54 protein-coding genes (1 of these 54 cut by a window edge) are annotated in these 56,254 nt (G+C 57.7%); 29 read left to right on the forward strand and 25 right to left on the reverse strand.

Annotation, left to right across the window (positions count from 1 at the left end; translation table 11 throughout):
- Positions 1–367: 367 nt before the first annotated feature.
- A complete protein-coding gene (locus AC0KVQ_RS02580; protein WP_473419553.1) occupies positions 368–1,141 on the reverse strand; it encodes a glucose 1-dehydrogenase in 774 nt (257 codons plus the stop codon).
- 185 nt (positions 1,142–1,326) lie between these two features.
- On the opposite strand from AC0KVQ_RS02580, the gene AC0KVQ_RS02585 reads away from it, so the two are divergent.
- From AC0KVQ_RS02585 to pnp, 8 genes are all read left to right on the forward strand, one after another.
- Complete coding sequence (locus AC0KVQ_RS02585) at positions 1,327–2,202, forward strand: LysR family transcriptional regulator (protein ID WP_473419554.1); 876 nt, start codon at positions 1,327–1,329, stop codon at positions 2,200–2,202.
- 160 nt (positions 2,203–2,362) lie between these two features.
- Positions 2,363–2,827 carry a ribosome maturation factor RimP gene (gene rimP / locus AC0KVQ_RS02590; RefSeq protein WP_473419555.1) on the forward strand — a complete coding sequence of 155 codons (465 nt, stop codon included), beginning with the start codon at positions 2,363–2,365 and terminating at the stop codon, positions 2,825–2,827.
- Between the two features lie 49 nt (positions 2,828–2,876).
- Positions 2,877–4,352 carry a transcription termination factor NusA gene (nusA, locus tag AC0KVQ_RS02595; RefSeq protein ID WP_473419556.1) on the forward strand — a complete coding sequence of 492 codons (1,476 nt, stop codon included), beginning with the start codon at positions 2,877–2,879 and terminating at the stop codon, positions 4,350–4,352.
- Between the two features lie 19 nt (positions 4,353–4,371).
- The gene (gene infB / locus AC0KVQ_RS02600; protein ID WP_473419557.1) at positions 4,372–7,089 is read left to right on the forward strand and encodes a translation initiation factor IF-2; all 2,718 of its coding nucleotides are present in this window, start codon (positions 4,372–4,374) and stop codon (positions 7,087–7,089) included.
- A 148-nt stretch (positions 7,090–7,237) separates the two neighbouring features.
- Positions 7,238–7,612, forward strand: coding sequence for a 30S ribosome-binding factor RbfA (rbfA, locus tag AC0KVQ_RS02605; RefSeq protein WP_473419558.1), 375 nt, complete (start codon positions 7,238–7,240; stop codon positions 7,610–7,612).
- 111 nt (positions 7,613–7,723) lie between these two features.
- Positions 7,724–8,620, forward strand: a complete 897-nt coding sequence (gene truB, locus AC0KVQ_RS02610) for a tRNA pseudouridine(55) synthase TruB (protein WP_473419559.1) — start codon at positions 7,724–7,726, stop codon at positions 8,618–8,620.
- Positions 8,621–8,701: 81 nt separating this feature from the next.
- Entirely contained in the window at positions 8,702–8,971 is a 270-nt protein-coding gene (rpsO, locus tag AC0KVQ_RS02615) for a 30S ribosomal protein S15 (RefSeq protein WP_473419560.1), read from the forward strand.
- A gap of 195 nt (positions 8,972–9,166) precedes the next feature.
- Positions 9,167–11,329, forward strand: a complete 2,163-nt coding sequence (pnp, locus tag AC0KVQ_RS02620; protein WP_473419561.1) for a polyribonucleotide nucleotidyltransferase — start codon at positions 9,167–9,169, stop codon at positions 11,327–11,329.
- A gap of 139 nt (positions 11,330–11,468) precedes the next feature.
- Here the strand turns inward: pnp and AC0KVQ_RS02625 are convergent, their stop codons facing one another.
- The 4 genes from AC0KVQ_RS02625 to flgA all read right to left on the reverse strand — a co-directional run bounded on the left by AC0KVQ_RS02625 (position 11,469) and on the right by flgA (position 16,642).
- On the reverse strand, positions 11,469–13,349 hold the full coding sequence (locus tag AC0KVQ_RS02625) for a DUF1015 family protein (RefSeq protein ID WP_473419562.1): 1,881 nt from the start codon (positions 13,347–13,349) through the stop codon (positions 11,469–11,471).
- A 66-nt stretch (positions 13,350–13,415) separates the two neighbouring features.
- Positions 13,416–14,105: a UPF0149 family protein gene (locus tag AC0KVQ_RS02630; protein ID WP_473419563.1), complete on the reverse strand. Its 690-nt coding sequence runs from the start codon at positions 14,103–14,105 to the stop codon at positions 13,416–13,418.
- 178 nt (positions 14,106–14,283) lie between these two features.
- The gene (locus tag AC0KVQ_RS02635) at positions 14,284–15,876 is read right to left on the reverse strand and encodes a peptide chain release factor 3 (RefSeq protein ID WP_473419564.1); all 1,593 of its coding nucleotides are present in this window, start codon (positions 15,874–15,876) and stop codon (positions 14,284–14,286) included.
- 76 nt (positions 15,877–15,952) lie between these two features.
- A complete protein-coding gene (gene flgA, locus AC0KVQ_RS02640) occupies positions 15,953–16,642 on the reverse strand; it encodes a flagellar basal body P-ring formation chaperone FlgA (RefSeq protein WP_473419565.1) in 690 nt (229 codons plus the stop codon).
- Between the two features lie 66 nt (positions 16,643–16,708).
- Between flgA and AC0KVQ_RS02645 the strand changes: the two genes are divergently transcribed.
- The 7 genes from AC0KVQ_RS02645 (at position 16,709) to feoB (ending at position 24,795) form a co-directional block, all read left to right on the forward strand.
- On the forward strand, positions 16,709–18,202 hold the full coding sequence (locus AC0KVQ_RS02645) for a DNA recombination protein RmuC (protein ID WP_473419566.1): 1,494 nt from the start codon (positions 16,709–16,711) through the stop codon (positions 18,200–18,202).
- A 130-nt stretch (positions 18,203–18,332) separates the two neighbouring features.
- Positions 18,333–19,370 (forward strand): tRNA dihydrouridine synthase DusB, encoded by a 1,038-nt coding sequence (gene dusB / locus AC0KVQ_RS02650; protein WP_473419567.1) that lies wholly within the window; start codon positions 18,333–18,335, stop codon positions 19,368–19,370.
- Positions 19,354–19,593 (forward strand): helix-turn-helix domain-containing protein, encoded by a 240-nt coding sequence (locus AC0KVQ_RS02655; RefSeq protein WP_473419568.1) that lies wholly within the window; start codon positions 19,354–19,356, stop codon positions 19,591–19,593. Before dusB ends, AC0KVQ_RS02655 begins: the two co-directional genes overlap by 17 nt.
- 77 nt (positions 19,594–19,670) lie before the next feature.
- Positions 19,671–21,233, forward strand: a complete 1,563-nt coding sequence (purH, locus tag AC0KVQ_RS02660; RefSeq protein ID WP_473419569.1) for a bifunctional phosphoribosylaminoimidazolecarboxamide formyltransferase/IMP cyclohydrolase — start codon at positions 19,671–19,673, stop codon at positions 21,231–21,233.
- Between the two features lie 137 nt (positions 21,234–21,370).
- On the forward strand, positions 21,371–22,645 hold the full coding sequence (gene purD / locus AC0KVQ_RS02665) for a phosphoribosylamine--glycine ligase (RefSeq protein WP_473419570.1): 1,275 nt from the start codon (positions 21,371–21,373) through the stop codon (positions 22,643–22,645).
- Positions 22,646–22,789: 144 nt separating this feature from the next.
- A complete protein-coding gene (locus AC0KVQ_RS02670) occupies positions 22,790–23,023 on the forward strand; it encodes a FeoA family protein (RefSeq protein ID WP_473419571.1) in 234 nt (77 codons plus the stop codon).
- 5 nt (positions 23,024–23,028) lie between these two features.
- Positions 23,029–24,795, forward strand: coding sequence for a ferrous iron transport protein B (feoB, locus tag AC0KVQ_RS02675; protein WP_473419572.1), 1,767 nt, complete (start codon positions 23,029–23,031; stop codon positions 24,793–24,795).
- A gap of 208 nt (positions 24,796–25,003) precedes the next feature.
- Here the strand turns inward: feoB and AC0KVQ_RS02680 are convergent, their stop codons facing one another.
- Positions 25,004–25,357, reverse strand: a complete 354-nt coding sequence (locus AC0KVQ_RS02680; protein WP_473419574.1) for an ArsR/SmtB family transcription factor — start codon at positions 25,355–25,357, stop codon at positions 25,004–25,006.
- A 98-nt stretch (positions 25,358–25,455) separates the two neighbouring features.
- Here AC0KVQ_RS02680 and AC0KVQ_RS02685 point away from each other — a divergent pair, with 98 nt between their 5' ends.
- A complete protein-coding gene (locus AC0KVQ_RS02685; RefSeq protein WP_473419575.1) occupies positions 25,456–25,653 on the forward strand; it encodes a YgaP family membrane protein in 198 nt (65 codons plus the stop codon).
- 142 nt (positions 25,654–25,795) lie between these two features.
- On the opposite strand, the gene pbpG is transcribed toward AC0KVQ_RS02685, so the two are convergent.
- The gene (gene pbpG / locus AC0KVQ_RS02690) at positions 25,796–26,785 is read right to left on the reverse strand and encodes a D-alanyl-D-alanine endopeptidase (protein WP_473419576.1); all 990 of its coding nucleotides are present in this window, start codon (positions 26,783–26,785) and stop codon (positions 25,796–25,798) included.
- Here pbpG and AC0KVQ_RS02695 point away from each other — a divergent pair.
- The 3 genes from AC0KVQ_RS02695 (at position 26,784) to AC0KVQ_RS02705 (ending at position 30,211) form a co-directional block, all read left to right on the forward strand.
- Complete coding sequence (locus tag AC0KVQ_RS02695; RefSeq protein ID WP_473419577.1) at positions 26,784–26,945, forward strand: hypothetical protein; 162 nt, start codon at positions 26,784–26,786, stop codon at positions 26,943–26,945. The two genes, pbpG and AC0KVQ_RS02695, sit on opposite strands and share 2 nt — an antisense overlap.
- Positions 26,946–27,239: 294 nt before the next feature.
- Complete coding sequence (locus tag AC0KVQ_RS02700; RefSeq protein WP_473419578.1) at positions 27,240–28,967, forward strand: PHA/PHB synthase family protein; 1,728 nt, start codon at positions 27,240–27,242, stop codon at positions 28,965–28,967.
- 62 nt (positions 28,968–29,029) lie between these two features.
- On the forward strand, positions 29,030–30,211 hold the full coding sequence (locus tag AC0KVQ_RS02705) for an acetyl-CoA C-acetyltransferase (protein WP_473419579.1): 1,182 nt from the start codon (positions 29,030–29,032) through the stop codon (positions 30,209–30,211).
- A gap of 112 nt (positions 30,212–30,323) precedes the next feature.
- Here AC0KVQ_RS02705 and AC0KVQ_RS02710 read toward each other — a convergent pair whose 3' ends face one another.
- Positions 30,324–31,016 carry an OmpA family protein gene (locus tag AC0KVQ_RS02710; protein WP_473419580.1) on the reverse strand — a complete coding sequence of 231 codons (693 nt, stop codon included), beginning with the start codon at positions 31,014–31,016 and terminating at the stop codon, positions 30,324–30,326.
- 316 nt (positions 31,017–31,332) lie between these two features.
- Between AC0KVQ_RS02710 and gyrA the strand changes: the two genes are divergently transcribed.
- Genes gyrA through purT form a run of 8 tightly spaced genes read left to right on the forward strand, consistent with a single transcriptional unit; the run spans position 31,333 to position 38,668 of the window.
- On the forward strand, positions 31,333–34,035 hold the full coding sequence (gene gyrA / locus AC0KVQ_RS02715; RefSeq protein WP_473419581.1) for a DNA gyrase subunit A: 2,703 nt from the start codon (positions 31,333–31,335) through the stop codon (positions 34,033–34,035).
- Between the two features lie 3 nt (positions 34,036–34,038).
- On the forward strand, positions 34,039–34,503 hold the full coding sequence (locus AC0KVQ_RS02720) for a PaaI family thioesterase (RefSeq protein ID WP_473419582.1): 465 nt from the start codon (positions 34,039–34,041) through the stop codon (positions 34,501–34,503).
- Positions 34,503–34,919, forward strand: coding sequence for a PaaI family thioesterase (locus tag AC0KVQ_RS02725; protein WP_473419583.1), 417 nt, complete (start codon positions 34,503–34,505; stop codon positions 34,917–34,919). Before AC0KVQ_RS02720 ends, AC0KVQ_RS02725 begins: the two co-directional genes overlap by 1 nt.
- Before the next feature lie 33 nt (positions 34,920–34,952).
- Positions 34,953–36,023, forward strand: coding sequence for a prephenate dehydratase (pheA, locus tag AC0KVQ_RS02730; protein ID WP_473419584.1), 1,071 nt, complete (start codon positions 34,953–34,955; stop codon positions 36,021–36,023).
- On the forward strand, positions 36,020–36,592 hold the full coding sequence (locus AC0KVQ_RS02735; protein WP_473419585.1) for an LOG family protein: 573 nt from the start codon (positions 36,020–36,022) through the stop codon (positions 36,590–36,592). Before pheA ends, AC0KVQ_RS02735 begins: the two co-directional genes overlap by 4 nt.
- A complete protein-coding gene (locus AC0KVQ_RS02740) occupies positions 36,592–37,200 on the forward strand; it encodes a GNAT family N-acetyltransferase (RefSeq protein WP_473419586.1) in 609 nt (202 codons plus the stop codon). Before AC0KVQ_RS02735 ends, AC0KVQ_RS02740 begins: the two co-directional genes overlap by 1 nt.
- 56 nt (positions 37,201–37,256) lie before the next feature.
- Positions 37,257–37,457: a DUF3460 family protein gene (locus AC0KVQ_RS02745; RefSeq protein ID WP_473419587.1), complete on the forward strand. Its 201-nt coding sequence runs from the start codon at positions 37,257–37,259 to the stop codon at positions 37,455–37,457.
- Positions 37,458–37,471: 14 nt separating this feature from the next.
- Entirely contained in the window at positions 37,472–38,668 is a 1,197-nt protein-coding gene (gene purT, locus AC0KVQ_RS02750) for a formate-dependent phosphoribosylglycinamide formyltransferase (protein WP_473419588.1), read from the forward strand.
- A 53-nt stretch (positions 38,669–38,721) separates the two neighbouring features.
- Here purT and AC0KVQ_RS02755 read toward each other — a convergent pair whose 3' ends face one another.
- The 4 genes from AC0KVQ_RS02755 to AC0KVQ_RS02770 all read right to left on the reverse strand — a co-directional run bounded on the left by AC0KVQ_RS02755 (position 38,722) and on the right by AC0KVQ_RS02770 (position 43,752).
- On the reverse strand, positions 38,722–39,273 hold the full coding sequence (locus AC0KVQ_RS02755) for a DJ-1 family glyoxalase III (RefSeq protein WP_473419589.1): 552 nt from the start codon (positions 39,271–39,273) through the stop codon (positions 38,722–38,724).
- Positions 39,274–39,386: 113 nt separating this feature from the next.
- Positions 39,387–40,187 carry a hypothetical protein gene (locus AC0KVQ_RS02760; protein WP_473419590.1) on the reverse strand — a complete coding sequence of 267 codons (801 nt, stop codon included), beginning with the start codon at positions 40,185–40,187 and terminating at the stop codon, positions 39,387–39,389.
- Positions 40,177–41,412, reverse strand: a complete 1,236-nt coding sequence (gene lysA / locus AC0KVQ_RS02765) for a diaminopimelate decarboxylase (protein WP_473419591.1) — start codon at positions 41,410–41,412, stop codon at positions 40,177–40,179. Before lysA ends, AC0KVQ_RS02760 begins: the two co-directional genes overlap by 11 nt.
- Positions 41,413–41,538: 126 nt before the next feature.
- The gene (locus AC0KVQ_RS02770) at positions 41,539–43,752 is read right to left on the reverse strand and encodes a RelA/SpoT family protein (RefSeq protein ID WP_473419592.1); all 2,214 of its coding nucleotides are present in this window, start codon (positions 43,750–43,752) and stop codon (positions 41,539–41,541) included.
- A 106-nt stretch (positions 43,753–43,858) separates the two neighbouring features.
- Between AC0KVQ_RS02770 and AC0KVQ_RS02775 the strand changes: the two genes are divergently transcribed.
- Positions 43,859–44,413: a DUF2062 domain-containing protein gene (locus tag AC0KVQ_RS02775; RefSeq protein ID WP_473419593.1), complete on the forward strand. Its 555-nt coding sequence runs from the start codon at positions 43,859–43,861 to the stop codon at positions 44,411–44,413.
- Here AC0KVQ_RS02775 and AC0KVQ_RS02780 read toward each other — a convergent pair.
- Genes AC0KVQ_RS02780 through AC0KVQ_RS02795 form a run of 4 tightly spaced genes read right to left on the reverse strand, consistent with a single transcriptional unit; the run spans position 44,348 to position 48,254 of the window.
- Positions 44,348–45,763: a tetratricopeptide repeat protein gene (locus tag AC0KVQ_RS02780; protein ID WP_473419594.1), complete on the reverse strand. Its 1,416-nt coding sequence runs from the start codon at positions 45,761–45,763 to the stop codon at positions 44,348–44,350. The two genes, AC0KVQ_RS02775 and AC0KVQ_RS02780, sit on opposite strands and share 66 nt — an antisense overlap.
- A 12-nt stretch (positions 45,764–45,775) precedes the next feature.
- Positions 45,776–46,657, reverse strand: coding sequence for a ribosome small subunit-dependent GTPase A (rsgA, locus tag AC0KVQ_RS02785; RefSeq protein WP_473419595.1), 882 nt, complete (start codon positions 46,655–46,657; stop codon positions 45,776–45,778).
- Positions 46,654–46,971, reverse strand: coding sequence for a 4a-hydroxytetrahydrobiopterin dehydratase (locus AC0KVQ_RS02790; RefSeq protein ID WP_473419596.1), 318 nt, complete (start codon positions 46,969–46,971; stop codon positions 46,654–46,656). The genes rsgA and AC0KVQ_RS02790 overlap by 4 nt, the downstream gene beginning before the upstream one ends.
- A 35-nt stretch (positions 46,972–47,006) precedes the next feature.
- Entirely contained in the window at positions 47,007–48,254 is a 1,248-nt protein-coding gene (locus AC0KVQ_RS02795) for a M48 family metallopeptidase (protein WP_473419597.1), read from the reverse strand.
- A gap of 43 nt (positions 48,255–48,297) precedes the next feature.
- Here AC0KVQ_RS02795 and orn point away from each other — a divergent pair, with 43 nt between their 5' ends.
- A complete protein-coding gene (orn, locus tag AC0KVQ_RS02800; RefSeq protein ID WP_473419598.1) occupies positions 48,298–48,843 on the forward strand; it encodes an oligoribonuclease in 546 nt (181 codons plus the stop codon).
- Positions 48,844–48,962: 119 nt separating this feature from the next.
- Here the strand turns inward: orn and AC0KVQ_RS02805 are convergent, their stop codons facing one another.
- The 9 genes from AC0KVQ_RS02805 to kduI form a co-directional block, all read right to left on the reverse strand.
- Complete coding sequence (locus AC0KVQ_RS02805) at positions 48,963–49,457, reverse strand: YajQ family cyclic di-GMP-binding protein (protein ID WP_473419599.1); 495 nt, start codon at positions 49,455–49,457, stop codon at positions 48,963–48,965.
- Positions 49,458–49,544: 87 nt separating this feature from the next.
- The gene (ppnP, locus tag AC0KVQ_RS02810) at positions 49,545–49,859 is read right to left on the reverse strand and encodes a pyrimidine/purine nucleoside phosphorylase (RefSeq protein WP_473419600.1); all 315 of its coding nucleotides are present in this window, start codon (positions 49,857–49,859) and stop codon (positions 49,545–49,547) included.
- Positions 49,860–49,868: 9 nt separating this feature from the next.
- Complete coding sequence (locus AC0KVQ_RS02815; RefSeq protein ID WP_473419601.1) at positions 49,869–50,090, reverse strand: DUF2788 domain-containing protein; 222 nt, start codon at positions 50,088–50,090, stop codon at positions 49,869–49,871.
- A 146-nt stretch (positions 50,091–50,236) separates the two neighbouring features.
- Entirely contained in the window at positions 50,237–51,457 is a 1,221-nt protein-coding gene (locus AC0KVQ_RS02820; protein ID WP_473419602.1) for an argininosuccinate synthase, read from the reverse strand.
- Between the two features lie 15 nt (positions 51,458–51,472).
- Complete coding sequence (locus AC0KVQ_RS02825) at positions 51,473–51,835, reverse strand: 5-carboxymethyl-2-hydroxymuconate Delta-isomerase (protein ID WP_473419603.1); 363 nt, start codon at positions 51,833–51,835, stop codon at positions 51,473–51,475.
- A gap of 228 nt (positions 51,836–52,063) precedes the next feature.
- Positions 52,064–53,032, reverse strand: a complete 969-nt coding sequence (argF, locus tag AC0KVQ_RS02830) for an ornithine carbamoyltransferase (protein WP_473419604.1) — start codon at positions 53,030–53,032, stop codon at positions 52,064–52,066.
- Between the two features lie 192 nt (positions 53,033–53,224).
- Positions 53,225–54,334, reverse strand: coding sequence for a porin (locus tag AC0KVQ_RS02835; RefSeq protein WP_473419605.1), 1,110 nt, complete (start codon positions 54,332–54,334; stop codon positions 53,225–53,227).
- 648 nt (positions 54,335–54,982) lie between these two features.
- Positions 54,983–55,756 carry an SDR family oxidoreductase gene (locus tag AC0KVQ_RS02840; RefSeq protein WP_473419606.1) on the reverse strand — a complete coding sequence of 258 codons (774 nt, stop codon included), beginning with the start codon at positions 55,754–55,756 and terminating at the stop codon, positions 54,983–54,985.
- A 64-nt stretch (positions 55,757–55,820) separates the two neighbouring features.
- Positions 55,821–56,254 carry the 3' portion of a 5-dehydro-4-deoxy-D-glucuronate isomerase gene (gene kduI, locus AC0KVQ_RS02845; protein ID WP_473419607.1) on the reverse strand. The gene runs 406 nt beyond the window's last position, so the window shows 434 of its 840 coding nt (coding positions 407–840); its start codon lies off the right edge, out of view; the stop codon is at positions 55,821–55,823.

Here is a 56,254-nt window from a genome sequence, read left to right on the forward strand (position 1 = left end):
AGGTAGTAATGCAGGTCAGAGCCGCAGATGCCGCCGGCACCGATGCGCACCAGTACCTGGTCATCCTTCATTTCTGCAACCGGCACATTCTCGATGCGCAGGTCTTTTTCTTCATGCAATACGCAGGCTTTTGCTTCCATTTCGATTCCTATTCCTACCCAAAGATGGGACGAACCTGTTCCAGTAGGCGAGCGAGCCAAAGCAGGTGGCAGGAGGCCGGCGCACAGGAACCGGAATGGACATGTAAGTCCATGAGGACGACCCGAAGGTAGCTCCTTTTGCGGGTTCCGAGCACCGCCCGATGCCGCGCAGCAAATCCCTGTGGGGACTGCCAGATGCGAAGGCGCAGCCGCCTAATGAGTCAGGTTTAAACGCAGCTGGTCAGCCCGCCATCCACATACAGCACATGGCCGTTCACGAAATCGGCAGCTTCGGAGGCCAGGAAAATGGCAGCACCGGTCAGTTCCTTGACATTGCCCCAGCGGCCGGCCGGCGTGCGCTTGCATAGCCAGCCCGAGAATTCTTCGTTGTCGACCAGCGGTTTGGTGAGTTCAGTCACGAAATAGCCAGGGGCGATACCGTTGATTTGCAGACCATGCTTGGCCAGGTCGGTACACAAGCCCTTGGTGAACATGGCCACGGCGCCCTTCGAGGCTGCATAGGGGGCGATTGAAGGGCGGCCCAGCATGCTTTGAACCGAGCAGATATTGATGATCTTGCCCTTCTGGCGCGGGATCATGTGCTTGGCCACGGCTTGCGAGACGTGGAAAACGCTGGAGAGATTCACGTCGATGATGGCATTCCAGTCGCTGACCGGGAAATCTTCGATCGGTGCGCGGCGCTGGATGCCGGCGTTGTTCACCAGAATGTCGATGGCACCGAAATCCTGTTCGATTTGGGCGATTGCGCTAGCCACTTCATCATGCTGGGTAACGTCGAATACGGCGAATTCTGCCTTGAGGCCGGCGGCATTGAGCTTCTCTGCCGCCGATTTTGCGCGGGATTCATCGCGATCATTGATGACAACGGTGGCGCCGGCTTCAGCCAGGCCTTGCGCCAAGGCAAAGCCGATGCCTTGCCCCGATCCGGTGATCAGCGCGCGACGACCTTGCAGGTTGAACATTTGAGCTCCGATAGCCATGGGGTATTTCTCCTGAACTGTTGAATGAAAAATTTGAGGCATGTCTTGCGAGACATGCATGGGTTGGTGTGAGTTATACGGCCAGGGCCATGCGGCAAGCCAATAGCCTTTTCTGATCTTTGTTATCAAAAATCGTGATAAGGTGAAAATCACGCTGGAAACACATGCTGTCGGGAGTTCATCACATGGAACTGAAACTGTTGCGCTCGTTCGTGGTGCTGTCGGAAGAGTTGCATTTTGGCCGGGCGGCCGAGCGCCTGTGCATCGTCCAGCCGGCCTTGAGCATGCAGATCAAGACGCTGGAATCTGAACTAGGTGTCTCGCTGTTTGATCGGGACAGGCACAAGGTCGAGCTGAGCATGGCCGGGCGGATTTTCCTGCCGGAAGCGCGCGCTACGCTGGCACAGGCGCAACGAGCCGTGCAACGGGTGCAGTCAGCCGATAGTGGTGAAATCGGCCAGATCCGGCTGGGTTTTGTTTCCTCGCTGCTGCCCAATTACCTGCCACGCCTGATCCGCACCCTGCATGCGCGCTACCCACTGATCGAACTGGACATGAAAGACATGCCTTCGCCGGACCAACTGCTGGCACTGCGTGAAAATCGCATCGATTTTGGCTTCGTACGTCTGCCGATCGAGGATCGTTGGGTGGAAACGGCGCAGGTGCTGGATGAACCGTTTATTGTGGCCATGCCGCAGTACCACCCGCTTGAGAATCTGCATGCGATCACCCCACGTGATCTGGCCGACTACCCGGCCTTTGTCCTGGCGCGCCGTTTTGCGCCCGGTTTTTACGATGGCCTGATCGTGGCGCTGAAGCAGAGCGGACTCAATCTGCAGGTGATTCAGGAGTTGGGCGAATTCACCACCATGCTGGCGCTGATTTCGGCCGGGATGGGAATTGGCATACTGCCAGGGCTGGCATTGACCACACCACCGGCAGGCGTCACCGTGCGCGAACTTTTACTGCCGGGACATCGTTCCTGCATCGGCCTGGCCTGGTCCGGACAGGAAACCGCGATCAAGCGTACTTTTTTCAAGGTGGCGATAGATTTGGCCTGACGAGGCATTTGCTTGTCGGGCTCACTAAGCCCGCATGCGCTATTCCGCTCGGGTGGTTTTTTTGCTACAATAGCGCGATTCCCGGATATGTCAGGGATGTGCTTTCAAATGGGCGCACGCAGTTGCAGCCCATTTTTTGTTTGTATCGACCGAGTGAGTTATGGCGAACAATTTGCAATCGCTGCTGGAAAAGACATTGTCGGGCATGGGCTATGAACTCGTGGAGCTTGAGTTTGGTAGTCGTGGCCTGTTGCGTATTTTTATCGACAAGCCCGAAGGTATCTCCATTGACGATTGTGTCGAGGTGAGTAACCACCTGACGCGCCTGTTCATGGTGGAAAACATCGATTATGAACGGCTGGAAGTTTCCTCGCCCGGTCTTGATCGCCCCTTGAGAACCCCGGAGGCCTTTGTGCGCTTTGCCGGTGAAATGGTCAAGGTCAAGTTGCGCGTGCCGCTGGAAGATCGTCGCCGTCATTTTGTCGGCAAGCTCGAAGGTCTGGTTGATGGTGATGTGGTGGTTGATGTGGAAGGCGAAGTACTGCGCTTTCCGCGCCAGACCGTGGATAAGGTTCGCCTGGAACCGCAGATCGGCAAGCCGGCGCCGGTTCGCAAGAAGAAGTAATTGGATGCGTTGAATCAGGCGGCCTGAGTCGCCCGGAGGTGTGTAAAAAATGAATCGTGAAATTCTGGTGCTAGTTGATGCGCTGGCTCATGAGAAAAACGTGGATCGCGAGATCGTGTTTGGTGCGCTGGAAATCGCTTTGGCGTCGGCCACCAAGAAACGCTTCGATGATGAAGTGGAAGTGCGCGTTTCCATTGATCGCGATACGGGCGAATACCGCTCATTCCGAGTCTGGACCGTGGTTGAGGATAATGATCACGAAGAGCCTTCTCGCCAGATCGCGCTGACCGATGTGGGTGATTATGATGCCAAGCTCAAGCTGGGCGACACCTGGGAAGTCGAGCTCGAGCCGATCGAATTTGGCCGTATCGGTGCGCAGGCTGCCAAGCAGGTCATTCTGCAGCGCATCCGCGATGCCGAGCGCGAGCAGAACCTGAATGATTTCCTGCAGCGCCGCGAACATATCGTATCGGGCACGATCAAGCGCCTTGAGCGCGGTAATGCCATCATCGAAATCAATGGCAAGCTGGAAGCCCTGCTGCCGCGCGAGCACATGATCCCGAAGGAAAACCTGCGCGTGGGCGACCGCGTGAAAGCGTTCCTGCTGCGCATCGATCGTCTCGGCCGCGGCCCGATGCTGGTGCTTTCGCGTACCGCACCGGAGTTCATGGCCAAGCTGTTCGAGCTGGAAGTGCCGGAAATTGAAAATGGCCTGATCGAGCTCAAGGGCGTGGCACGTGATTCAGGCATGCGCGCCAAGATTGCCGTGAAATCCAATGACCCGCGTGTCGATCCGCAGGGCACCTGCATCGGCGTGCGCGGATCGCGCGTGAATGCAGTCAGCAATGAACTTGCCGGTGAGCGCGTGGATATCGTGCTGTGGTCGCATGATCCGGCTCAGTTCGTGATTAACGCCCTGTCCCCGGCTGAAGTCAGCTCGATCCTGATCGATGAAGACAATCACAGCATGGATGTGGTTGTTGATGAGGATAACCTGGCCATGGCGATTGGCCGTGGTGGTCAGAACGTGAAGCTGGCTTCCGAGTTGTCGGGCTGGAAGCTCAATATCATGACGGTCGATCAGGCCGAGCAGAAGCACCAGGAAGAATTCGACGGTGTGCGCAAGATGTTCGCAGAAGCGCTGGATGTCGATGATGACGTGGCTGATGTGCTGGTGCAGGAAGGCTTCACCACACTGGAAGAGGTGGCCTATGTGCCGCTCAATGAAATGCTGGAAATTGAAGCATTTGACGAGCAGACCGTGAATGAATTGCGCGCACGTGCGCGTGATGCGCTCTTGACCCGTGCGATTGCGCTGGAAGAAAAACTCGAGCATCAGGCTGAAGACCTGAAAACGCTCGAAGGAATGACTGTGGAGCTTGCGGCGCAATTGGCCGAGCACGAGATCCGCACCCGTGACGACCTTGCCGAACTGGCCGTGGATGAGCTCATGGAAATGACCGGCATCAGCGAAGAGGCCGCCAAGCAACTCATCATGAAGGCGCGCGAACATTGGTTCGCTTGAGCGTCAGGGAGGACAAGGTATGAGTGAAATGAATGTGAGCCAGTTTGCAGCGGAGCTGAAAATGCCGCCGCAAGAGCTCTTGGAACAACTGCGTGCGGCCGGTGTGGACAAGCGCAGCGAGAATGATCTGCTTGCCCCGCAGGACAAGGCACGTCTGCTCGAGCATCTGAAGCAAAAGCATGGCAGCGCCAGCAATGCAGAAAAGGCAAAAATCACTTTGACGCGCAAGCAGACTACTGAAATCCGCAAGACCGATGCGACCGGCAAGGCCAAGACCATCCAGGTTGAAGTGCGCAAGAAGCGCATTGTGGTGGCGCCGGAGGTTGGCTCTGGTTATAGCGGTGCGGCGCCGGTAGGTGGTTCGACGGTGATTGACGAAGCCGAGCGTCTGGCCCGTGAAGCCGATGCCCGCCGCCAGAGCGAGCTGTTTGCTCGCCAGGCAGCAGACATGCGCGCACGTCAGGAGCGCGAAGTTCGCAAGGCTGAGCCGGTTGTTCCGGCCGCAGCGCCAGCCCCTGAGGTTGTGCCGGTTGAAGCTGCTGTAGTGCCTGAGGTACAGCCAGCATCCATAACGGTTGAAAAGGCCGTTGAGCCGGTTCCGCAGGTTGCCAAGCCAGCACCGGAAAAGGCGCCTGCAACCGCACCGGTTGCCCCGCATAAGCCGCGTGTCGAGCCCACTGCAGATCGCCCACGGGTTGGTCAGCGTGTCGAATTGCGTAAGCCGAGCAGCACCCCGCTCAAGGCACCTGAGCCCGCCAAGGCTGCACCAGCGCCTGCTGCACAGCCGGCCAACCGCAATGCGGCGGACAAGAAGGACAAGAAGGGCGGAAATTGGTCCGAAGAAGGTCGCGGTAAAAAAGGCATCAAGACCCGTGGTGGCGATGCCGGTAATGAATGGAAGAGCCGCAAGGCCGGTGGCAAGCACAAGGGCAGTCAGCATGATAACGACAATGCCCACGCCTTCCAGGCCCCGACCGAGCCGGTGACTCGCGATGTCGCCATTCCCGAGACCATTTCCGTGGCCGATTTGGCACACAAGATGGCCGTGAAGGGTGTGGAAGTCGTCAAGACCCTGATGAAGATGGGCATGATGGTAACCATCAACCAGGTGCTTGATCAGGAAACCGCGATGATCGTGGTTGAAGAAATGGGCCATAAGCCGATTGCTGCCAAGCTGGATGATCCGGAAACCTATCTGGATGAATCGCAACAGGCCGAGCATGAAGAAAAGCCGCGTGCGCCGGTGGTGACCGTCATGGGTCACGTCGATCACGGCAAGACCTCGCTGCTTGACCGGATTCGTCGTGCCAAAGTGGCAGCCGGTGAAGCGGGTGGCATTACCCAGCATATCGGTGCTTACCATGTCGAAACCGACAAGGGCATCATTACCTTCCTTGATACTCCGGGTCACGAAGCCTTTACGGCGATGCGTGCTCGTGGTGCCAAGGTTACCGATATCGTGGTGCTGGTGGTGGCGGCTGATGATGGCGTAATGCCGCAAACGATCGAGGCGATTCACCATGCCAAGGCGGCGGGTGTGCCGATCGTGGTGGCCGTGAACAAGATCGACAAGCCGGAAGCCAACCCCGAGCGTATCCGCCAGGAACTGGTCAGCCATGAGGTGGTGCCGGAAGACTGGGGTGGCGATTGCCAGTTTGTGCATGTATCGGCCAAGCAGGGTCTCGGTATCGATGATCTGCTCGATGCGATCCTGCTGCAGGCCGAAGTGCTGGAACTGACCTCGGCCGAGGATGCGCCGGGCAAGGGCATCATCATCGAAGCTCGTCTGGACAAGGGTCGTGGTCCGGTAGCCACCATGCTGGTGCAATCCGGCACGCTCAGAAAGGGCGATGTGGTGCTGGCAGGCCAAGTCTATGGCCGTGTACGTGCCATGCTGGATGAAAACGGCAAGAACATCAACGAAGCAGGTCCGTCGATTCCGGTCGAGATTCTCGGCCTGTCCGATGTGCCGGCTGCTGGTGAAGATGCCATGGTGCTGGCTGACGAGAAGAAGGCGCGTGAAATTGCGCTGTTCCGTCAGGGCAAGTTCCGTGACGTAAAATTGGCGCGGCAGCAGGCAGCCAAGCTGGAAAACATGTTTGCCCAGATGGCCGAGGGCGAAGTGCAAAGCCTGCCGGTCATTATCAAGTCCGACGTTCAGGGTTCGGCCGAAGCGCTGGCGGGTTCCTTGCAGAAGCTGTCGACCGACGAAGTACGCGTACAGATATTGCACTCGGGTGTTGGCGGCATCTCCGAATCCGATATCAACCTGGCTCTGGCATCCAAGGCCGTGGTGATTGGCTTCAATGTGCGTGCCGATGCGGCTGCGCGCAAGCTGGCCGAGAGCGAAGGCGTGGATATCCGCTACTACAACATCATCTACGACGTGGTGGACGATGTGAAGGCGGCACTGTCGGGCATGCTGGCACCGGAGAAGAAGGAACAGATCACCGGTCTGGTGGAAATCCGTCAGGTGTTCCACATCTCCAAGGTCGGCTCGATTGCCGGCTGTCTGGTGATGGATGGTGTGGTCAAGCGCCATTCCGGCGTTCGCTTGCTGCGCAACAACGTAGTGATTCACCAGGGCGAGCTCGACAGCCTCAAGCGCTACAAGGATGACGTGAAGGAAGTGAAGGCCGGCTTCGAATGTGGTCTGTCGCTGAAGAACTTCAATGACATTCTAGAAGGCGATCAGCTGGAAATCTTCGAAGTGATCGAAGTGGCGCGTACTCTGTAAGGAGTAAAGCAGGAGGCGTGAGGTGTTGCGCCTCCAGCTTCGATTGGCGCAAGGTGCAGACCTTGCGCCTTTTCCTTTTTGCATTGCATTACGGCGTTTGGAGTTGCACCTGACCCCGGACCCTTTACTCCTCACAGGAGGAAACGACATGCCCAAGAATTTTTCCCGTGCCGATCGTGTGGCACAACAAGTCCAGCGTGATATTGCCGAGCTGATTCGTGGCGAGCTGGATCACCCCAAGGCAAAGCTGATCACCGTGACCGACGTTGAAGTCACGCGTGATTATTCGCATGCCAAAATCTTCTATACCTTTCTCGGTTCTGCTGACGAGGCCAAGGAAATTGCTGGCGTGCTGGAGCATGCCAAGGGTTTTCTGCGCAGCGAGCTGGCACGTGGCATCAAGCTCTTCAAGATGCCGGAATTGCACTTCGAATACGACCATTCGGTTGAACATGGCGTGCAGTTGACCCGCCTGATCAACGAAGCCTCCAGCCTGCCCAAGGCGGATGGGGGAGATGAGTGAACCAGTGAATGAGTGAATGAGTGAACAAGAAAACATTGGTATTGTTGCCAGCCATTATTTCTGTATTTGTTCACTTCTTCACTAGTTCACACGTTCACCGCTTTTGAAACGATGGCAAAAAGAAAAATTGATGGCGTATTGTTGCTGGACAAGCCTTTTGGTTTTTCCAGCAACGGTGTCTTGCAAAAGTGCCGCTGGCTGCTTTCGGCCGAAAAAGGCGGGCATACCGGGGTGCTGGATCCGTTTGCAACGGGCTTGCTGCCCTTGTGTTTTGGCGAGGCGACCAAGTTCGCCCAGCGCATGCTTGATGCCGACAAGGCTTATCGGGCCACGATCAAGCTGGGTGAGATCTCCACGACGCTGGATGGCGAGGGCGTGATCAGCCGCTCTGGCGATGTGTCGTGCGATGAAATCGCGGTACGCCTGGTGCTCGATCAGTTTTTGGGCTCGATCAGCCAGGTGCCGCCGATGCATTCCGCGCTCAAGTTTGAGGGAAAATCCCTGTATGAGTATGCACGTCAGGGCGTAGAAATTGAACGTGCCGCACGGCAGGTGGAAATCTATGCGCTGGATCTGATTGATTTCGCCGATGATGTTCTGGTGGTTGATGTGCGCTGCTCGAAAGGCACTTATATCCGCGTGTTGGCTGATGATATCGGCAAGGCGCTGGGGTGCGGTGCGTACCTGACCGGCTTGCGTCGCACGCGGACGGCCGGTTTTGGCATCGAGGATGCGATTTCGCTGGCGCAGTTTGAAGCCATGGACATGGCGCAGCGTGAGGCAAGCTTGTTGCCTGCGGATGTGTTGTTGCAGGAATTGCCTGCGATCGAGTTGACTGAGGCCGAATTCGCACGCATGCGTCACGGCATGGTCATCAACCGACCGGCCGATGCGGGTGAATACCGGCTTTACGCACCGGGTGAAAGTCGGGATAATACGCGGTTCATCGGTTTGGGTGAGGTGGCAGATTGCCTGCTGCGACCCAAACGCCTGCTGTCCGGCCTGTAGGTCGGTGGCTAATGGAGCATCGGGGGGTGTTACTCCCTGTCGCTTGTCGGGCGTCAAGCCCTTTAAAACTGGAGCATTACCATGACTGTAACCGTCGCTCAAAAAGCTGACATCCTCAAGCAATTCCAACGCGCCGAAGGCGATACCGGTAGCCCTGAAGTGCAGGTTGCACTGCTGACTGCCCGTATCAATGACCTGACTCCGCACTTCAAGGAGCACAGCAAGGATCACCATTCCCGCCGTGGTCTCTTGAAAATGGTTAGCCGTCGTCGTCGTCTGCTGGACTACTTCAAGCGGACCAACCCGGAAGGCTATCGCGAGCTGATCGCAAAACTCGGCCTGCGCAAGTAATACCGGCAAAAAGGTCGCAGCCAAGGCTGCGACCTTTTTGTTTGTACCTTCCCTCCTGCCCAAACAGCGGTTCCGGCGGCAGAAGGAAGTAGCGGTGTGCCGGAACCGGCGATCGGGAGCTTGCTCCTGCCAGCCAGATCGCAGCGGAATGCAATCGCGCCTCGGCTGGGGGCAAATGATGAAAAGGAAAGAATAGTGTTCAATAAATTTACCAAGACCTTCCAGTACGGCAAGCATAGTGTGACCCTGGAAACCGGCGAAATCGCTCGCCAAGCTACCGGTGCCGTTCTGGTCAGCATGGATGACACCGTTGTATTGGTGACGGTTGTTGCCGCCAAGAATGTAAAACCCGGCCAGGATTTTTTCCCGCTGACCGTTGATTACCAAGAACGTACCTACGCTGCCGGCAAGATTCCGGGTGGTTTCTTCAAGCGTGAAGGCCGTCCTTCCGAAAAGGAAATCCTGACCAGCCGCTTGATCGATCGTCCGATCCGTCCGCTGTTTCCGGAAGGTTTCTACAATGACGTGCAGATCGTAGCCACCACGATCTCGATTGATCCGCAGATTGATTCGGATATCGCTGCCATGATCGGTGCTTCGGCTGCGCTGGCCATTTCCGGCTTGCCGTTTGATGGTCCGATCGGTGCGGCGCGTGTCGGTTATGTCGATAGCCAGTATGTGCTGTGCCCGACCGCCGATGAGTTGAAGAATTCCAAGCTCGATCTGGTGGTGGCCGGTACTGAACAGGCTGTGCTGATGGTTGAATCCGAAGCCGATGAATTGCCGGAAGACGTGATGCTGGGCGCCGTGGTGTTCGGTCACGAGCAGATGCAGGCTGCGATCAAGGCCATCAACGAACTGGCTGACGAAGTGAACCCGGAACTCTTCGATTGGAGCGAACCGGTCAAGAACGAGCCGCTGATCGCCCAGATCCGTGAACTGGCCTCCGCAGGCCTGGATGCCGCTTACAAGGTCCGCTCCAAGCAACTGCGTACTGCTGCTGTCAACGACGTATGGGCCAAGGTCAAGGCTGCGCTGATCACCGAGGAAACCGGCACGCTGGAAGCCAACGAGATCAAGGACATCTTCCACGGTCTGGAAGCCGAAATCGTGCGTGGCCAGATCCTGCGCGGCGAGCCGCGTATTGACGGCCGCGATACCCGCACCGTGCGCCCGATCAGCATCCGTACCGGCGTGCTGCCGCGTACCCATGGTTCCGTGCTGTTTACCCGCGGCGAAACCCAGGCACTGGTCGTGGCCACGCTGGGTACCAGCCGTGATGAGCAGGTTATCGATGCGCTGGCCGGTGAATATACTGATCGCTTCATGCTGCACTACAACTTCCCGCCGTACTCGACCGGTGAAGTCGGCCGTGTTGGCACACCGAAGCGCCGCGAAATCGGCCATGGCCGCCTAGCCAAGCGCGCATTGATTGCCATGCTGCCCAAGCCGGAAGATTTCAGCTACTCCATGCGCGTGGTCTCTGAGATTACCGAATCCAACGGTTCCTCGTCGATGGCATCCGTGTGTGGCGGCAGTCTGGCACTGATGGATGCCGGTGTGCCGATGAAGAATCACGTGGCCGGCATTGCCATGGGCCTGATCAAGGAAGGCAACCGCTTTGCCGTGTTGACCGACATTCTGGGTGACGAAGATCACCTGGGTGACATGGACTTCAAGGTGGCCGGTACCGAAGGTGGCGTGACCGCGCTGCAGATGGATATCAAGATCAATGGCATCACCAAGGAAATCATGAAGGTGGCGCTGGATCAGGCCAAGGAAGGCCGCCTGCATATCCTCGGCATCATGAAGGGCACCCTCGACGGTGCGCGCCAGGAAGTCTCGGAACATGCTCCGCGCCTGTACACCATGAAGATCAATCCGGAAAAAATCCGTGACGTGATCGGCAAGGGTGGTGCTGTGATTCGTGCGATTACCGAAGAAACCGGTACCACGATCGACATCCAGGAAGACGGTACCATCACCATCGCTTCCGTTTCGGGTGAAGGTGCCGATGCGGCCAAGAAGAAGATCGAAGAGATCACTGCCGAAGTTGAAATCGGCCGGATCTACGAAGGCCCCGTGGTCAAGATTCTCGACAATAACGTCGGTGCCATCGTTTCGATCCTGCCGGGCAAGGATGGCTTGGTGCATATCAGCCAGATTGCCAACGAGCGCGTGAAGAACGTGAGCGACTACCTCAAGGAAGGCCAGGTCGTACGTGTGAAGGCGCTGGAGCAGGACGAGCGTGGTCGTGTACGTCTGTCGATCAAGGCTGTGCTGAACGAAGAAGCCCAGCAAGCTCCGGCTGCTGAAGCTGCACCGGCCGCAGCACCGGAAGCTCCGGCTGCTGAATAAGCACCGGCAAGCTTGAAAGCAAAAACGCCAGCTCTTTCGGGCTGGCGTTTTTTTGGCTATTGATTCGGGATTGAGGGCGGAGGTGGAAACTGCCACCTCACACCTCACACCTCACACCTCACACCTCACACCTCACACCTCACAGCGTAATGCGGCGTGCTTCCATGTAATAGCGTTTTTCCTCGGCATCGCCCATGCTGAACGACTTGCGTGGCAGCGGACCGTTTTCCTGCACCCAGCCGATCAGTGCATCGCGTGCGATCACTGGCAGGAAGAAGCAGCCGGCACCCTCGGCAGCCAGTTTCTTGTTGTCCTCCCAGCCGTGGATGAAGTCGATGCGCGCGGCAGCATCGCTGCTTTGCTTGAAGCGGGCGAATAATTCGTCCACCAGTGCCGGCGGCAGTTTTTTCACTTCCGGCTTGTAGGCAATCGCGAAGTACTGCTGGCCATCGAAATAACCGGCCTTGTCCTGGCCTTGCGGGCTGGCGAGCAACGCCTGCAAGTCGGCTTCCCCGATCGGCGTGATGCTGGCGACCTCTTCGCTGGCCTGCAGTGCAGCCGTCAGCGCGGCTACCTGCTGGGTGAATACGACGCGGTGGATCGGTTCGAACAGCAGGCCCGGGCTGTGGATGTTGACGATCTCGGCCAATGCGAAGCGGGCAGGGTGGGCGAGGATTTCGTCCTGGGATTTGCCCGCAGCGGCCAGTTCGGCCTTGGTTTCCTCCCAGCGAGCCTTGGCCGTGGCCAAGCTGTGGTTGCCATCGCCCATGGCGAAGAATAGCGGCTCTTCGCTCTTCTGTGCCGCGATGGTCTGATCCAGCAGTTTTTCCAGGCCGGCAATGATGCTATCCACTTGTTCCGGCTTGCTGATGCGCCAACCTTGCAGGTGGCCGCCGTGCTGCATCAGTTCCACATCGTAAGCCGGTTCGAAATCGGCGACCTTGGCGGCCAGACCTTCAATCAATTCGCGCTTGGCATCGTCGATCAGGATCATGATGTGCGGCAATTCGAGCGGTGCTGCGCGACGCACAGCCAGACGCGGCGGGATGCGATCGACGATGGTGCCTTCCGTGGCGCGGATCAGGCTCTTGGAGTCGCGCGCATAGCTGTAACGCTCCAGATCCATCGCGAACAGCAGTCCTTCGCGCGTGCCGGAGTGTGCGGTCGTACGCTTGATGTAGGTGATGGCCTCGCCACGGTTTTCCAGAATACCGCGTGCCATGTAATCGGCCATGGCGGCGTGAATGGCGCTGATGCGGCCTTCAATGCCCGGTTGTTCCAGAAAAATTTCCGGCAGGGTGATGCGCAAGGAGGAAGGCGCGTCGCCGACCAAGGCTTCGACCTGATTCCAGTAGGCGTGGTCCGAGGTGTACTGGTCGCAAGCAACGACCGACCACTTGGCCAGATCGGTGCCAGCCTTGGGCAGCAGCGCTTCGGGAATGCGGATGCCAAGGCGCGCAAGGCGGCTGGCGAATTGTTCGTTCAGGGTCGGCATGTCAGCTCCGGAGGATCGATGGGAAAACAAAGTAGGGGATTCTAGCAAATCGGCACCGATCACCTGTGGCAATTCTTGCAGGGTTGTGATGGTCGGGCAGGGGTGCGGTGGTTCGTGGCGCCAATTGAACCAGATGGCATGGATGCCCAGGGCAGAAGGCGCAAGTACATCGGCCTGATAACTATCGCCGACCATGCAGATTTGCCGGGCAGGTACACCGAGGCGGGCAATGAGGGTTTGCCAGAAGCGTGGATCGGTCTTGCTGAAGCCAAGTGTCTTGCGGCAAAAAATGATGTCGACGAATCGTGCCAGGCCAACCCGTACCAGCGCGGCACGAATGTCGTCCCCGTCCGAATCCGATGCACCACTGGCGATGCCGACACGGCCATGCGCTTGTGCCCACTGCAACGCTTCAATTGCCCCTGGCAGCGCATGCACGGTCGGCCATTGCCACATCGGGCCGGTCTGGTTGAGGTCGTCGCGCATCAGCGTGTCGCCCCAGTCGAACAGGAAAACGTGGTTCATGGTGATGCCTGGAAATAAAAACAGCCAACCGGATGGGTGGCTGTTCGTGATCAGGACCGGTGAAGTTTAGTCGGCGCCGCAGCACTTCTTGTACTTCTTGCCGCTGCCGCAGGGGCAGGGGTCATTGCGGCCAATCTTGGGGCCATCGTTGACAACGGTTTCCACGCGGCCGTACTTGCGCTCCAGCCAGCGATACAGCACGCCTTCCACCAGCCAGGGCAGTTCATCCACGCGCTCCTCGCGCTCGCGGCGGTTGAGGATTTCGCTGGTGCGTTCCGGATGGCGACCGATTTCCAGGGTCATGATGTCGCAGACCAGATCGGAGAGCTCTTCATCCTCGTCCATGGCATCGATCCAGTCCTGTTCGCGCAACAGGATCCCGGCACGGAAGCCGCTGGCCCAGTATTGACCGAGCGTATCCATCCAGTTGTCATCGCCGGTTTCGTCCTGCAGCACGAGCGGGTAGTAGAGCGGCTCGTCTTCCGGCTGCTTTTCGCGGGCAGGTGCAGCAAAACTGGCGGCTACCGCTTCGGCCTGGCGCAGGATGATGTCACGGATTTCCGGGTCGAAATCGTCAGGCAGATGGCCGCCGAATACCTCTGGCAGCCATTGCTCGACCGGCGTGCCTTCCGGGCCGATGGCCAGCGAGACCAGAAACCCATCGAGCATTTCCAGATCCATGGTTTCTTCGGGCGTGGCATCGGACATCAGGTAGGCGTCGAGTTTGTCGAGATCCTCGTTGTTCAGTTGGGACATGGTTGCGCTCCTGTTTGGTAAATATTGCGGTGCATCGCCCGTGTGTGTTCGGGGGCGTGTGCGATTGCTGGTTAGTCTAGCGTGTCGCGTGGCCTCGTGGGGTGTTTTGCTTTGATGCTTGCCAAATATTGCCCATCAAATGACAACGCCTGATTCTGTGAATCAGGCGTTGTGGTGTTTACAGGGTCACGGCATGTTCGCGTGTTTCGTGGAACACGATCTTGGGCCAGCGCTCCTGCGTCAGTTGCAGGTTAACCCGGCTGGTGGCGAGATAAGCCAGGCTGTCGGCTGCATCGCGACCGAGGTTGTTGACCAGTTGCCGCTCGAAATCGGCCAGGATCTTCGGGTCCTCGCAGGTTACCCAGCGCGCAGTGTAGATCGTGGTCGATTCAAAGATGGCTTCCACGCCATATTCATTGGCCAGCCGGCTGGCCACCACTTCGAACTGCAGCACGCCCACTGCGCCCAGAATCAGATCGGAGCCGTTGAGCGGTTTGAAGACCTGCACTGCGCCTTCTTCGCCGAGCTGCTGCAAGCCTTTTTGCAATTGCTTGATCTTGAGCGGGTTCTTGATGCGCACAAGACGGAACAGCTCCGGGGCGAAGTAAGGGATGCCGGTAAACGACAGTGCCTCGCCTTCGGAGAACGAATCGCCGATCTGGATGTTGCCGTGGTTGGGCAGGCCGATGATGTCGCCGGCATAGGCTTCTTCGACCTGTTCGCGCCCCTGCGCCATGAAGGTGACCACCGAGTTGGCCGCGATATCGCGCTGCAGGCGCAGGTGCTTGAGCTTCATGCCGCGTGTGAATTCGCCCGAGCACACGCGCAGGAAGGCGATGCGATCGCGGTGTTTCGGATCCATATTGGCCTGGATCTTGAACACGAAGGCTGAAAACTTCTCCTCGGTTGGCTTGACCGTGCGGCTGGTGGCATCGCGCTCGCCCGGTGCCGGCGCCCAGTCGACCAGGGCATTCAGGATTTCGCGTACGCCGAAGTTGTTGATGGCGGAACCAAAGAAGACCGGTGTCAGTTCACCTGCAAGGAATTCCTCGAGCACGAACGGATGGCTGGCGCCCTGCACCAGTTCCAGCTCCATGCGGGTCTGTTCGATTTCCAGCGGGAAGAGTTCATCCAGACGCGGGTTGTCCAGCCCCTGGATTACTTCGGCCACTTCATTGGCCTTGGCGCTGCCAGGCGAGAACAGCAGCACTTCATCCTTGAGGATGTGATACACGCCACGGAAGGTCTTGCCCATGCCGATTGGCCAGGTTACCGGCGCGCAGCGGATCTTCAGTACCGATTCCACTTCATCGAGCAATTCCAGGCTGTCGCGCACTTCCCGGTCATACTTGTTCATGAAGGTGATGATCGGCGTGTTGCGCAGGCGGCAGACGTTCAAGAGCTTGATCGTCTGTTCTTCCACACCCTTGGCGGCATCGATCACCATCAGGGCAGAGTCGACCGCGGTCAGCACGCGGTAGGTGTCTTCCGAGAAATCCTGGTGGCCGGGGGTGTCGAGCAGGTTGACCACGTGATCACGGTAATCGAATTGCATGACCGAGGATGCCACGGAAATACCGCGCTGCTTTTCGATTTCCATCCAGTCGGACGTGGCTGACTTGCCGCCTTTCTTGGCCTTCACCGCGCCAGCAAGCAGAATGGCACCGGAGAACAGCAGCAATTTTTCGGTCAGCGTGGTTTTACCGGCATCCGGGTGCGAAATAATGGCGAAGGTGCGGCGGCGGCCGACTTCGCGGACAAGATCAGTCATGGCAAGGCTAAGGCTTGGAAAAAACGCGCAATTTTACGCTATCCGCACGCTTATGTATGCCCACAATTATCCGGGATTATTGGCTGACTTCTACATCGCCGTTCATGCGTGCCAGGCCCTGAATGGTCTGCCCGTTGTTGACCTTGACTCGCACCGGCTGACCTTCCTGGGCGTTGTTGAGCGCGGTGCCTTCGTTGAAGATCTCGATCCCGCCTGAACGGAACAGGATGCGCACTTTCTGGTTCTGGCGGATCACGATCGGGCTGCGCAACATTTCCTGGCGTACCGGATTGCCGGCAGCGACCGAAGAATTGAGGATGCGACCGATTGCCACGCCCGGGTCCAGTACGACTGAGCCTGGCAGATTGGCCAGATCGCCTTCTTGTGCCATCAGGTCCCCTGTGCCGATTTCCTGGTTGGCCGCGAGCGGACGTGCCGCAACAAAATAATTGACCAGGATCGACACCTGTACCGGAACCGATACCGCCCACGTGGCACCGGCCGCGCATTGCACGCGGACCTGAGTCCGGCCAAGCAGGCGATAACCGGATGGCAGGCTGACCTGCATGTCGCGGCAGGCAGGCAGGTGCAGGTTGGGATCCAGCGCGCCTACCTGGTAAGACGCGGTGCCGGGTGAATTGGCGAGCGATTGGTCGAGCCAGTCGCGCACCGTGCTTTGCAGGATCTTCATGTCCTGCCGCCCTGCGGCTTGCGCCGATGTCGCGCACACCAGCCCAGTCAGAAGGAATACGAGGAATGATTTCATGACTGCGATTATAGGCGGGCATGACGGCATCGCCTACAATCAAGCGATTGGCTAGGAGTAATCAAAATGCTGGAGTTGCTGTTTGGGGTGACAACCCTGTTGGTATTGCTGACCGGTATGCTGGTGGTGTTGCGTCTGCAGGGATTGACGACTGCCCAGCGCCAGACGCTGGAATTGCTGGCGCAGGAGCTGGAGGACAAGCATCGCGCGATGCTCTCGGACCTGCACAGCGGGTTGGCCAATCAGACCGAGAAAACCCACGCGGCGCTGACCCAGCAGGGCGAACTGCTGCACGATGCCGTATCGCGCTCGGGTGAGCGCCTGCGCGACAGCATGAGTCTGGCCTTTGATCGCCAGCGCTCCAGTGTCGCGACTGAACTCAAGGATACGCGAACGGTGCTGGAGCGCTTGCAGGCCTCGCAGGCGGATAGCCTCTCCAACTTGCGCTTGGCTCTGACCGCAGCGCAATCGGAAGCGCGCGAGCAGATCATGAAACAGTTGGCCGATATCTCGGCTGATCTGCGAGGCAAGCAGGATGCGCTGCGCGAGGATGTATTGCTGAAGCTCTCGCAAATGCTGGCCGAACAATCCAAGCGCGAAATGGAGCTGATGCAGACTGCGCTCACGCAATCGACCCAGCAATTGACCGCGCGCGTGGGCGAGCTGACCAAAACCGCCGATGACCGTCTGGCTGAGATTTCCGGCAAAGTGAGCGAACGGCTGGATGAGGGCTTCAAGAAAACCAACGAGACGTTTGCCAGCGTGATGGCACGGCTTGCCACCATCGACGAAGCGCAGAAGAAGATCGACGGGTTGACGACCAATGTCGTCAGCCTGCAGGAGTTGCTGGGCGACAAGCGCTCGCGCGGCGCGTTTGGCGAAGTGCAGCTCGAACATCTGGTCAGCAATGTGTTGCCGCAGCAGGTCTACGAGCTCCAGGCCACCTTGCCCAATGGCGCTCGCGCCGATTGTCTGCTCAAGCTGCCCGAGCCGACCGGCACTGTCGCCGTGGATTCAAAATTCCCGCTGGAAAACTATCACCGCATGTTCGATGCCACCGTGGACAAGGTTGCCGCCACACGCGCGTTCAAGGCGGATGTGAAGAAGCATATCGACGATATTTCCAGTAAATACATCCTGCCCAATGTCACCGCCGATGGCGCGGTGATGTTCATCCCGGCTGAGGCTGTATTTGCCGAGATTCACGCCTACCATCCGGAACTGGTGCAGCATGCGCTCAATCGTCGCGTGTGGATTGTTTCACCTACCACGCTGATGGCCGTGCTCAATACTGCGCGCGCTGTGATCAAGGATGTGGAAACCCGGCGCCAGGTTCACATCATCAAGGAAGCGCTGGGCAAGCTGAGCCAGGAATTCAGTCGTTTCGACGACCGCATGAAAAAGCTCGCTACGCATATTCGCCAGGCGCACGATGATGTCCAGCAAGTCAGCATCACCAGCGAGAAGATCTCGCGTCGCTTCAGCGAGATCGAGCAGGTCCGGCTTGAGGATGGCGAGGATGTACCCATGCTGGAAGGCGAAATCGCCAAGCCCGAATGAGTGCAGCAAGCCATAGACCAGAAAGCGACAGGATGCGAGCACAAAATACGCCGGACTGAATTTAATTGCCTAAAAATTAGGCAGGCGTTACAATTCGCGCCCTTTTCAGGAAGACCCCCCGTTACAGACCATGCAAATCGGCCCCTACCAGCTTGCCAATAACCTGATTGTGGCGCCCATGGCGGGCGTGACGGACAGGCCGTTTCGCATGCTGTGCCGGCGTTTCGGGGCTGGCCATGCCGTGTCGGAAATGATCACGGCGGACAAATCGCTGCGCTTATCGAAAAAGACCTTGCGTCGCAGCGATTTCGATGGCGAGACTGCGCCGATTGCCGTGCAGATTGCTGGGTCCGACCCGCAGGAACTTGCCGCAGCAGCGCGTTACAACGTTGAGGCTGGCGCGCAGATTATCGATATCAACATGGGCTGCCCGGCCAAGAAGGTCTGCAACAAGCTGGCGGGCTCCGCCTTGCTGCAGGATGAATCCCTGGTTGCGCGCATTCTCGATGCGGTGGTCAAGGCGGTCGATGTGCCGGTGACGCTGAAAACCCGGCTGGGTTTTCGCAACGGCGAGGAAAACATCCTGCGCGTGGCCAAGCTGGCCGAGAAGCACGGGATTGCCGCACTGGCGGTCCATGGCCGAACGCGCGAGGATATGTACAACGGCCAAGCTCGCTATGACCTCATTCGCGAAGTCAAGCAGTCGATCAGTATCCCGGTGATCGCCAACGGAGATATCGACAGTCCGCATAAGGCCAGGGAAGTTCTGGCGCAGACCGGTGCTGACGCGATCATGATCGGCCGCGCCGCGCAGGGGCGTCCCTGGCTGTTTCGCGAAATCGCGCATTATCTGGCAACAGGCGAAAAACTGCCGCCTCCCGGATTGGGAGAGATTCGTGGTGTGCTGCTGGAGCATCTGCAGACGCTGTATGACTTCTATGGCGAATATTCCGGCTGCCGGATTGCACGCAAGCATGTGGCCTGGACCACACGCGGCTTGCCCGGCAGCAATGAATTTCGCAGCAGCATGTATGAACTGGATACGACTGCCGCACAGTTTCGTGCCGTAAGTAATTATTTTGACGGGCTTGCCACCGGGCCGGGCGGGGAACAGCTTCCTTGCCAAGAACAAATATCAAAAGGAGTACATCATGAACAATGCGTGTGATCAGGTTGCGATCGCAATCGATCTCGCACTGGAGCAATATTTCCATGATCTGGATGGTGAGGCGCCCGGTGCACTGTATGACATGGTGCTGGCGCGGGTGGAAAAGCCCTTGCTGCTGGCCGTGCTCAGACGCGTAGAGGGCAACCAGACCAAGGCAGCGGATATGCTCGGCATCAATCGCAATACCCTGCGCAAGAAATTGCAAACCTACGGCATGCTGTAGAATCCCTGCGGGAAGACAGGTGATAAGTGTTTTCCCGTACTTTCTGCCCCTGATTATTGAACTGAATGGAACAAGCAATGAGCAAGATTACCCGTGCGCTGATCAGTGTTTCCGACAAGACTGGCGTCGTTGAATTTGCACAGGCACTGGCCGATGCCGGTGTCGAAATCCTGTCTACGGGCGGTACGGCCAAACTGCTGGCCGAGAAAAAAATTCCCGTGATCGAGGTGGCAGATTACACCGGCTTCCCGGAAATGCTCGATGGCCGGGTGAAAACCTTGCATCCGAAGATTCACGGCGGCATTCTGGGTCGGCGTGATCTGCCCAGCCACGTAGCCAAGATGGCCGAGCATGGCATTGGCAATATCGATCTGGTGTGCGTGAATCTCTATCCGTTCGAAGCCACCATTGCCAAGCCCGATTGCAGCTTCGATGATGCAATCGAGAATATCGATATCGGCGGCCCGGCCATGGTGCGTTCCGCCGCCAAGAATCATGCCCACGTCGCGATCGTCACCGATGCCGCCGACTACCAGCCCTTGATCGAAGAAATGAAGACCAACGATGGGGCGCTGACGCTGGCAACCCGGCGTGAACTGGCCAAGAAGGCATTCAGCCATACGGCAGCCTACGATGGCGCGATTTCCAATTACCTCACTGCCTTGTCGGACGATGGCGAAAAACAGGCCTACCCGAAGCGCCTCAACCTGCAGTTCGTCAAGGTGCAGGACATGCGCTACGGCGAAAACCCGCACCAGTCCGCAGCGTTCTATCGCGATCTTGATCCGGCACCGGGCAGTCTCTCCAGCTACAAGCAATATCAGGGCAAGGAACTCAGCTACAACAATATCGCCGATGCCGATGCGGCCTGGGAATGCGTCAAGCAGTTCGAACAGCCGGCCTGTGTGATCGTCAAGCACGCCAACCCGTGCGGTGTGGCCGTGGCCGAGGATAGCTACAGTGCCTATCGCCTGGCCTTTGCCACCGATACCACCTCGGCTTTTGGCGGCATCATTGCCTTCAACAAGGTCGTTGACGAAGATACTGTGGAAGCGGTGGCCAAGCAGTTCCTCGAAGTGCTGATCGCACCGGCCTATACTCCGGCAGCGCTGGCCTTGCTGGCCAAGAAGCAGAATGTGCGCGTACTGGAAGTGCCGGTCGAAACTGGCGCCAACCGCTTTGATGTGAAGCGTGTCGGCGGCGGCCTGCTGGTGCAGACCCCGGATTCGCACATCCTCAAGCTTGCAGACCTGAAGGTGGTGACCAAGTTGCAGCCGTCCGAGGCGCAACTCAATGATCTGCTGTTTGCCTGGAATGTGGCCAAGTACGTCAAGTCGAATGCCATCGTCTTCTGTGGCAAGGGGCAGACGCTGGGTATCGGCGCAGGCCAGATGAGCCGTGTTGACTCCACCAAGATTGCCGCCATCAAGGCCAAGGGAGCCGGACTCGATCTGCGTGGTTCCGTTTGCGCGTCGGATGCATTCTTCCCGTTCCGCGACGGTGTGGACGTGATCGCTGAAAACGGTGTGTCGGCCATCATCCAGCCGGGCGGTTCGGTGCGCGATGAAGAAGTCATCGCAGCCGCGGACGAACACGGCATTGCCATGGTGTTTACCGGCGTGCGCCATTTCCGCCACTAAGTGACGGTGAGGAGTGAGGTGTAAGGTGTGAGGGGTAAAGCCCAAAACCTTGTGCTTTTTCTTGTTTCGATCATTTCGGTGAGAGGTTGAGCGTTTACACCTCACCCCTCACCCCTAACTCCTCACATGGGGTCAAAATGAACATTCTCGTAATCGGTTCCGGCGGGCGTGAGCACGCACTGGCGTGGAAGATCCTGCAGTCCGAACGTGCAAGCAAGGTCTTCGTGGCACCCGGTAACGCCGGTACGGCGCTGGAGCCCGGACTCACCAATGTCGATATCACGGCGATTCCGGAACTCATCGAGTTCGCCAGGCGTGAAAACATCGCCTTTACCGTGGTTGGGCCGGAAGCGCCGTTGTCGCAGGGCATTGTCGATGCGTTCCGCTCCGAGGGCCTGCGCATTTTCGGGCCGACCCGTGCTGCGGCTCAGCTGGAATGGTCGAAGGGATTCGCCAAGGATTTTCTGGCGCGCCACAACATTCCGACGGCCAGTTATCAGACCTTTTCGGATGCCAAGCTTGCACACGAATATATCGACGCCAATGGCGCACCGATCGTGATCAAGGCTGATGGCCTGGCGGCAGGCAAGGGCGTGATCGTGGCAATGACGCTGGACGAAGCGCATGCAGCCATCGATGACATGCTCGAAGGCAACCGCTTTGGCGATGCCGGCGCGCGCGTGGTGGTCGAGGAATTCCTCGATGGCGAAGAGGCCAGCTTTATTGTCATGGTCGATGGCAAGAATGTGCTGCCGATGGCGACATCGCAGGATCACAAGCGTCTGCTCGATGCCGACAAGGGCCCGAACACCGGTGGCATGGGTGCCTACAGCCCCGCCCCCGTGGTAACGCCGGATGTGCATGCGCGCGTGATGCGCGAAATCATTCTGCCGACTGTAGAAGGCATGCGCAGGGATGGCACGGTCTATACCGGTTTCCTGTATGCCGGTCTGATGATTGACGAAACCGGCGCGCCCAAAGTGATCGAGTTCAATTGCCGCTTTGGTGATCCGGAAACCCAGCCCATCATGCTGCGGCTTAAGTCCGATTTCGTGGCCCTGCTGGAAGCCGGCATCGATGGCAAGCTGGATCAGGTTGAGGCGCAATGGGATCGTCGTGCCGCGCTGGGTGTGGTAATGGCTGCCGCCAATTATCCGGAAACCCCGCAAAAGGGTGATGTGATCGAAGGTCTGCCCGGAAAACTGGAGGACGGTCATGTCTTTCATGCCGGAACAACCCTGAATGCCGAAGGCAAGCCGGTCACCTCGGGCGGTCGGGTATTGTGCGTGACTGCATTTGGCGAGAATTTCAAGGTGGCTCAGAAACGTGCCTACGATATTCTGGCCGGCATCCATTTCAATGGCATGCAGTTCCGCCATGATATTGGCTGGCGTGCCATCGATCGCAAGTGAAACGGCTGCATTACGCCAAAACCATATCTTTCACATGGTTTTGGCGTGATGGCTGTCAACTCCATGCCGCAACGGCATTGACCGGGCAGTAGCGTTCACCCATCATCCCGGCAAGAACAATTATCCTGCGATGCGACTCGCGTCATGCCTACCCTTGTTGATCTGCCCCTGTTACAACCTGCCCGTATCTGCAATTTGCGTGTCGATCCGGAGTTGGCCCAGCGCTTGACCGCACTGGGATTGCGCCCGGATCGCGAGGTGTTGGTCATTCGGCGCGGTTGGTTGGGCGGCCCGCTACAAGTGCGTGTCGGTACTACCGAATTCATGCTGCGAGCCGATGCTGCTTGCCAGATTGACGTCGAAATTCTGCATAACTGATCCTGATGAAAAAAATTGCTCTGGTTGGCATGCCCAATACCGGCAAATCCACCTTGTTCAACCGGCTGACCGGGGGCACCGCACGTGTTGCCAATTGGCCTGGGCTGACCGTTGATATCACGACGGGCCGCATTCCGTTGGGTGGTTTTCTGGTGCATGTGGCTGATTTGCCCGGCATCTATGATCTGGAGGGTGGTGCGGAAGACGAGCGGCTGACGCACGCTTTTCTGGCCGAAAGCGATCTGGATGCGGTGGTGCTGGTGCTCAATGCCATGCAGCTGGATCGACAGCTGGCGCTGGCCTTGCAATTGAAGGCCTTGGGGGTTTCCCTGTTCGTGCTGTTGAACATGGCCGATGAGGCGCGTGCAGCCGGCATTCGTATTGATGTCGATGGCTTGGCCTCCGAGCTGGGGTGCCCGGTGCAGGCGGCTTGTGCCAAGCACGGCGAAGGTATGCCTGAATTCAACCGGAAACTGGCGCAATGGCTGCAGACCAGCAAGCCGCATCGTGCCGACTTTTCGACGCTGACCGCCAATGCGGATTGGCATGCGGCCGAAGCCATTCTGTTTGCCAACCATGTCAACAAGCCGGCAGTCCTGCCGGCAGGCCCGACGGAAAAACTGGATCGCTGGATTCTGCATCCGCTTGCCGGTTTGCCCATCTTCTTACTGATGATGTTTTGCCTGTTCCAGCTTACTTATGCAATCGGCAGTCCGCTGCAGGATGGGCTGGAGTATTTGCTGAGTGAAATGAAGTCGGCGTGGCTGGAGCCGTTGGTGGCTGATTGGCCGACGTTTCTGGCAGGATTTCTGGTCGGGGGTGTCTTTGATGGCGTCAGTACGGTGCTGACTTTTGCGCCCATCATCTTCCTGTTTTTTTCGTTGATGGCAGTGATCGAGGATTCCGGCTATTTCTCGCGGGCGGCCTTCATGATGGATGGCCTGATGAGCCGCATCGGTCTGGATGGACGCGGCTTTGTCATGTTGATGATGGGTTTTGGCTGCAATGTGCCGGCCTTGATGGGGACGCGGGTCATCCGCGATTATCGGGCGCGATTGCTGACCATGCTGGTGATTCCATTTTCATTGTGCACGGCCCGTCTGCAGATTTTCCTGTTCCTGGCCGGCGCGCTGTTCAGTCCGACCCGTGCACCTTGGGTATTGCTCTCGCTGTATCTGGCCAGCATTGGTATTGCCCTCGGGACCGCATTGTTCTTTCGGAAATATTTTCCTTCGCGCGAGCCGTTTGCGCTCGAATTGCCACCATACCGCTTGCCGATTCTGGCACATGTCTGGCGTCGTGGCTGGGGGGAGACCCGAGAGTTCCTGAAGCTGGCTTCGACCATGATCGTCACGGGTGTTGCCCTGGTATGGCTGCTAACCCATTATCCGAGCGAACAGGCCAGTTTTGCTGGCACGATCGCCGATTTTTTCCAGCCGGTATTGTCGCCGATTGGCATTCAGGCCGAGCTTTCCATTGCCTTGTTGTTCGGTTTCGTGGCCAAGGAGATTGTGCTGGGCGCGTTGTCCGTGATCGTCGGGCAGGAGGGCGCGGCGCTGGCACAGCATCTGGCCGGAGCGCTTGATGGCGTATCGGCCTATAGCTTCATGCTGTTTACCCTGACCTATATTCCGTGTGTTTCGGCCATTGCCACCCTGCGCAAGGAGGCCGGTAGTCTGGCGTTCGCAGCGCTCTCCGTATTCTGGTCGCTTGGCCTGGCGTGGCTGCTATGTTTTCTGTTCTATCAGGGCGCCCGCGCGTTGGGCTTTTGAGCCGACATCTTAGAATCTGTTCCAGATCTTGCTGCGAGACCGTGATCAGGGCTCATGCGCTGCTCAAAACACCGAAAAGGTGCTTCCTTCGGGGCGTCCTCATGTACTCCCTGTACATTGCGGTTTTTGCGCTGCTTTTCACCCTGCTGACGGTCTTTCGCGACAGATCGTAAACAGGTTCTTTGGCGGAAGTCCGGGCCGGTTGATGCTACGCAGGTTGATTGAGATCTGGCTGATCTGCACAGTCTGTTGCCTGCGGAACCGGGCAATACATGCCGTAGAGCGTGCTGAGTATCTTCAATGCCTGCGGACTTGCCAGGCTGTAATAGATGCGCTTGCCTTCCCGGCGCGTATGAACCAGCCCTTCATTGCGCAAAACCCCCAATTGTTGCGACAGCGTGGGCTGGCGAATATCCAGCAGCGTTTCGAAATCGGAAACGCATTTTTCTCCTTCCACCATCTGGCACAGCAGAAGCAGACGGTCTTCATTGGCAAGCGCTTTTAGCAGTGCGGTGGCTTCACCTGCCGCTTGTCGCATGTCTGAGGTTTTAATGTCCGGCATGGCGGGAGATCGGGAGTAGAGTAATTAAACTATATTATATTGAATCATAATTTCAAACATCATAGTTTGGTTGCTCACGGACCCAAAGGAGTACCGCCATGTTTGACAAGAATGTAGGTGGCTTGGATCGGCTGGCCAGAATCATTGCCGGACTGGTATTGCTGGCACTGACAGCCGGCGGCGTAATAGGTGGCTGGGGCTGGTTGGGCCTGATCCCCCTGGCAACCGGTGTGTTTGGTTTTTGTCCGCTCTACAGGCCATTGGGTATCAATACTTGCCGCCTGAGCAAGAAATAGCGGCAATTTGCAGACTATCAACCCACAAGTCTGTGGGTTGAAACCTGTTCCATGTCTGCACTGAGAGACCTTGGCTGGGTGACGAGCAGCGTATGAATAATGATCAGTGCCTTGCTGTAAGACCATGGATCATGAGCAAGTCTTAACCTGCGCGTAGCCCCGCGACGGTACTGGTTTCCAGCCACTTGCGCACCCGCTGCGCATCGCCAATGCGCGTGTATTTGCCGTTGGAATCCATCAGAACGATCACAACCGGGGTGTCGCTGATTCTGGCCTGCATCACCAGGCAGCGTCCGGCTTCATTGATGTAGCCGGTTTTGGATAACCCGATTTCCCAGTCATCCTGCTTTACCAATGGATTGGTATTGCGGAATGCCATCTCGCGTCGGCTGAGGTTGGAGGTGAACAGGTATTCGCTGGCGGTGGAGAATTGATGAATCTCGGGGTAGGCCCGTGCGGCCTGTACCATCATTGCCAGTTCGCGTGGCGTGGAAACATTCTCGGGATTCAGGCCGGTGGCATCATGAAAACGTGAGTGACGCATACCCAAGCTGATCGCCTTGGCGTTCATGGCATGAATAAAGGCATCGCGTCCACCCGGATAATGCCGGGCGAGGGCAGAAGCAGCACGGTTTTCTGATGACATCAATGCCAGCAGCAACATTTCGCCACGGGTGAGCGTCAAACCTGGAGCCAGTCGCGAAGTCGTGCCTTTCAGCGTATCGATGTCCTCGCGCGAGATCGAGATCAACTCATTGAGTGGCAGTTTGGCATCCAGTACCACCATTGCCGTCATCAGCTTGGTGATCGAGGCAATCGGAGTGGATTCATCGGCATTTTTCTCGTAAATCACTTCGCCGGTGAGCTGGTTGAGTACCAGGGCTGCCGAGGATTGCACGCCGGGGTGTGCTAGCGTTGTGGCACGCGCGGAGGCGCGTTCCAGCTGGATGCCTTTTCTGGCATTGGCAATTGCACGGTTGGCAACATTCTTGCTGCGTTTGCTTGCAACCGTTTTTTTCTTGCTGGAAACCGCCTTTTTGGCGACAGCCTTTTTCGGCGTGGCTTTCTTGACCACGGTCGTGCGTGACTTGCCGGACTGGGTTTGCGCCGTGGCGGCGTAGGATACCGACATGCTCGTCAAACTGATTGCGGCAAGTAACGAGCAAAAGAGGATCAGGGCTTTTCGCATGGTCGATTCTCCAGCCTGGGCGCTGAATAACATCAAGATAGTTCAATTTTACGCAGGCATGGTCGAAATGTCATGCAAATCAACAGGTACGGCACATTTTTGAATAAACGACTTTATATGGTTGCTGCGCGCTGACACGCCTGCTCTTGTTTCTTGTCAGCGAAGCGGGTTTGCATCTCGCGGCATAGGCTGTGTATCGCCGCCATTCGAGGAGGGAAGCGGGCAAAGCTGGCTGCGTTTTGTCATCGGGCTGCAATCTCTTGGCGGTTCAATCTGTCGGGATAGTCAAGGTTTTTGCAACGTGAAGAATTTGCCCATCCTCACCGGCAAAGCAAAAAAACCGTTGCTAGAATGGATTTCGTGTCTGTCTGAATACCCCTGACCCCGGAGTGAAAACGTGCAGCAAAATCCCGTCATCGATCAGTTTTTTCAGCAGTTAACCGAGGCCAACCGACAATGGATTCAAAATTGGGTCAATTCGCTGTCACCCGCCATGCTGCCAGCACAGCATGCCAGCTCGATGCATGAAGCGCTGACGCATCTATCGCAGAATCAGTCGGAATGGCTGGCCCAGCATGGCGAATATTATCGACAACATCTGGATCTCTGGATGGGCTTTATCGGCGCCAAGGAGAAGAATACTGTTGTCTTGCCGGAAAAAAACGATCGTCGCTTCAATGCACCGGAGTGGGAAGAGCCGTGGTTCGACTATATTCGCCAGAATTATCTCCTGACCTCTACCTGGCTTATGAAAATGGTTGAATCGGCCAATGCCGATGAGGCCACCAAGGAAAAGACCGCGTTCTTTGCCCGTCAGTTTATCGATGCCATCAGCCCGGCCAATTTTGCCTTTACCAATCCGGAAGTGATGAAGCTTGCGGCGGAAACCAAGGGGGAAAGCCTGGTCGAAGGCATGAAGAAACTGGTCGATGATCTGCAGCGTGGCACGATCACAATGACGGACGAAACCCATTTCGAGGTGGGGCAGAATCTTGCCATCACGCCGGGACAGGTGGTTTTTGAAAACGAGCTGTTCCAGTTGATCCAGTACACGCCATCGACAGACAAGGTTTATGAAGCCCCATTGCTGGTGGTGCCGCCTTGCGTCAACAAGTACTACATCATGGATTTGCAGCCGCAAAATTCGATGATGGCCTATATCGTCAGCCAGGGATTCACCACTTTTCTGATTTCCTGGAAATCGGTGACTCCGGAAATCAGCAACCTTGAATGGGATGACTATATCGAGCGAGGTGTCCTGACTGCTGCCGAAGTGGTGCGCAAAATCAGACGAGTCGAAAAGATGAATGTGCTGTCGTTCTGTATCGGTGGAGAAATCGTTTCCACCACGATACCGGTGATGCAGGCGCGTGGGCTCGACTGGTTTGAATCAATCACGCTGATGACGGTGATGCTGGATCATTCCGATCCGGGAGACATCAAGCATTTTGTCGATCCGAATCTGGTGAAAAACCGCGAGGCGCAGTTGCAGGCAGGCGGGGTTGTTTCCGGCAAGGAGCTGGCCCGGGTATTTGCTGCACTGCGTGCCAATGACCTGATCTGGAACTACGTGGTCAACAATTATCTGAAAGGCAAAACCCCGCCGCCGTTCGATTTGCTGTACTGGAACAACGATCCGGCCAATCTGGCGCTGCCGATGCATACCTTTTTCCTGCGAAACATGTATCTGGAAAACAATCTGGTCAAGCCGAACTCGTTCTCCCTGTGCGGGGTGCCGATTGATCTCACTACGGTGGATCTGCCGACGTATATTTTTGCCGCCCGGGAAGACCATATCGTGCCGTGGAAATCGGCATTTCAGACCACCAAGATCTTCAGCGGGCCGGTGCGTTTTGTTCTCGGCGCTTCAGGGCATATTGCCGGTGCCATCAATCCTGTTTCAGCCAACAAGCGTAATTATTGGGTGAACGAGGATGTTTCGCTGGATGCCGACAGCTGGTTCGAAACGGCTGAATCGCGCCCAGGCAGCTGGTGGCAGGACTGGACCGCCTGGCTGGCACCGCAATCCGGCAAGCAGCTGGCTGCGCCCAAGACGCATGGCAGTGCTGCATTCAAGCCGATCGAGCCGGCTCCGGGGCGCTATGTGAAAGAGCGACTTGGTTGATTTTCATGCCGGGTTGATCCGGCATGACAAGGCAATAGCATATCCAAATAGGGAGACATGGCATGACAGAAATCGTGATTGTGGCGGCTTGCCGTACTGCATTGGGCAGCTTTGGTGGTTCTCTGGCAAAAATTCCTGCGCCGGAACTTGGTGCGACGGTCATCCGGGCGTTGCTGGCCAAGACCAGCGTGGCAGCGGAGGCTGTCAGTGAAGTCATCCTGGGTAATGTGCTTACTGCAGGGTTGGGGCAAAACCCGGCGCGTCAGGCATTGCGCCGGGCCGGGCTGCCGGATGCAATCCCGGCACTCACCATCAACCAGGTCTGTGGCTCTGGGCTCAAGGCGGTGGCGCTGGGTATGCAGGCGATTCTCTCGGGAGAGAGCGAAATCGTGATCGCAGGTGGCCAGGAAAACATGAGCGCGGCACCGCATCTCTTGAACAATAGTCGCGATGGCATTCGCATGGGTAATGGCACGCTGATCGACAGCATGGTCTACGACGGACTAACCGATGTTTACAACCAGTATCACATGGGGGTGACGGCTGAGAATGTTGCCAAAAAATATGGCATCAGTCGGCAGGAGCAGGATGCGCTGGCGCTTGCTTCCCAGCAGAAAGCCTCTGCAGCACGCGCGGCGGGTCGCTTCAAGGATGAAATCGTGCCGGTGCTGATCCCTCAGAAAAAAGGTGATCCACTGGTATTTGATGCGGATGAGTTCATCAAGGCTGATGCCACGGCAGAAGGCTTGGCCAAGTTGCGACCTGCTTTTGATAAGGAAGGCAGTGTCACGGCCGGCAATGCCTCCGGTATCAATGATGGTGCAGCGGCTGTGATGCTGATGACGGCGGAAAAGGCAAAATCACTGGGTTTGCAGCCGATGGCCGTCATTCGTGCTGCGGCTTCATCGGGTGTGGATCCGACCATCATGGGTATCGGGCCAGTGCCGGCTACCAGAAAAGTGCTGGCGCGTGCAGGCTGGGCGATTGATGACCTGGATCTGATCGAAGGCAATGAAGCGTTTGCCGCTCAAGCCTTGGGTGTGGCGCGCGAGTTGCAATGGAATATGGATATCGTCAATGTCAATGGTGGAGCGATTGCCTTGGGTCACCCGATCGGTGCTTCCGGGTGTCGCATTCTGGTAACCCTGCTGCATGAAATGCAGCGGCGTGATGCCAAAAAAGGCCTGGCCACGCTCTGTATTGGTGGCGGTATGGGGGTGGCGATGCTGGTCGAACGACCCTGAATGGCATTCGTGTGAAATGGAAATGGCCGGGCGACCGGCCATTTGATATTTCAGGATGCAACAAAAATGCCGCCCGGTACGGGCGGCATGATGTAGCAGCCAGATGGCTTAATTACTTCTTGACCGGAATCAGGCCGGTAACCAGCAGCTCAACACGACGATCCGGTTCCAGGCAGTTGATCAGCTTGGCGCGCGGCTTGACCTTGTCGCAGGTGTTGCCGGTAACGGGATCGCTTTCGCCACGGCCTTCGGCCTTGATGATGTTGCCGGCAATGCCCTTGCCGTTCAGGTAGTCGGCAACGGTTTGGGCGCGAGCCTGGGACAGTTTCTGGTTATAGGCTTCGCTGCCCATGCGGTCGGTGTAGCCAACTACCGTGATGGCTTTGTCTTGCGGGTTGGCGGCCTGGATGTCCGAGTACAGAATGTCCAGATCGCTCTTGCCTTGCGCAGTCAGGGTGGCCTTGTCGAAATCAAACAGCACGCCGGCTTTCAGGGTGAATTTCTTCGGAGCAGGTGCCGGTGCGGGTGCCGGAGCAGGAGCCGGTGCGGGCGCAGGGGCCGGTGCTGCGGCAACCGGAGCCGGGGCCGGAGCAGGCTTCACATAACCATCACAGCCTTCTACCACGGCTTGTTCCTTGGTCCAGGTGCCAGTGCGCCAGCATTCGCCGAAGCTGTTTTTCACGACGGATTCTGCGGTAACTGCCTCTGCATAGGCGGTAGTCTTGCCAACATCGGCTTGTGCAACGGAGCTGAGGGCGGCGATGGCGGCGACCAACGCGAGTTGCTTCAAAGTCTGCTTTTGCATGATATTCCCCGGTTGTTTTGTTTGTTCGCGAAATCAAGAAAACCCTGTTTCATCAGTGAGCATGAAAGTCAGGGATTCAAGACAGAATATTAGATGGGCAATTGAAAGGTTTCAAACCCATTCTTGTTGTGAATTAGTACGAAAGGCGTGGGAAATGTTTGCTCGGCTGCACAATGCGTGTGTGTTTATGGGCATGCTGGTGAATTGGATGAAGGGGGCCGGCGTGGTAAACTCCTCCTTCTGCCGGAAAGCGCCATAAGCAGAAAAATGGCGTGGTTCCGGCATCCAATCCCAAGATCATCACCGGCCTTCGCAGATGTCAGAACAGCAACAAAGCTTTGCCAAAGAAACCATCCCTGTCAGCCTCGAAGAGGAAATGCGCCGCTCCTATCTGGATTATGCGATGAGCGTGATCGTGGGCCGCGCCTTGCCCGATGTGCGCGACGGCCTGAAACCGGTGCATCGCCGCATCCTGTTTGCGATGCATGAGAGCAACAACGTCTGGAATCGCGCCTACGTCAAATGCGCGCGCGTGATCGGTGACGTGCTGGGTAAATATCATCCGCACGGTGACTCTGCCGCCTACGAGGCATTGGTGCGCATGGCGCAGGATTTTTCGCTGCGTTATACCCTGATCGACGGACAGGGCAACTTCGGCTCGATCGACGGCGATTCCGCTGCCGCTTATCGTTATACCGAGTGTCGACTGCGCAAGATTTCGTCCGAGTTGCTGGCTGACATCGACAAGGAAACCGTCGATTTCACCCCGAACTACGATGAGAAGGAACTCGAGCCGACAGTTCTGCCGACCCGCGTGCCGAACCTGTTGATCAATGGTTCTTCCGGCATTGCCGTGGGCATGGCCACCAATATTCCGCCGCATAACCTGGTTGAGGTTATTGATGGCGCGCTGGCGCTGCTGGCCAATCCTGAACTCTCGGTCGATGAGTTGATCGATTTCATCCCGGCACCGGATTTCCCCACCGCCGGCATCATCTATGGCATCCATGGCGTGCGCGAGGGCTACCGTACTGGCCGCGGCCGTGTGGTGATGCGCGCGCGCACCCATATCGAGCCGTGCGGCAAGAATGGCGACCGGGAAGCGATCATCGTTGACGAGTTGCCCTATCAGGTCAACAAGGCCCGGCTATTGGAACGCATGGCCGAGCTGGTGCGTGAAAAGCAGATCGAAGGCATCTCCGAGTTGCGTGATGAGTCGGACAAATCCGGCATGCGCGTGGTGATCGAGCTCAAGCGCAACGAAATGCCGGATGTGGTACTCAACAACCTGTTCAAGCAAACGCAGTTGCAGGATAGTTTCGGCATCAACATGGTTGCGCTGGTCGATGGTCAGCCGCGTCTGTTGAATCTCAAGCAAGTACTTGAATGCTTCCTGCGCCACCGGCGCGAAGTCGTTACGCGGCGCACGGTATTCGAACTCAGAAAGGCGCGCGAACGCGGCCATATTCTGGAAGGCCTGGCTGTTGCACTTTCCAATGTCGATGAAATCATTGCCCTGATCAAGGCAGCCGCTACGCCGCCGGAAGCCAAGACCGCGCTGATGGCGCGCGTCTGGAAGTCCGGCCTGGTTGGAGAAATGCTGGCGCGCACCGATGCGGCTGCTTCGCGTCCGGAAGGGCTGGCGGCCCACTTCGGCTACAGTATCGAGGGTTATCGTTTGTCGGATGCGCAGGCGCAGGCCATTCTGGAATTGCGCCTGCAGCGCCTGACCGGGCTGGAGCAGGACAAGATCGTCGACGAGTACAAGGAAGTGATGGTGAAAATCCTTGACCTGCTCGATATCCTGGCCAAGCCCGAACGCGTGACCCAGATCATCGCCGACGAAATGACCGAGGTGAAGGCTACCTACGGCGATGCACGCAAGTCCGAAATCGTGATGCATGGCGAAGACATCAGCCTCGAAGATCTGATTACACCGCAGGATATGGTGGTGACGCTGACGCATGGTGGTTACATGAAGGCCACACCGGTCGAAGAATACCGTGCACAAAATCGTGGCGGCCGCGGCAAGCAGGCGGCAGCGACCAAGGAAGACGATTTCATCGACAACCTGTTTGTGGCCAATACCCACGATTACATCCTGTGTTTCAGCTCGCGCGGTCGTGTGTACTGGCTCAAAGTGTACGAATTGCCACAGGGCGGTCGTACCAGCCGTGGCAAGCCGATCATCAACCTGCTGCCGCTCGAAGCCGATGAAAAGATCAATGCGATCCTGCCGGTGAAGGAGTTTACCGACGACCAGTTCGTGTTCATGGCCACCGTTGACGGCACGGTCAAGAAGACGCCGCTGTCGGCTTTCTCGCGCCCGATGAAGCGCGGCATCATTGCCATCAACCTGGAAGAGGGTAATTACCTGATCGGCGTGGCGCTGACACATGGCGCCGCAAGCGAGATCGCCGATGACGATCAAGCAGCCGATGAAACAGTGCTGGAAGATGATCAGGCGCATGAGGACGAGCAGGCTCTGGACGGCGATCAGATCATGCTGTTCTCCGATGCCGGCAAGTCGGTGCGTTTCAACCAGAACAAGGTACGCCCGATGGGCCGCAATTCGCGCGGTGTACGCGGCATGAAGCTCGCGCAAGGCCAGAAGCTGATCTCGCTGCTGGTCGCGCAATCACCGGAACAGCAGGTGCTGACCGCAACCGAACATGGCTACGGCAAGCGTACGCCGGTCGGCGATTATCGCTTGAGCGGCCGTGGCACGCAGGGCGTGATCGCCATCGATACTGGCGAGCGCAACGGCAAGCTCGTGGCTGCGACGCTGGTTGATCCGAGCGATGACGTGATGCTGATTACTACTGGTGGTGTGCTGATCCGCACGCCGGTGAGCCAGATCCGTGAAACCGGTCGTGCGGCGCAGGGTGTACGCCTGATCAATCTGGACGAAGGTGAAACACTGTCCGGGCTGGAGCGTGTCTGCGAAGTCGATTCCGACGACGAATCCGGCGAGGCCGATATCCGCGCAGACAACGGCAGCGACGCCGTGCAGGAATAAGACATGGGTTCCGGTTGGCAACCGGTCGCTGCGCCGGAACTCTTCTCGCAGATTGCGCACTGGGGCATGAATCTGCCGCATTGCCGCGCGCTGGGGTTGCAGCTGGTTGCCACGGGCTTGGGCCAGGCCAAACTGGCACTGCCGTTCAAGCCCGAGCTGGTCGGCAATCCGCAAACCAGAGTGTTGCATGCCGGCGTGGCGACTTCACTGGCAGATATGTCGGGTGCGATGGCAGTGTTTACCTTGTTGCATGCCAGGGAATCACTTGCCACGCTCGATTTGCGGATCGATTACCTGCGCCCTGGTGTGCCAGATCTGGCACTGTTCTGCCAGGCTGAATGCTACCGCCTGACCAGCCAGATTGCCTTTACCCGCAGTACCTTGTATCAAACAGACCTGCAAACGCCCGTGGCGCATGCCGTTGCCACCTATATGCGCACAGCCTTGCCTGAAAGCAGGAGGATGTGATGCCTTTCGCCATCAACTCCATTGATGATCTGCGCGTGGCGGTGGCTGCAATCCCCTACGCCCGCCTGCTTGGTATCGAGTGTGCCGAGCAGGATGGTGGCCCGCTGTTTGTTCTGCCCTATCGCGACGAGAATGTTGGCAATATCCTGCTGCCGGCGCTGCATGGCGGCGTGATTGGCGGTTTTCTGGAGAACGCCGCCGTGTTGCATCTGATGTGGGCGCGCGAAGCACAGGATATTCCCAAGATTGTCGATTTTTCGATAGATTATCTGCGTTCCGCCGGTCCGCAGGATCTTTATGCCCGTTGCGAGATCGTGCGCCAGGGCAAGCGGGTGGCCAATGTGTTGCTGACTGCCTGGCAGCATGATGTGGCGCGCCCGGTAGCCACGGCGCGTGCGCATTATTTGCTGGCCTGAAAACCCAAACTTCAACTATCCAGAGTCCGAACCATGAGCGACGAACAACTCAAGATTCACCGCGATGCGATTGATGCGATTGATGCCGAAGTACTCAAACTGCTCAACGCGCGTGCCAACCATGCCCACGAAATTGGCGTGATCAAGGGTGAGGGTGTTGTATACCGCCCAGAACGCGAAGCGCAGGTGCTTACCCGCATCAAGTCGCTGAATCAGGGGCCGCTGGCGGACGAAACCGTGGCACGCCTGTTCCGCGAAATCATGTCGGCCTGCCTGGCGCTGGAACGACCATTGACGATTGCTTTCCTGGGGCCGGAAGGTACGTTCAGCCAGTCTGCGGCCGTCAAGCATTTTGGCCATGCCGCGAAGACGCTGGCCTGCGCCTCGATCGACGAAGCATTCCGCATGGTGGAAGCGCGCGGCGCGGATTATGTCGTGGCGCCGGTGGAAAATTCGACCGAAGGCGCGATCGGCCGTACCCTGGATTTGATGGTCAATACGCCGCTCAAGGTATGTGGCGAGGTGGTGCTGCGCATTCACCAGCATCTACTGCGCGCTACCGCAGGCCAGCATGGCATTCAGCGTGTCTATTCGCATGCACAAAGCCTGGCCCAATGCCATGAGTGGCTGAACAAGAATTTGCCGGATGTCGAGCGCATTTCGGTCGCAAGCAATGCCGAGGCCGCGCGTCTGGCCAGTCTGGACCCAACGGTTGCAGCCATTGCCGGCGATGCGGCGGCAGAGCGGTTCAGCCTGATCAAGCTGGCCGATTCGATCGAGGATGAACCGAACAATACCACGCGCTTTCTGGTGCTCGGCCACCAGGACGTTACCGCTTCCGGTCGCGACAAGACATCGTTGGTGATTTCCGCACCGAACAAGCCTGGCGCCCTGCATGCAGTGGTGGAGCCGCTGGCGCGCCATGGCGTATCGATGAGCAAATTCGAGTCACGCCCGAGCCGTACTGGTCTGTGGGAGTACCTGTTCTTTGTCGATGTCGAAGGCCATGCCAGTGATGGGAAATTGCAGGCTGCACTGGCTGAATTGCGTAGCGTGGCCGCGTTTGTGAAGGTATTGGGCTCGTATCCGGTGGCGGTGCTATGAAATCAGTCGCCGTTTTTTGCGGCGCACGCCATGGCCATGATCCGGTATTTACGGCTGCGGCACGCGAGCTGGGCCGGGAGATTGGCCTGCGTGGCCTGGCCTTGGTCTATGGGGGCGGCCATGTCGGCCTGATGGGGGAGGTGGCAGATGCCTGCCTGTCTGTCGGGGGGCAGGTGGTCGGGGTGATCCCCGATTTCATGGTCGCACGCGAGCTGGCCATGCAGAACCTGACCGAGCTGCACGTAACTGATTCCATGCATACGCGCAAGGCGCTGATGGCTGCGCGGGCTGATGCCTTTATCGCATTGCCCGGCGGGTTTGGCACGCTGGATGAATTGTTTGAAATCCTGACCTGGCGCCAGATCGGCCTGCATGGCAAGCCTATTGGCCTGCTTAATATCTCCGGCTATTACGATGCCCTGCTGGCTTTTGTCGAGCAGGCCACTTCGGCAGGTTTTGTGGGCGAGCGTGAACACACATTCCTGCGGGTGGCAAAAACACCGCAAGCCATGCTGGATGCGCTGGCCAGCGCACCGCAGCCGTCCAGTGGCGAATGGGGGCGCGGCTGATGTTGGCATTTTCCGCGGCCGGGTTGCCGGACGATGCAGGACAGGCCGCGCGCCTGATCTACGAATCCGACCCGCCTTACTATGATTTCTGGTTTGGTTCGATTGATGCTGCCTTATCGTGTCTGGATAAGCTGTGGCGATTGCCTGAAGGCAGTTACAGCCATCAGTCATGTCAGGTTTGGCGCAAGGATGCAAAGGTGATGGCATTGGCCTGCCACTATCCTGCCGCGGCCGAAACGGCGCTTGCCCTGACTGATGCCCGTGTGCAGGGGCAGTTGCGTGGGGATCTGGCGCAATTGCAGCAACGCGATGCCCTGCTGGCGTGGTTGTTTCCAAGTGTGCCGGATGATGTCTGGTATTTGCGCACACTGGCAGTGGATGCTTCGCTGCGCCAGATGGGTACGGGGGCGCAGATATTGGCTGTGATAGTGTCTGCCGCCCGCGCGCATGGCGCGCGTGCCTTGCAAACCGATGTGGATAGCGCCAACCATGGCGCGGTACGTTTTTATACCCGCCACGGTTTTGAGATCATTGCCGAGACGCGCGTACCGGCGCTGGAGGCGTATCATTTGCCGGTCAGCTTGCGCATGTCCAGACCAATAGATTAAACACAACAGAACCTGATGGATTTCAGGGTTCCCTCAATAAAAACAGGAGATAAGCGATGTTCGGCCAACAATACCGTTACGTGTCGGAATACACGAATTTCATGAAAGACTTTCTGCAGTCCAACCCGGAGGTGGCCAAGGGCCAGGTGGAGGGGAGGGCATTGCTTTGGGACAAGGCGCCGATCGATCTGGATGAGCGCCGCCGCAATGAAGCCTCGCGCGTCCAGCAGAAAGCTTATCCCTACCAGCCAGATTGATCGGAGAACCTCTCATGCGTATCGGAACCCCGCTGTCCGCTTCGGCGACACGCGTCATGCTGCTGGGCAGCGGCGAATTGGGCAAGGAGGTCACCATTGCCCTGCAACGGTTTGGCGTGGAGGTAATTGCGGTCGATCGTTACCCCAATGCCCCTGCCATGCATGTGGCGCACCGCTCGCACGTGATCGACATGACCGATGCCACGGCGCTGCGTGCCTTGATCCTGCAGGAAAAACCGCATCTGATCGTGCCGGAGATCGAGGCGATTGCCACCAGCGAATTGGCCAAGATCGAGGCGGAAGGCATTGCCGGGGTGGTGCCGAACGCGCGTGCCATCAACCTGACCATGAATCGCGAAGGCATTCGCCGGCTTGCAGCGGAAGAGCTGCAGTTGCCCACTTCGCCGTATCGTTTTGCCGGTAGCCTGGACGAGCTGCAGACGGCCGCGCAGCAGATCGGTTTCCCCTGCCTGGTGAAACCGGTGATGTCGTCTTCCGGCAAGGGGCAATCGCTGCTCAAGTCGGCTGATGAGGTGCAGGCAGCCTGGGAATATGCGGCCAGTGCCGGCCGGGTTGACCAAGGGAGGGTGATTGTCGAGGGTTTCATCGATTTCGATTATGAAATCACGCTGTTGACGGTGCGGGCCAAAAACGCGGAGGGCGAAATTGAAACCGGTTTCTGCGAGCCGATCGGTCATTTGCAGAAGAGCGGCGATTATGTGGAGAGCTGGCAACCGCAGCCGATGAGCCCGATTGCCTTGGAGCGCGCGAGCATCATCGCCAAGAAAGTGACCGATGCGCTGGGTGGTTGTGGCCTGTTCGGTGTCGAACTGTTCGTCAAGGGCGATATGGTCTGGTTCTCCGAAGTCAGCCCGCGCCCGCATGATACCGGTCTGGTGACGTTGATGAGCCAGCGCTTTTCCGAATTTGAACTGCATGCGCGTGCAATTCTTGGTTTGCCGGTTGATGCCACCTTGCGTGAGCCGGCAGCCAGTGCCGTGATCTATGGCGGCATGGAAGAAGCCGGGGTTGCTTATGAGGGCGTGGCCCAGGCACTGGCTGTGCCGCGTGCCGATCTGCGCCTGTTTGGCAAGCCGGAATCGTTTGCCCGGCGACGCATGGGCGTGGCGCTGGCGGCAGGCAGTAACACCGACGATGCGCGCGCACGCGCGCGGCATGCTGCTGGTCTGGTGCGGCCGGTGAAGGGGTGAGTTGATTGCCCAGAGTACAACGGCCGCATCATGCGGCCGTTGTGTTTTGCGGGTCAGATAAACAGCATGCTGCGACCGACATCGGTCGCTATTTTGTCGCCAACCAGCAGCCGTGCCAGCTCGATACCGAAATGTGCGGCAGTACCTGCCCCGCGCGAGGTGGTGATCTTGCCATCGGTCACGACGTTGTAAGCCGTGACGATTGCCCCGCCTTCGGTCATTTTCGCTTCGCAACCCGGAAAACAACAGGCCTTGCGGCCCTTCAAGATGCCGGCCTTGGCCAGCACCATCGGTGCAGCGCAGATGGCTGCCACATGTTTTCCGGCGGCCAGATGAGCGTGCAGGCGTTGGTGCAGAGGCGGGCAAGCCAGCATGTTCTGGGTGCCTGGCCCTCCGCCTGGTAACACGATGGCATCGGCCAGTGCCGTGGCGGCGGAGAAGGGCAGGTCGGCTTGCACGGTAATTGCGTGCGCACCGCTTACCAGCAGCGATTCGCTCAAGGAAACGAGCTGAATATTTACCTCGGCCCGACGCAGGATGTCGGCCACGGTGATCATTTCGACTTCTTCAAAGCCTTCGGCAACGTAAAGGTGAACCAGGGGCATGGTCGTCTCCTGTTAATGAAGCGTATCTGCATTATGGGCTGGGGGATAGGGCAAGCGGCCGTGTGCTGTCTGTGAACGCTATTATCCGCGCATGCGCGGGTCTATACGCAAATTCAGGCAGACTGGCCCTGCATGGCAGCCAGGAAATCCAGTACCACGCGGCCATCCCGGCCCAGCAGGCCACGCAAAGGACGCAGGGGCAGGGTAAGCCAGTACAACAGACGCGCGGTTTTTTGCAGGAAACGGCAATGTTCGTATTGGCCGCCAGCCTGGCGATAGGCCCGCAGGAAGCGGGTCAGGCATTCGGCCAGCGTGGGTTGTGCGGGGCAATAGCGCACAACATCAAGCAGCAGGATCATCAGGTCGAAACGCTGTCGCGTGCTGAGTGCCAGTGCGAGCAGGGCGGTTTCTTCGAAATCGATGCGATACGATCTGCCGTTGTGCCACATCAGGTTGCGCAGCTGTGCACCGCCATGCCATTCGTTGGCCGCGTGCAGCTGCCCCAGTTCGGTAAAGGCCTGCGCGAGACGCTCAAGCCGTTCTGTGTCATTGCTGCTTTGAAAGGCCGCGAGCCAAGGCGCATCCAGCTTTTGCATCACCAGCCAGTTCTTGCCGTGCGCCAGCACTGCCGGCACGGCAATGCCATGCCGGTCGAGTTCCTGCAGTCGGCGAATTTCGAATTGCAACCGGTCTTCTGCATGCATGGCGTTGCGCAGACCCAGGCCCCAGCCGATCAGATTGCGCAGCAGGACCTGGGCGCGCGAGCGATCATCGACCTGGGCAACCTTGAGAATGCCAGCCGCACCGTATTCATCCAGCACGATCAATCGCTCATTCGGATGGTCATGCATCGCCCGCTGCACGATTTCCTGCCACGCTACCGGTGAGTATCCGCGATATGCTTCAGTCAACATTTTCCAGCGCAAGCAGTTCGGCAATGGTCTGGCGACGGCGGATCAGGCGGATCGATTCGCCATCAACCAGCACTTCCGGAATCAGCGGACGGCTGTTGTAGTTTGATGACATGCTCGCGCCATAAGCGCCGGCATCGTGAAAGATTGCCAGGTCGCCGATTTCCGCCGCAGGCAATTCCCGCGGTGCAACTTCGCCGCCTTCGACCTGGGTGAACACATCACCGGATTCGCACAACGGCCCGGCGATGACGGTCGGGCGTGCCTTGCCTGTGACCTGCTGACCATTGCGCAGCAGCGATACTTCGTGGTGGCTGCCATACATGGCAGGGCGCATCAGATCGTTGAAGCCGGCATCAACCAGCACGAAGTGGTTGCGGCCCGCATCTTTTTTCGCGCGGACTTCGGCGACCAGCTTGCCGGATTCGGCGACCAGGAAACGGCCCGGCTCAATCTCCAGCGTGACCTTGTGTCCCAGATGCGCTTCGATTTCCTTGCGCGCGGCATCCCACAGGCCGAAGTAATGATCGGTATCGATGCGCTCACCGCCGACGCGGTACGGAATCGACAAACCACCGCCGGCCGAGATGGCTTCAATATCGCGATTGGCGCGTTTGACCAGATCCACCATGGCCGAACAGACCTCCTGCAAGTGGCTGTAATCGACGCCGGAGCCAATATGCATATGCAGCCCGACCAGTTGCAACTGGTAGCGATCAATCAGCGCGAGTGCCTGCTCCAGATGCTCATGCCAGATGCCATGCTTGCTGTGTTCGCCGCCGGTATTGGTTTTCTGGCTATGGCCGTGTCCGAAGCCGGGGTTGATGCGTAGCCAGACACGATGGCCGGGGCTGGCCTGGCCCAACTGTTCGAGCATCTGCGGCGAACCGGCATTGACCGGCACCTTCAGCTCGGCAACACGAGCGAGCGTGGTGCGATCGAGCAGATCCGCAGTGAAGACAATGCCGCCATGCGCATCGTCAACCGAATAGCCGGCCGCGAGTGCGCGCTCGATTTCGCCCAAGGATACGGAATCGACCGCCACGCCCTGTTCGCGCATCAGGCGCAGGATATGGGTGTTGGAGCAAGCTTTCTGGGCAAAACGGATCACATCGAACGCTTTGAGCTGCTGGATGCGTTCGCGGATGACTGCGGCATCGTAAATCCAGGCGGGTGTGCCGAATTGCTGGGCAATTGAGGTGATCTGGGCGGCATTGACAGGCTTCATGGAGACTCGCGGACAGTAAAAACGGCGCATCGCGCGCAAAGGCGAAATGTTACCCGGATGCAGCGTCGCTTGTCAGCGTAAACCTTGCAACAGGATGCCATGAACCATGTCGGGGTTCTGGGCGGCTTAATCGCGCGAAGTGCGAATCACGCCCTGGACCTCGCTCAGTCGCACGAAAATCCGCTGCAACTGGTCGGTATCGCGAATCTCGATGGTGAAGCGCATGTAGGCGCGATGATCCTTGCTCAGTGTGTTGACCGCAGTGACGTTGATCTTCTCGCGCGCAAGCACTTCCGACAGATCGCGCAGCAAGCTTTGCCGGTCATGCGCCTCCACCAGGATATCCACGGCGAACACTTGCCCGGTATGGCTCTTGCCCCAGTCGGCCCGGATCAGTCGCTCCGGCGCGCCAGCCGCCAGCCGCTTGAGTGTGGTGCAATCGGTACGATGAATCGAAATGCCGCGCCCCTTGGTCACAAAACCGACCACCGCATCGGGCGGCACCGGCTTGCAGCACTTGGCCAGCATGGTCATCAACTGGTCCACCCCCTCGATCAGTACACCCTTGCCATGCTGATCGGCCCGCGCGGCACGGATCAGATCATCCGGGTTGATCGGCATCGGCGGTGCTGGCGGTTCCATCACCGCAGTCAGCACCTGTGACAATTCGCGCAGCGATAGCTCGCCCTGACCCAGCGTCAGATAGACTTCATCGATGGTCTTCATTCCCAGGCGGGCGGCAATGGCATCAAGCTTGCTGTTGCTGAGGCCGGCGCGGGTGGCTTCCTTTTCAAACAGGGCATGGCCGGCGGCAATTGCCACATCCTGATGCTGCTGCTTGATCCAGTGCCGGATCTTGCTCATGGCTCGGTGGCTCTTCACGTAGCCCTGGTGCAGCCAGTCCAGGCTGGGGCCACCTTCCTTCACCGACAGGATCTCGATGCGCTGGCCATTTTCCAGCGGGGTATACAACGGCACGATCTGGCCATTGACCTTGGCGCCGCGGCAGCGATGGCCCAAGTCGGTATGTACGCTGTAGGCAAAATCAACCGGCGTGGCGCCCTTGGGCAACTCAATTACGCGGCCTGCCGGGGTGAGCACATAAATGGTGTCGTCAAATAGCTCCGCCTTGAAGGCATCGGCCAACTGGTTGCCCTTGGCCATGTCCTCGCGCCAATCGAGCAACTGACGCAGCCAGGCAATCTTTTCCTGATATTTGCTATCGTGCTGGCCGCCTTCCTTATAGCGCCAGTGCGCCGCCACGCCATATTCGGAGTGCTCGTGCATCTCGAACGTGCGAATCTGAACTTCCAGCGCCTTGTTTTCCGGGCCGATCACGGCGGTATGCAGGCTGCGGTAGAAATTGCCCTTCGGGTGCGAGATGTAATCGTCAAACTCACCGGGGATCGGTTGCCACAGGTGGTGGATGATTCCCAGCACCGTGTAGCAATCCTTCACGTCGTCGACCAGCACACGCACGGCGCGCACATCGTAGACTTCGGAAAAATCGAGCTTTTTCTGCTGCATCTTTTTCCAGATGCTGTAGATGTGCTTGGGCCGGCCCATGATGTCTGCCTTGATACCGGCAGCTTCAAGTTCCTGGCGCAGCGTGGCCATGACATTCGCAATGAAATTCTCGCGGTCTACCCGGCGCTCATCGAGCAGCTTGGCAATGCGCTTGTACGATTCCGGATGCAGGTAGCGGAAGGACAGGTCTTCCAGTTCCCACTTGATCTGCCACACGCCCATGCGGTTGGCCAGCGGCGCATACAAATCAGTGGTTTCGCGAGCCAGCCGCCGCCGGATGGCCTCTGGCGCATCGGCTGCCGCATGCATGGCTTGCGTGCGCCAAGCCAGGCGGATCAGCACTGCCCGCATATCCTCGGCCATGGCCAGAATCATCTTACGCAATGCTTCGATCTGCTGATGAGCGTCCTCCGGCTTGTGGTGCACGTCCGGGTGGGCCAGCACGCCTACCAATTCACGGATGCGCCGGATCTGCTCGACCAGCTGGGCCACATCATCGCCAAAGCGTAGCTGGATATCCTCTGCGGCCTTGTTGTTGACATCGGGCATGGCAAACAGCAGGGCGGCGATTACCGCATTGGCATCCAGCCTGAGGTCGGCCACGATCGATGCGCTGGCCACAGCCTGCGGTAACATCGGCGTACCGGTTACCGTATACACGCGATTGGCATAGCATTGCTCGGACCAGTGAAACGCTTCGGAGATGCGCAAGACCTCGTCAGGCGAGTAGCGCTCGGCCAGCATATGCAGCCAGCGTTGCGGATCATCGGCATCGGCGATGGATTGGGCGAGCGGGCGGGTAACGGCAACCATGGAATTTTCTTTTTCTGCGTCAGAAGGGAATTTTGCCCAAAATAGTCGGTCTCTTGAAGCACTAAAAATCAAATCGTCTGTTCATTGCATCAATCAAGACTACCCCATGCCCAGAAAGTTGCTGCGCCGTTTTTTGCCAGACCGGCACAAGATTGCAGAAAATACCTTCCTGCGCCGATTCGCGCATTGGTTTACTGATCCCTGCCTGTGGCAGCTCAATCGCCGTGCCGTGGCGGGTGGTGTGGCGGCGGGAGCAATTGGCGGGCTGATTCCGGGTCCGCTGCAGATCATTACGGCTGCGGTTTTGTCGCTTTTTTTTCGGGTGAACTTGCCGGTCGCTGCTTTTACCACTTTGTACAGTAACCCGCTGACGATTGGCCCGCTGTACTGGCTGGCCTATAAGCTGGGCAGCCTGGTACTCATGGCCAATGGTCATCACGCATTGCCCCCCATGCCAGTCTTGTCAGACATGAAGGTTCTGAGCTGGACGCAGGCCATGCTGGATTGGGCTAGTACGTTGGGTTGGCCGCTGGCACTTGGTTTGCCGATGCTGGGATTGTTGCTGGCGCTGGCTGGCTATGTGCTGATCGACCAGTTATGGCGTTTGCATGTGCGCTGGGCGGTCAGGCAGCGCTCGCGCCGGCAGCGCCGCCAGACATGAAAGATCACCGCATATCCGATTGACCACCTCGCGCCAGTTACCGGACTGTTTTTGACGGTAAAGCCGTACGCTGTTCGGATACCACGGCGAATCGCAGCGTTCGGTCAGCCAGCGCCAGTCTGTCTTGTAGGCCGGCAACATGATCCAGCAGGGTGTGTTCAGTGCGCCGGCCAGATGTGCAACCGCACTATCTACACTGATGACCAGATCCAGTTGCGCCACGATGGCGGCGGTATCGGCAAAGTCCTTGATTGTGTGTCCAAGCGGAACGAGTGGCAATCCGGTACTGGTCAGCAAGGCATCCTCTTCCCCCGGTCCTTTTTGCAGACTGACAAAGTGTACGCCGGCAATTTCGCCCAGCGCGGCGAACGTGGCAAGGGAGGGCAATGATCGGTCGGCATCGTTTTCATGTCGCGGGTTGCCCCGCCACACCAGTCCAACACGCAATCCCTGTTGCGGAATGCGTGATTGCCAGCAGGCAATCCGTTGCGGCAACGCATGCAGATAAGGCAGCCGGGCCGGGATCGAATCCAGACGTGTCTGGCAGTGAAAGGGCAGGCTCATGGGTGGTACCCAGTAATCCCAGCCTGTATCCGGCAACACGGCATCGATCGGAGCGATGACGTCCAGCGCCGCATGTGTGGCCAGCAATGGCGCAAGCGCCGGATGACACAGTATGCCGATGCGCGCGGCACCTCGATCCCTCAGCAGGCTGGCATAGCGGCAAAAGTGAATCATGTCGCCATGGCCGGCCTCGATGCCGATCAGGATGTGCTTGCCCTGCAGCGTTTCGCCTTGCCAGCGCGGGAATGGCAGCAAGGCTTGCAGTTGGCGATACCAGTCACGCGCCTCCAGGCTCGCCCAGCCTTCCTCGAAACGGCCCTGGCGCAACTGCAGATAACTCAGATTGAAGCGTGCCAGGCGGTAGGCGGGATCAATGTTCAGCGCGCGTTGATAACAATTTTCTGCCAACTGCTCCTGTCGCTGGCAGGCATGCAGTACACCCAGATTGGACCAGGTAACGGCTGAATCCGGATTCAGCGCAAGCGCTTGCTGGTATGCCTGCTCTGCTTCGGCAAAGCGCTTTTGACTTGCGAGCAAAACACCAAGATTGCGATGAACTTCGCTTAGGCCTGCATCGAGCGTGAGTGCATGGCGATAGCATGTCTCGGCCTCAGCAGGTTGCTGTAGATGTTCCAGGGCCAAGCCAAGATTGGCATGTAATTCAGCAATGTCGGGAGCAAGAAGAATGGCTTGTCGAAAGCTTGCTGCGGCCTGTGCGTATTGCTCTGCTTTCAGGTATTCGTTGCCTTGGACAAACAGTGATTCAACTTTTGCGCAGGCTGGCATCTGGGTACCGGATCAGTAAGTTGGTACCCGTGCCAGTTCATCTTGCAGCCGGTTGAGCAATTCCATCCGGCTGGCCGGAATCTGGCCGGCATCAACGGCGGCACGCAAGGCGCAGTTCGGTTCCTGGCGATGGCGGCAGTTGTGAAAACGGCACTGGCCGAGCAACTCGCGAAACTCGGGGAAATAGCCGGCCAGCTCATCCGCCTTGATATGTGCCAGACCAAACGATTGCAGGCCGGGCGAATCGATCAGCTCGGATTGTTCGTCCAGCTGGTAGAGCGCTGCGTGCGTGGTGGTGTGTTTGCCCGAATCCAGCGCCAGCGAAATATCGTTGATGCGGGCGTTGGCATCCGGGATCAAAGCGTTGGTCAGCGTGGATTTCCCCATGCCGGATTGCCCGACCAGTACCGACGTGTGTCCTGCCAGGCTTGCGCGCAAAGGGGTGACATCGGCCAGTGCGGAAACCTCGATCAGGTCATAGCCCAGGCGAGTGTAATAAGCGAGCTTGTCGCGTGCTGCGGCGGCCTCGGGCAGGTCGCACTTGTTCAGGCAGATCAACGGATGGATGCCGGCAGCTTCGGCCGCGATCAGGCAGCGCCCGATCAGCTCATCCAGCCAGCTTGGCACCGGCGCCACCACGATCACGATCTGTGTGACATTGGCCGCGATCAGTTTTTCACGCCATTGATCCGAGCGATACAGCAGGGTTTTGCGTGCGAGCGCCTTCTCAATGACAGCCTGTTCTTCGTTGATCAGCTTGACTGCAACCGCATCGCCGCAGGCAAAATCGGTTTTCTTGCCGCGTGCGGAGGCAATGCGCCGCATGCCATCCGCAGTTTGCACGATATAGGCTTTGCCGTGACTGGCGACAATGCGGGCGACCGTATCGCTCATTTATTCAGCAGCCGGTCGACTTTGGCAGCGCAGATGATGTCATTGCGTGAAATGCCGCCAGTGGAATGCGTGCTCCAGACCAGCCGGCAACGGCTGTAGGTGACATCCATGTCCGGATGATGATCCTGGGTATGGGCAATCCAGGCCACAGCATTCACGAAGGCCATCGTTTCATGAAAATTCTTGAAGCGGAACGTTTTTTCCAGTTGATCATCAAGCACAATCCAGTCATTCAACTCGGAAGCCAGCATTTCTGCTTCTATCTTGCCCAGTTTGGCCGGTGTGGCGGAGCACTGTTCGTCGAAGAATGCCATGGTGTGAGCCTTTTTCAAATGGAATCGATACTGTTTTAGCCTAGCGACTTCAGCGCTGCAATGCGGATCGCCGCCGGCGGGTGCGAGTGGTAATACATGCTGAACAGCGGATCGGGGGTCAGCGTGCTGGCGTTATCGCGATACAAGCGGACCAGCGCGTCGACCAGATCATCGGCGCTGGCGTGTTGTGCCGCATAGGCATCGGCCTCGAATTCCTGCTTGCGTGATATCCAGCTGCCGATCGGCGCAAACGGAAAGGTAAACACCGGCAATGTCAGAAAGAACAGCAGCAAGGCAGCAGCCGTGCTGGGTGTGGCTACGCCCAGCCCCTGATAGAACCAGGATTGCTGCATCAGCAGGCCCAGAAGCCAGAACAGGCCAAGCATCAAGGCAAACGACCAGATCAGCCGCTTGAAGATATGACGATGGTGGAAGTGGCCCAGCTCATGTGCGAGCACAGCCAAAATCTGCGCCGGCGTCAACTGGCGCAGCAGCGTATCGAAAAATACGATGCGCTTGGATTGGCCCAGCCCGGTGAAATAGGCATTGCCGTGGTTGGAGCGCTTGGAGCCATCCATCACGAACACCCCGCTGGATGTGAAGCCGCAGCGTTGTAGCAGCGCCTCGATATCCGCCTTCAGTTCGGCATCTTCCAGTGGCAGGAATTTGTTGAACAGCGGAGCGATCCAGGTCGGGAAAACCAGCATCAGCAACAGCGAAAAGCCCACCCAGGTCAGCCATACCCACAGCCACCAGTGGTCGCCCATTCTGGCCATCAGCCAAAGTACCAGCGCTGCAAGCGGCAGGCCGATGCTGGCAGCCAGCAGCCCGGATTTAATCAAGTCGAGAACGAACAGTTTGGCGGTGATGTTGTTGAAGCCGTAACGCGCCTCGACCACAAAGGTCGAATAAATCGAAACGGGCAGGGTCAGCAGGGTATACAGCACCGATACGCCGGCGATCAGGATCAGGCCAGCGCCAATGGGTGAATCCGTGAATGAACGGCTGAGCGTATCGAGCCAGTTGATGATGCCACCCAGCGTGAATGTCAGCAGCAGGGCTGCTTCATACAGCGTTTCAAACTGGGTAAAGCGGCTTTTGCATACCGTATAGTCGGCCGAACGCTGGTGCGATTCCAGCGGGATGGATTCGGCAAACTCATCCGGTACTTGGGCGCGATGGTTCGAGACATGGCGAATCTGGCGGGCTTGCAGCCACAGATGCAGGCCGCAACCGAGACCGAGCGTGGCAACAAACAACAGGGAGAACAGGCTGGCGCTCATTTATAATGCGCTTCAATTTCAATCGATCATGGAGTCAAGCAGTATGCCACAAGACCAGAACAACCTCATCTGGCTGGACATGGAAATGACCGGGCTCGATCCCGAGCGCGAACGCATCATCGAGGTAGCGCTGGTGGTTACCAATGCCAATCTGGAAACGGTGGCTGAAGCACCGGTATTCGTGGTTCATCAACCCGATAGCGTGCTCGATGCCATGGATGAGTGGAACAAGAATACCCACGGCAAGTCTGGCCTGATCGACAAGGTGAAGGCGTCCACGCTGACGGAATCGCAAGTCGAGGACCAGATCATCGCCTTCCTGGAGCAGCATGTCCCCAAAGGTGTTTCACCCTTGTGCGGCAACTCCGTGCATCAGGACCGCCGCTTTATCGTCAAATACATGCCCAGGCTCGATGCCTATCTGCACTACCGCATCATCGATGTTTCCGTGCTGAAGGAGCTGTGCAAGCGCTGGCAACCGCAGGTGTATGCGAAATACACCAAGGAGAGCAAGCACGAAGCGCTGGCCGATGTGTATGAATCGATCGGCGAGTTGAAGTTTTACCGGGAAAATTTCCTAAAGGCGTGAGGGCTGGGTGGTTCGCATTTTCTCCCTCTCCCGCTTGCGGGAGAGGGTAAATCGATACCTGCCGTCCTAGCTGTCGGAATGAATTCCGACCTACGGCGTCAAGGTTCTGAAGAGGGGACTCAATCCCGGAAGTTACCCGCCTTGATCGGATAATCCGTAATTTCCTTCTTGATCAGCGCAATGCACATCTGCAAATCATCGCGCTTGGCACCCGTTACACGCACCGCTTCACCCTGGATGGCAGCCTGCACCTTGAGCTTGGCATCCTTGATCTGCTTGACGATTTGCTTGGCTAGCTCGCTTTCGATGCCATCCTTGATCTTGAATAGCTGCTTGACCTTGTTGCCGGATACGCTTTCCACCTTCTGCGCATCCAGGCGCTTGGAGCTGTCGGCTTCCTTCTTTTCCATGGCTGGAAAAAGGATGGCCTTGATCTGGTCGAGCTGATTGTCGGAATCGCCAAACAAGGTCAAAGCCTTGTCCTTCTCGTTGAACTCGATCTTGGCGCTGGTGCCTTTGAAGTCGAAGCGGTTGTCGATCTGACGCATTGTGACATCGATCGCGTTCTTCATCGCGACCATGTCGGCTTCGGACGTGAAGTCAAAAGACGGCATCTAAAACTCCTGTGAGTAGTGACTGGGGAGTGGTGAGTGGTTTGGCTACTCTCAACTCCCTACTCCCCATGCCCTAGATAAAATCAATCAGGCAAAGTGGCAAACGTAATGGAACGGCTCGCCTTGCACTTCGATTTCAAAGCTGGAGTTACCCGGCACATGGAACGATTCGCCCGCAGCGTACTGCTTGACCTCATCCGAGCCTGCCAGCTTCACAAAGCAGGCGCCGGCCACGGCTTCCATGATTTCCGGTGCGCCGGTATTGAAGGTCAGCTTGGCAGGCAGAATCACGCCCACGGTTTTCTTGGTGCCATCGCCAAATACCACGGTATGCGAGATGCACTTGCCGTCGAAGTAGATATTGGCTTGCTTCAGAACGGATACGTTATCGAATTGGCTCATGGAGATTCCTTATTTTTGCAGCACTTCGGTTAACAGGGTTTTGACGATAAAGCCGAACATGCCCAGACCCAGTACGACGGACAACACCAGCGTGCCAAGCTTGCCGGCCTGCGAATCACGCGCCAGCCGGAAAATGATGAAGCCCATATAGGAAATCAGCGCGGTGCAAAAAATCGCGACGGTCAGCCGGGTAAATGCGGCTTCGGGCATGTTGAGAATGGCGTCGAGCATTTTTCTTTCGGTACAAAGGCCGACCGGTTGGCCGGCTTACCCTCTCTCCTGACCTCTCTCCCCATCGGGGCGAGAGGGAGAATTTTCAGGTGAGCATGAGAGGGAAAACTCCCTCTCCCGCTTGCGGGAGAGGGTTGGGGAGAGGATTACTTGCCAGCTTTCTTGGCAGCAATGCGCATCCGCAATGCATTCAGCTTGATAAAGCCACCAGCATCGGCCTGGTTGTAAGCGCCGCCGTCGTCATCGAAGGTGGCAATGGTCTGGTCGAACAAGGTGTTGACCGAATCACGCGCCACCACCGATACGCTACCCTTGTACAGCTTCACACGCACAAGGCCGCTCACGTTGGCCTGGGTGTGATCGATCAGGGTTTGCAAGGCGACACGCTCCGGAGCCCACCAGTAGCCGTTGTAGACCAGGCTGGCGTAACGCGGCATCAGGTCGTCTTTCAGGTGCGCCACTTCACGATCGAGCGTGATCGATTCGATGCCGCGATGAGCCTTGAGCAGAATCGTGCCACCCGGGGTTTCGTAGCAGCCGCGGCTCTTCATGCCGACGTAGCGGTTTTCCACCAGATCCAGGCGACCGATGCCGTGCTTGCCGCCGATCTGGTTCAGTGTGGCCAGCAGTTCGTGTGCCTTCATGCGCTGGCCATTGATGGCAACCAGATCACCCTTCTCGAATTCCAGATCGAGGTATTCCGGTGCATCCGGTGCGGCTTCCGGGCTTACGGTCCAGCGCCACATGCTTTCTTCGGCCTCGGCCTTCGGGTCTTCCAGATGGCGGCCTTCGTAGGAGATGTGCAGCAGGTTGGCGTCCATCGAGTAGGGCGCGCCACCTTTCTTGTGTTTCATGTCGACTTCAATACCGGCAGCTTCGGCGTAGGCCATCAGTTTCTCGCGCGAGAGCAGATCCCATTCGCGCCACGGGGCGATGATCTTGATGCCGGGCATCAGCGCATAGGCACCCAGCTCGAAACGAACCTGGTCGTTACCCTTGCCGGTTGCACCATGCGAAATGGCTTCGGCACCGGTCATCTTGGCGATTTCGATCAGCCGCTTGGCGATCAACGGACGCGCGATCGAGGTGCCGAGCAGGTATTCGCCTTCGTAAACCGTGTTGGCGCGGAACATCGGAAAAACGAAATCGCGCACGAATTCTTCGCGCAGGTCGTCAATGAAGATATGTTCCGGCTTGATCCCGGCCTTGAGTGCCTTCGCGCGTGCCGGCTCCAGCTCTTCGCCCTGACCCAGGTCGGCCGTGAAGGTCACGACTTCGCACTTGTACTCATCCTGCAGCCACTTGAGAATGACCGAGGTATCCAGCCCGCCGGAATAGGCGAGCACAACTTTCTTGACATCAGACATGCTGTTTCCTTGTTTCTACAGAGCGGAAAATTTATCGTAAAACTCGGTGCGGATCTCCTGGATTTCCACACAGATCTGGCAATCCTGTTCCTGCAATGCGCGGGAAAAGGCCGATTTCATGATCGGGTTGAACAGTGCAAGCACCTGTTTCTTGAATTCAGGCGGACGCGTATCCAGCGTGGACATTTTCAGGTGCACAAACGCCTGCCTGGGGTCGCCGCCAACACGCCATTCATCCAGCTTGATGGCGCGTACCATCACGCTGTTTGCACGCACGGTGCCGGTGCTGTAAAGCGCGTCAATCAACTCGACAAACAACTGCTGCATGTCGGGCGCGGCAATCAGGTTGTCGGTGTATTCGATGGTGATGTGCGGCATGGTTCATCTGTCCGTTTTTGTGTAGGTTTGGCCGTGTAGGTTGGGCAGAGCAGAGCAGAGCAGAGCAGAGCAGAGCGAAGCCCAACATCGACAATGCTCTGACCAACATCTACCACCCCGCCTTATCTGTCGTTGGGCTTCGCGATGCTCTGCCCAACCTACGGGAGGTTTACTCCCTCTCCCGCTCGCGGGAGAGGGCCGGGGAGAGGGGCCTCAACCCGACAGTCATTACTGCTTGAAAACGTCCCAATTCTCCGGCTTGCCGCCTTGCTTGAAGACATCCCAATCTTCGATCTTGCCCAGCAACAAATACTCGATCACGGCTTTCTGTGCGTGCATGCGGTTTTCGGCCTCATCCCACACAATCGACTGCGGGCCGTCGATCACTTCCGGATCAACTTCTTCGCCACGGTGGGCGGGCAGGCAGTGCATGAACACAGCTTCCGGCTTGGCGGCCTTCATCAATTGCTCGGTGACCTTGTAATTGATGAAGTCTCGCTTGCGTTGCAGCGTTTCGCGCTCGAATCCCATGGAAACCGATACGTCGGTCGTTACGATGTCGGCATTGGCCACGGCTTCATACGGATCGCGACAGGTCTCGAAGATGTCCGGGCCGTATTCCTGACCATCGAGCACCACCATGTCGTAGCCCTCCGGGCAGGCCAGCTTGAGCTTGAAGTTGAACACCTTGGCTGCCTGCAGCCAGGTGCGCGATACATTGTTCGAATCCCCCACCCAGGCTACCGCCTTGCCTTCTATGGAGCCGAAGCGCTCAACATAGGTAAAGATATCGGCCATGATCTGGCAGGGGTGGTATTCGTTGGTCAGCCCATTGATCACCGGCACCAGCGATTCCTTGGCAAAACGCTCGACAATGCTTTGCTCGAAGGTGCGGATCATCACGATATCGACCATGCGGCTCATCACCTTGGCCATGTCCTCGATCGGCTCGCCGCGCCCGAGTTGGGTGCTTTCCGAATTCAGGAACATGGCGTGACCACCGAGCTGGTACATGCCGGCTTCGAACGAGACGCGGGTACGGGTCGATGATTTCTCGAAAATCATCCCCAGCACACGGCCGGGCAGGGGTTGATAGAGTTGGCCGGATTTGACGACCTTCTTGATTTCAGCAGCGCGGGTAAAGAGGTAATCGTACTCTTCGCGCGAAAAATCCTTGAATTGCAGGTAATGACGCATGGGCAAGATCCTGTTGCAAGCAGGTGACTGCAACGATTTTGGGAAAAGACAACATTATTGAAGCAACGGAAATTTAGTGCAAGTCCGCGCGGGTGGCGGTGCGGGTCGGCGTCGGCAGAGTTCGATTTGCAAAATAGAAAAGGGCGGGAAACCCCGCCCTTTCAGGTCGAAAACTAAGCTGACAAAGTCAGATTAGAAGTCGGTACGGATGCCGATACCAACACCAGTGTACTTGGCGCCGTTATATGCGCCAGTGCTAGGTGCCTTGAAAGCGCTGTTGGCTGCGCCAACATCAGCATTGTCATCGTTGCTGATGTAGGAAGCGCCAGCCAGCAGCTTGGTTTGTTTGCTCAGGTCATAGGTCATGCCCAAGCCTGCACCCCAGGCACCGGTCTCAGCTTGCTTGGCGCCGTTCAGTTTCTGGTCGTTCAGCTTGCTCAGGCTACCTGCGAAGTTGTATTTGCCTGTGGCGTAGGAAACGCCAAGGCCGTAACCTGCCTGCTTGTATTCGTTGCTGGCGCTGGCATCTTTTTGCTTGGTTTGGTCATAGACTGCACTGATCTTCAGGCCTGCCATCGGCATTACCGAAGCGCCAACAACATAGTACTTGTACTTGTCGCCATCGTTAACTGTTGCGCTGTTTTTGATTTCGGTCTTGGTGTAGTCGAAATTGCTTACGTTCTTGTAGCCGGCGCCGATTTCAAACAGGCTGGACTTGTAGAAGGCAGTTGCAGCATAACCATTGGCGTTTGTATCTGCAGTCGTATTGCCAAAAACGTATTGAGCCTTGAAGCCAAAGCCGCCGAAGGAAGGTGAGTGGTAGGCGATGGTGTTGTTGTTTTTGCCAGCGCCGCGACGAACAAACTTGCCGCTTACGCTGTCGGACTCGATGAGGTTGCCCAGGGCGCCAAAGAAGTCACCGCGCGAAGCATCGATGATGTCATCGAAACGGCCGGCACGTACCAAGCCGAAGTTGCCTTGCAGGCCAACGAAGGTGTCACGGTCACCCCAGCCTTCGGTCTGTTGGTTGTTTGTGCCGTCAGCGGCGCTGGCGCCAACGCGAACGCGTTGCTCAGCTTGCCACAGAACGGTCAGGCCGCTGTCGAGCTTGTCGGAGCCCTTGAAGCCCAGACGGGAAGATTGGTCAGCCAAGCGAACTTTGCTGTGGTCAGCGGCAGCACTTACGCTGCTTACTTTGCCGTATTCAACGGCGGTACGCAGGGAGCCGTATACAGTAACTTCGGCCATGGCGGCCGGTGCAACGAAGGCTGCGGCAACAGCCAGAGCAATGATCTTCTTCATGGGGTAATACTCCTTGTTGTTGAAGGGTACCGCTTTTAACCCGGTCTGGTTTTATTACCAAACCTTGGATCGTAGGATGCCTTAGCCGTTGTGCCTGGGGCAACTTTGTGTGCAGCAATTGCGTAGGAGTGTTGGGAAAAGTACACAGTTTGGGCGGTTTGTGTGAGGAGTGTGACGTAGTTGTGATGGATTTGTTACCGGGATGTTTTGAGTCCGCCCCTGGCTGCCACATCGCAATGCCCTTCGTAGGACGGGCTTCAGCCCGTCAGCGCTGATGCCGGATATGTACGCAATGACGGGTTAAAACCCGTCCTACGGCGTGGGTTGAAATCATTGCGCGAATGTCGCCGCAACGCCTGCCGTAGGACGGACTTCAGTCCGTCGGCGCTGATGCCGGATATGTCCGCTGTGACGGGTTAAAACCCGTCCTACGGCGTGGATTGAAATCATTGCGCGAATACCGCCGCAACGTCTGCCGTAGGACGGACTTTAGTCCGTCGGCGCTGGTGTCGGATATGTCCGCTGTGACGGGTTGAAACCCGTCCTACGGCGTGGTGGCATGTATGGCGGTGGATTTTGGTTCTCAGTGCATATGCAAAACGCCACCGCAAGGGTGGCGTTTGTGCTGGTGACTGGCTTGATGCGCGATTAGCGAGCTTGCCAGCCGCCGTCGACGTTCACAATGGCGCCGTTGACGTAGTCGGAAGCGGCAGATGCCAGGAATACGGCGGTGCCGGCCAGGTCTTCCGGTTCGCCCCAGCGGCCAACCGGGATCCGGTCCAGAATCGCTTTGTTGCGATCGGCATCGGCACGGATCGGGGCGGTGTTGGCGGTGGCGATATAGCCCGGGGCGATACCGTTGCAGTTGATGCCCTTGGCGCCCATTTCGTTGGCGATCAGCTTGGTGATGCCGGCAATGCCGTGCTTGGATGCGGTGTAGCCCGGTACCAGAATGCCGCCCTGGTAAGACAGCATCGAGCAGATGTTGATGATCTTGCCACGGCCATTGCGGCCCACGACGTGGCGGCAGAAAGCTTGCGACAGGTACATGGGTGCGTACAGGTTGATCTGCATCACAAAGTCGAAGTCTTCCTCAGAATGCTCCAGGAACGGGGCGCGGCGGATGGTGCCGGCAACGTTGGCCAGGATGTCGACCTGGCCGGCCAGTGCGACGGATTCATCAATCACTTTTTGCGGCGCGCCCTTGGCGGTCAGGTTGGCTTGCAGGTACCAGTATTTGCCGCCGCCGATCTTGGTGGCAGCTTCCATGTTGGTGATGGATTCGGCAGCCATCGGGGCGAAGTCGGCACAAATCACGGAAGCGCCGGCTTCGGCCAGCTTGGCGGCAATGGCGGCACCAATGCCTTGTGCGGCGCCGGTTACGAGGGCGATCTTGCCTGATAGGCTAAATGGATTGCTCATTCTTTTAGATTCCTTATGTGTTGGAAGGAGGGGCCGGCAAGCCGGCCTTGCTGCAAAAGGTTAATTACTTGATGTCTGCCATGGCAACATGGTCCATATCCGGGAAGGTCTGGTTTTCGCCGGCCATGCCCCAGATGAAAGTATAGGCTTGTGTGCCTACGCCGGAGTGGATAGACCAGCTCGGGCTGATTACGGCCTGCTCGTTGCGCATCACAATGTGACGGGTTTCGGTCGGTTCGCCGTGCATGTGGAAGACGATGCCATCCGCGTTCATGTTGAAGTAGAAATAAACTTCCATCCGGCGCTCGTGCGTGTGGCACGGCATGGTGTTCCACAGGCTGCCTTCGTCCAGCTTGGTCAGGCCCATGATCAGTTGGCAGGAATCCACCACGCCCGGCACGATGTATTTATAGATAGTGCGGCGGTTGGATGTCTTGGTTTCACCCATGGTTTGCGGCGAAGCTTGCTCGATCGTTACCTTCTTGATCGGATAGGCGG

It is taken from the genome of Formivibrio sp. oc-25 (genome assembly GCF_055810895.1).

Excerpts from the sequence above, each read along its gene's own strand:
- AC0KVQ_RS02580 (WP_473419553.1), bottom strand. The coding sequence starts at position 1,141 with ATGGCTATCGGAGCTCAAATGTTCAACCTGCAAGGTCGTCGCGCGCTG.
- AC0KVQ_RS02585 (WP_473419554.1), top strand. The coding sequence starts at position 1,327 with ATGGAACTGAAACTGTTGCGCTCGTTCGTGGTGCTGTCGGAAGAGTTG.
- rimP (WP_473419555.1), top strand. The coding sequence starts at position 2,363 with ATGGCGAACAATTTGCAATCGCTGCTGGAAAAGACATTGTCGGGCATG.
- nusA (WP_473419556.1), top strand. The coding sequence starts at position 2,877 with ATGAATCGTGAAATTCTGGTGCTAGTTGATGCGCTGGCTCATGAGAAA.
- infB (WP_473419557.1), top strand. The coding sequence starts at position 4,372 with ATGAGTGAAATGAATGTGAGCCAGTTTGCAGCGGAGCTGAAAATGCCG.
- rbfA (WP_473419558.1), top strand. The coding sequence starts at position 7,238 with ATGCCCAAGAATTTTTCCCGTGCCGATCGTGTGGCACAACAAGTCCAG.
- truB (WP_473419559.1), top strand. The coding sequence starts at position 7,724 with ATGGCAAAAAGAAAAATTGATGGCGTATTGTTGCTGGACAAGCCTTTT.
- rpsO (WP_473419560.1), top strand. The coding sequence starts at position 8,702 with ATGACTGTAACCGTCGCTCAAAAAGCTGACATCCTCAAGCAATTCCAA.
- AC0KVQ_RS02625 (WP_473419562.1), bottom strand. The coding sequence starts at position 13,349 with ATGAACCACGTTTTCCTGTTCGACTGGGGCGACACGCTGATGCGCGAC.
- AC0KVQ_RS02630 (WP_473419563.1), bottom strand. The coding sequence starts at position 14,105 with ATGTCCCAACTGAACAACGAGGATCTCGACAAACTCGACGCCTACCTG.
- AC0KVQ_RS02635 (WP_473419564.1), bottom strand. The coding sequence starts at position 15,876 with ATGACTGATCTTGTCCGCGAAGTCGGCCGCCGCCGCACCTTCGCCATT.
- flgA (WP_473419565.1), bottom strand. The coding sequence starts at position 16,642 with ATGAAATCATTCCTCGTATTCCTTCTGACTGGGCTGGTGTGCGCGACA.
- AC0KVQ_RS02645 (WP_473419566.1), top strand. The coding sequence starts at position 16,709 with ATGCTGGAGTTGCTGTTTGGGGTGACAACCCTGTTGGTATTGCTGACC.
- dusB (WP_473419567.1), top strand. The coding sequence starts at position 18,333 with ATGCAAATCGGCCCCTACCAGCTTGCCAATAACCTGATTGTGGCGCCC.
- AC0KVQ_RS02655 (WP_473419568.1), top strand. The coding sequence starts at position 19,354 with ATGAACAATGCGTGTGATCAGGTTGCGATCGCAATCGATCTCGCACTG.
- purH (WP_473419569.1), top strand. The coding sequence starts at position 19,671 with ATGAGCAAGATTACCCGTGCGCTGATCAGTGTTTCCGACAAGACTGGC.
- purD (WP_473419570.1), top strand. The coding sequence starts at position 21,371 with ATGAACATTCTCGTAATCGGTTCCGGCGGGCGTGAGCACGCACTGGCG.
- AC0KVQ_RS02670 (WP_473419571.1), top strand. The coding sequence starts at position 22,790 with ATGCCTACCCTTGTTGATCTGCCCCTGTTACAACCTGCCCGTATCTGC.
- feoB (WP_473419572.1), top strand. The coding sequence starts at position 23,029 with ATGAAAAAAATTGCTCTGGTTGGCATGCCCAATACCGGCAAATCCACC.
- AC0KVQ_RS02680 (WP_473419574.1), bottom strand. The coding sequence starts at position 25,357 with ATGCCGGACATTAAAACCTCAGACATGCGACAAGCGGCAGGTGAAGCC.
- AC0KVQ_RS02685 (WP_473419575.1), top strand. The coding sequence starts at position 25,456 with ATGTTTGACAAGAATGTAGGTGGCTTGGATCGGCTGGCCAGAATCATT.
- AC0KVQ_RS02695 (WP_473419577.1), top strand. The coding sequence starts at position 26,784 with ATGCTCGTCAAACTGATTGCGGCAAGTAACGAGCAAAAGAGGATCAGG.
- pbpG (WP_473419576.1), bottom strand. The coding sequence starts at position 26,785 with ATGTCGGTATCCTACGCCGCCACGGCGCAAACCCAGTCCGGCAAGTCA.
- AC0KVQ_RS02705 (WP_473419579.1), top strand. The coding sequence starts at position 29,030 with ATGACAGAAATCGTGATTGTGGCGGCTTGCCGTACTGCATTGGGCAGC.
- AC0KVQ_RS02710 (WP_473419580.1), bottom strand. The coding sequence starts at position 31,016 with ATGCAAAAGCAGACTTTGAAGCAACTCGCGTTGGTCGCCGCCATCGCC.
- gyrA (WP_473419581.1), top strand. The coding sequence starts at position 31,333 with ATGTCAGAACAGCAACAAAGCTTTGCCAAAGAAACCATCCCTGTCAGC.
- AC0KVQ_RS02720 (WP_473419582.1), top strand. The coding sequence starts at position 34,039 with ATGGGTTCCGGTTGGCAACCGGTCGCTGCGCCGGAACTCTTCTCGCAG.
- AC0KVQ_RS02725 (WP_473419583.1), top strand. The coding sequence starts at position 34,503 with ATGCCTTTCGCCATCAACTCCATTGATGATCTGCGCGTGGCGGTGGCT.
- pheA (WP_473419584.1), top strand. The coding sequence starts at position 34,953 with ATGAGCGACGAACAACTCAAGATTCACCGCGATGCGATTGATGCGATT.
- AC0KVQ_RS02735 (WP_473419585.1), top strand. The coding sequence starts at position 36,020 with ATGAAATCAGTCGCCGTTTTTTGCGGCGCACGCCATGGCCATGATCCG.
- AC0KVQ_RS02740 (WP_473419586.1), top strand. The coding sequence starts at position 36,592 with ATGTTGGCATTTTCCGCGGCCGGGTTGCCGGACGATGCAGGACAGGCC.
- AC0KVQ_RS02745 (WP_473419587.1), top strand. The coding sequence starts at position 37,257 with ATGTTCGGCCAACAATACCGTTACGTGTCGGAATACACGAATTTCATG.
- purT (WP_473419588.1), top strand. The coding sequence starts at position 37,472 with ATGCGTATCGGAACCCCGCTGTCCGCTTCGGCGACACGCGTCATGCTG.
- AC0KVQ_RS02755 (WP_473419589.1), bottom strand. The coding sequence starts at position 39,273 with ATGCCCCTGGTTCACCTTTACGTTGCCGAAGGCTTTGAAGAAGTCGAA.
- AC0KVQ_RS02760 (WP_473419590.1), bottom strand. The coding sequence starts at position 40,187 with ATGTTGACTGAAGCATATCGCGGATACTCACCGGTAGCGTGGCAGGAA.
- lysA (WP_473419591.1), bottom strand. The coding sequence starts at position 41,412 with ATGAAGCCTGTCAATGCCGCCCAGATCACCTCAATTGCCCAGCAATTC.
- AC0KVQ_RS02770 (WP_473419592.1), bottom strand. The coding sequence starts at position 43,752 with ATGGTTGCCGTTACCCGCCCGCTCGCCCAATCCATCGCCGATGCCGAT.
- AC0KVQ_RS02775 (WP_473419593.1), top strand. The coding sequence starts at position 43,859 with ATGCCCAGAAAGTTGCTGCGCCGTTTTTTGCCAGACCGGCACAAGATT.
- AC0KVQ_RS02780 (WP_473419594.1), bottom strand. The coding sequence starts at position 45,763 with ATGCCAGCCTGCGCAAAAGTTGAATCACTGTTTGTCCAAGGCAACGAA.
- rsgA (WP_473419595.1), bottom strand. The coding sequence starts at position 46,657 with ATGAGCGATACGGTCGCCCGCATTGTCGCCAGTCACGGCAAAGCCTAT.
- AC0KVQ_RS02790 (WP_473419596.1), bottom strand. The coding sequence starts at position 46,971 with ATGGCATTCTTCGACGAACAGTGCTCCGCCACACCGGCCAAACTGGGC.
- AC0KVQ_RS02795 (WP_473419597.1), bottom strand. The coding sequence starts at position 48,254 with ATGAGCGCCAGCCTGTTCTCCCTGTTGTTTGTTGCCACGCTCGGTCTC.
- orn (WP_473419598.1), top strand. The coding sequence starts at position 48,298 with ATGCCACAAGACCAGAACAACCTCATCTGGCTGGACATGGAAATGACC.
- AC0KVQ_RS02805 (WP_473419599.1), bottom strand. The coding sequence starts at position 49,457 with ATGCCGTCTTTTGACTTCACGTCCGAAGCCGACATGGTCGCGATGAAG.
- ppnP (WP_473419600.1), bottom strand. The coding sequence starts at position 49,859 with ATGAGCCAATTCGATAACGTATCCGTTCTGAAGCAAGCCAATATCTAC.
- AC0KVQ_RS02815 (WP_473419601.1), bottom strand. The coding sequence starts at position 50,090 with ATGCTCGACGCCATTCTCAACATGCCCGAAGCCGCATTTACCCGGCTG.
- AC0KVQ_RS02820 (WP_473419602.1), bottom strand. The coding sequence starts at position 51,457 with ATGTCTGATGTCAAGAAAGTTGTGCTCGCCTATTCCGGCGGGCTGGAT.
- AC0KVQ_RS02825 (WP_473419603.1), bottom strand. The coding sequence starts at position 51,835 with ATGCCGCACATCACCATCGAATACACCGACAACCTGATTGCCGCGCCC.
- argF (WP_473419604.1), bottom strand. The coding sequence starts at position 53,032 with ATGCGTCATTACCTGCAATTCAAGGATTTTTCGCGCGAAGAGTACGAT.
- AC0KVQ_RS02835 (WP_473419605.1), bottom strand. The coding sequence starts at position 54,334 with ATGAAGAAGATCATTGCTCTGGCTGTTGCCGCAGCCTTCGTTGCACCG.
- AC0KVQ_RS02840 (WP_473419606.1), bottom strand. The coding sequence starts at position 55,756 with ATGAGCAATCCATTTAGCCTATCAGGCAAGATCGCCCTCGTAACCGGC.